This is a genomic window from Ralstonia pickettii, assembly GCF_016466415.2.
Lineage (GTDB): Bacteria > Pseudomonadota > Gammaproteobacteria > Burkholderiales > Burkholderiaceae > Ralstonia > Ralstonia pickettii.
On the sequence record NZ_CP066771.1, the window covers coordinates 3,177,767 to 3,233,133 of the forward strand.

Annotated in this window: 53 protein-coding genes (2 of these 53 running past the window's edge); 39 read left to right on the forward strand and 14 right to left on the reverse strand. The window is 64.7% G+C overall.

Features of this window, described 5'->3' with window-relative positions:
- A protein-coding gene (locus RP6297_RS15035; RefSeq protein ID WP_009239521.1) for a response regulator transcription factor crosses the window boundary here: on the forward strand, positions 1 to 46 show its end. 665 nt of this gene lie to the left of the window's left edge; only the last 46 of its 711 coding nucleotides appear in the window; the start codon falls outside the window, past its left edge; the stop codon is at positions 44 to 46.
- A gap of 9 nt (positions 47 to 55) precedes the next feature.
- A complete protein-coding gene (locus RP6297_RS15040) occupies positions 56 to 1,729 on the forward strand; it encodes a sensor histidine kinase (RefSeq protein ID WP_009239520.1) in 1,674 nt (557 codons plus the stop codon).
- Positions 1,730 to 1,745: 16 nt separating this feature from the next.
- On the opposite strand, the gene RP6297_RS15045 is transcribed toward RP6297_RS15040, so the two are convergent.
- On the reverse strand, positions 1,746 to 2,285 hold the full coding sequence (locus RP6297_RS15045; RefSeq protein ID WP_009239519.1) for an SET domain-containing protein: 540 nt from the start codon (positions 2,283 to 2,285) through the stop codon (positions 1,746 to 1,748).
- A 633-nt stretch (positions 2,286 to 2,918) separates the two neighbouring features.
- On the opposite strand from RP6297_RS15045, the gene RP6297_RS15050 reads away from it, so the two are divergent.
- The 4 genes from RP6297_RS15050 to RP6297_RS15065 all read left to right on the forward strand — a co-directional run bounded on the left by RP6297_RS15050 (position 2,919) and on the right by RP6297_RS15065 (position 6,209).
- On the forward strand, positions 2,919 to 3,197 hold the full coding sequence (locus tag RP6297_RS15050; protein WP_004628548.1) for an HU family DNA-binding protein: 279 nt from the start codon (positions 2,919 to 2,921) through the stop codon (positions 3,195 to 3,197).
- A 145-nt stretch (positions 3,198 to 3,342) separates the two neighbouring features.
- Positions 3,343 to 4,290, forward strand: coding sequence for a DUF2272 domain-containing protein (locus tag RP6297_RS15055; RefSeq protein ID WP_009239518.1), 948 nt, complete (start codon positions 3,343 to 3,345; stop codon positions 4,288 to 4,290).
- Between the two features lie 112 nt (positions 4,291 to 4,402).
- Positions 4,403 to 5,227 (forward strand): class II aldolase/adducin family protein, encoded by an 825-nt coding sequence (locus RP6297_RS15060; RefSeq protein WP_009239517.1) that lies wholly within the window; start codon positions 4,403 to 4,405, stop codon positions 5,225 to 5,227.
- A gap of 4 nt (positions 5,228 to 5,231) precedes the next feature.
- Complete coding sequence (locus tag RP6297_RS15065) at positions 5,232 to 6,209, forward strand: 2-dehydropantoate 2-reductase (RefSeq protein ID WP_009239516.1); 978 nt, start codon at positions 5,232 to 5,234, stop codon at positions 6,207 to 6,209.
- 13 nt (positions 6,210 to 6,222) lie between these two features.
- Here RP6297_RS15065 and RP6297_RS15070 read toward each other — a convergent pair whose 3' ends face one another.
- Both RP6297_RS15070 and RP6297_RS15075 read right to left on the reverse strand, forming a co-directional pair.
- Positions 6,223 to 7,026, reverse strand: a complete 804-nt coding sequence (locus RP6297_RS15070) for a tetratricopeptide repeat protein (protein ID WP_009239515.1) — start codon at positions 7,024 to 7,026, stop codon at positions 6,223 to 6,225.
- A 13-nt stretch (positions 7,027 to 7,039) separates the two neighbouring features.
- The gene (locus tag RP6297_RS15075) at positions 7,040 to 9,094 is read right to left on the reverse strand and encodes a bifunctional 2',3'-cyclic-nucleotide 2'-phosphodiesterase/3'-nucleotidase (protein WP_009239514.1); all 2,055 of its coding nucleotides are present in this window, start codon (positions 9,092 to 9,094) and stop codon (positions 7,040 to 7,042) included.
- A 349-nt stretch (positions 9,095 to 9,443) separates the two neighbouring features.
- Here RP6297_RS15075 and minC point away from each other — a divergent pair, with 349 nt between their 5' ends.
- The 3 genes from minC to minE are packed head-to-tail and all read left to right on the forward strand — an operon-like array spanning position 9,444 to position 11,370.
- A complete protein-coding gene (minC, locus tag RP6297_RS15080; protein ID WP_009239513.1) occupies positions 9,444 to 10,238 on the forward strand; it encodes a septum site-determining protein MinC in 795 nt (264 codons plus the stop codon).
- Positions 10,239 to 10,282: 44 nt separating this feature from the next.
- Positions 10,283 to 11,101, forward strand: a complete 819-nt coding sequence (gene minD / locus RP6297_RS15085) for a septum site-determining protein MinD (protein ID WP_009239512.1) — start codon at positions 10,283 to 10,285, stop codon at positions 11,099 to 11,101.
- Positions 11,102 to 11,115: 14 nt separating this feature from the next.
- The gene (gene minE / locus RP6297_RS15090) at positions 11,116 to 11,370 is read left to right on the forward strand and encodes a cell division topological specificity factor MinE (RefSeq protein ID WP_004628536.1); all 255 of its coding nucleotides are present in this window, start codon (positions 11,116 to 11,118) and stop codon (positions 11,368 to 11,370) included.
- Between the two features lie 15 nt (positions 11,371 to 11,385).
- On the opposite strand, the gene RP6297_RS15095 is transcribed toward minE, so the two are convergent.
- A complete protein-coding gene (locus tag RP6297_RS15095) occupies positions 11,386 to 12,618 on the reverse strand; it encodes a citrate synthase family protein (protein WP_009239511.1) in 1,233 nt (410 codons plus the stop codon).
- Between the two features lie 143 nt (positions 12,619 to 12,761).
- On the opposite strand from RP6297_RS15095, the gene RP6297_RS15100 reads away from it, so the two are divergent.
- The 3 genes from RP6297_RS15100 (at position 12,762) to ppk2 (ending at position 16,130) form a co-directional block, all read left to right on the forward strand.
- Positions 12,762 to 14,159 (forward strand): CoA transferase, encoded by a 1,398-nt coding sequence (locus RP6297_RS15100; RefSeq protein ID WP_009239510.1) that lies wholly within the window; start codon positions 12,762 to 12,764, stop codon positions 14,157 to 14,159.
- 60 nt (positions 14,160 to 14,219) lie between these two features.
- Positions 14,220 to 15,077 carry a 23S rRNA (adenine(2030)-N(6))-methyltransferase RlmJ gene (locus RP6297_RS15105; protein WP_009239509.1) on the forward strand — a complete coding sequence of 286 codons (858 nt, stop codon included), beginning with the start codon at positions 14,220 to 14,222 and terminating at the stop codon, positions 15,075 to 15,077.
- Between the two features lie 150 nt (positions 15,078 to 15,227).
- On the forward strand, positions 15,228 to 16,130 hold the full coding sequence (gene ppk2, locus RP6297_RS15110) for a polyphosphate kinase 2 (protein WP_009239508.1): 903 nt from the start codon (positions 15,228 to 15,230) through the stop codon (positions 16,128 to 16,130).
- 229 nt (positions 16,131 to 16,359) lie between these two features.
- On the opposite strand, the gene RP6297_RS15115 is transcribed toward ppk2, so the two are convergent.
- Complete coding sequence (locus RP6297_RS15115) at positions 16,360 to 16,647, reverse strand: acylphosphatase (protein WP_009239507.1); 288 nt, start codon at positions 16,645 to 16,647, stop codon at positions 16,360 to 16,362.
- 277 nt (positions 16,648 to 16,924) lie between these two features.
- Between RP6297_RS15115 and RP6297_RS15120 the strand changes: the two genes are divergently transcribed.
- From RP6297_RS15120 to RP6297_RS15145, 6 genes are all read left to right on the forward strand, one after another.
- Positions 16,925 to 18,709, forward strand: coding sequence for an ABC transporter permease (locus RP6297_RS15120; RefSeq protein ID WP_009239506.1), 1,785 nt, complete (start codon positions 16,925 to 16,927; stop codon positions 18,707 to 18,709).
- A 76-nt stretch (positions 18,710 to 18,785) separates the two neighbouring features.
- Positions 18,786 to 20,159, forward strand: a complete 1,374-nt coding sequence (locus RP6297_RS15125; RefSeq protein ID WP_009239505.1) for an ABC transporter ATP-binding protein — start codon at positions 18,786 to 18,788, stop codon at positions 20,157 to 20,159.
- Between the two features lie 191 nt (positions 20,160 to 20,350).
- Positions 20,351 to 21,313, forward strand: a complete 963-nt coding sequence (locus tag RP6297_RS15130; protein ID WP_009239504.1) for a mannuronate-specific alginate lyase — start codon at positions 20,351 to 20,353, stop codon at positions 21,311 to 21,313.
- A 77-nt stretch (positions 21,314 to 21,390) separates the two neighbouring features.
- On the forward strand, positions 21,391 to 22,440 hold the full coding sequence (locus tag RP6297_RS15135; RefSeq protein ID WP_009239503.1) for a dienelactone hydrolase family protein: 1,050 nt from the start codon (positions 21,391 to 21,393) through the stop codon (positions 22,438 to 22,440).
- A gap of 54 nt (positions 22,441 to 22,494) precedes the next feature.
- Positions 22,495 to 23,457 carry a chromate resistance protein ChrB domain-containing protein gene (locus RP6297_RS15140; RefSeq protein ID WP_009239502.1) on the forward strand — a complete coding sequence of 321 codons (963 nt, stop codon included), beginning with the start codon at positions 22,495 to 22,497 and terminating at the stop codon, positions 23,455 to 23,457.
- A 26-nt stretch (positions 23,458 to 23,483) separates the two neighbouring features.
- Entirely contained in the window at positions 23,484 to 24,656 is a 1,173-nt protein-coding gene (locus tag RP6297_RS15145; RefSeq protein WP_009239501.1) for a chromate transporter, read from the forward strand.
- Positions 24,657 to 24,678: 22 nt separating this feature from the next.
- Here RP6297_RS15145 and RP6297_RS15150 read toward each other — a convergent pair whose 3' ends face one another.
- The gene (locus RP6297_RS15150; RefSeq protein WP_009239500.1) at positions 24,679 to 24,984 is read right to left on the reverse strand and encodes a hypothetical protein; all 306 of its coding nucleotides are present in this window, start codon (positions 24,982 to 24,984) and stop codon (positions 24,679 to 24,681) included.
- 251 nt (positions 24,985 to 25,235) lie between these two features.
- Here RP6297_RS15150 and RP6297_RS15155 point away from each other — a divergent pair, with 251 nt between their 5' ends.
- The 6 genes from RP6297_RS15155 to RP6297_RS15180 all read left to right on the forward strand — a co-directional run bounded on the left by RP6297_RS15155 (position 25,236) and on the right by RP6297_RS15180 (position 29,118).
- A complete protein-coding gene (locus RP6297_RS15155) occupies positions 25,236 to 25,697 on the forward strand; it encodes a lysozyme inhibitor LprI family protein (protein ID WP_009239499.1) in 462 nt (153 codons plus the stop codon).
- A gap of 420 nt (positions 25,698 to 26,117) precedes the next feature.
- Positions 26,118 to 26,438 (forward strand): ArsR/SmtB family transcription factor, encoded by a 321-nt coding sequence (locus tag RP6297_RS15160; RefSeq protein ID WP_009239498.1) that lies wholly within the window; start codon positions 26,118 to 26,120, stop codon positions 26,436 to 26,438.
- Complete coding sequence (locus tag RP6297_RS15165) at positions 26,432 to 26,950, forward strand: arsenate reductase ArsC (protein ID WP_009239497.1); 519 nt, start codon at positions 26,432 to 26,434, stop codon at positions 26,948 to 26,950. The genes RP6297_RS15160 and RP6297_RS15165 overlap by 7 nt, the downstream gene beginning before the upstream one ends.
- A 5-nt stretch (positions 26,951 to 26,955) precedes the next feature.
- A complete protein-coding gene (locus tag RP6297_RS15170; protein WP_009239496.1) occupies positions 26,956 to 27,663 on the forward strand; it encodes an aquaporin in 708 nt (235 codons plus the stop codon).
- Between the two features lie 164 nt (positions 27,664 to 27,827).
- The gene (locus RP6297_RS15175) at positions 27,828 to 28,736 is read left to right on the forward strand and encodes an alpha/beta fold hydrolase (RefSeq protein ID WP_009239495.1); all 909 of its coding nucleotides are present in this window, start codon (positions 27,828 to 27,830) and stop codon (positions 28,734 to 28,736) included.
- A 52-nt stretch (positions 28,737 to 28,788) separates the two neighbouring features.
- Entirely contained in the window at positions 28,789 to 29,118 is a 330-nt protein-coding gene (locus tag RP6297_RS15180; RefSeq protein WP_009239494.1) for a hypothetical protein, read from the forward strand.
- A gap of 55 nt (positions 29,119 to 29,173) precedes the next feature.
- Here RP6297_RS15180 and RP6297_RS15185 read toward each other — a convergent pair whose 3' ends face one another.
- Positions 29,174 to 29,542 carry a hypothetical protein gene (locus RP6297_RS15185; RefSeq protein ID WP_009239493.1) on the reverse strand — a complete coding sequence of 123 codons (369 nt, stop codon included), beginning with the start codon at positions 29,540 to 29,542 and terminating at the stop codon, positions 29,174 to 29,176.
- A 578-nt stretch (positions 29,543 to 30,120) separates the two neighbouring features.
- Between RP6297_RS15185 and RP6297_RS15190 the strand changes: the two genes are divergently transcribed.
- Both RP6297_RS15190 and RP6297_RS15195 read left to right on the forward strand, forming a co-directional pair.
- Positions 30,121 to 30,480, forward strand: a complete 360-nt coding sequence (locus RP6297_RS15190) for a hypothetical protein (protein WP_009239492.1) — start codon at positions 30,121 to 30,123, stop codon at positions 30,478 to 30,480.
- Positions 30,481 to 30,489: 9 nt separating this feature from the next.
- The gene (locus RP6297_RS15195) at positions 30,490 to 30,945 is read left to right on the forward strand and encodes a DUF3828 domain-containing protein (RefSeq protein WP_009239491.1); all 456 of its coding nucleotides are present in this window, start codon (positions 30,490 to 30,492) and stop codon (positions 30,943 to 30,945) included.
- Between the two features lie 87 nt (positions 30,946 to 31,032).
- Here RP6297_RS15195 and RP6297_RS15200 read toward each other — a convergent pair whose 3' ends face one another.
- Positions 31,033 to 33,006: an APC family permease gene (locus tag RP6297_RS15200; protein ID WP_009239490.1), complete on the reverse strand. Its 1,974-nt coding sequence runs from the start codon at positions 33,004 to 33,006 to the stop codon at positions 31,033 to 31,035.
- A 705-nt stretch (positions 33,007 to 33,711) separates the two neighbouring features.
- On the opposite strand from RP6297_RS15200, the gene RP6297_RS15205 reads away from it, so the two are divergent.
- The 7 genes from RP6297_RS15205 to kdpC all read left to right on the forward strand — a co-directional run bounded on the left by RP6297_RS15205 (position 33,712) and on the right by kdpC (position 40,329).
- The gene (locus tag RP6297_RS15205; protein WP_009239489.1) at positions 33,712 to 34,137 is read left to right on the forward strand and encodes a universal stress protein; all 426 of its coding nucleotides are present in this window, start codon (positions 33,712 to 33,714) and stop codon (positions 34,135 to 34,137) included.
- A gap of 487 nt (positions 34,138 to 34,624) precedes the next feature.
- A complete protein-coding gene (locus tag RP6297_RS15210) occupies positions 34,625 to 35,398 on the forward strand; it encodes a TorF family putative porin (protein WP_370452717.1) in 774 nt (257 codons plus the stop codon).
- Positions 35,399 to 35,429: 31 nt separating this feature from the next.
- The gene (locus RP6297_RS22700; RefSeq protein ID WP_004628489.1) at positions 35,430 to 35,555 is read left to right on the forward strand and encodes a hypothetical protein; all 126 of its coding nucleotides are present in this window, start codon (positions 35,430 to 35,432) and stop codon (positions 35,553 to 35,555) included.
- On the forward strand, positions 35,552 to 35,641 hold the full coding sequence (gene kdpF / locus RP6297_RS15215; RefSeq protein WP_004628487.1) for a K(+)-transporting ATPase subunit F: 90 nt from the start codon (positions 35,552 to 35,554) through the stop codon (positions 35,639 to 35,641). Before RP6297_RS22700 ends, kdpF begins: the two co-directional genes overlap by 4 nt.
- 19 nt (positions 35,642 to 35,660) lie before the next feature.
- On the forward strand, positions 35,661 to 37,433 hold the full coding sequence (kdpA, locus tag RP6297_RS15220; protein WP_009239487.1) for a potassium-transporting ATPase subunit KdpA: 1,773 nt from the start codon (positions 35,661 to 35,663) through the stop codon (positions 37,431 to 37,433).
- A 40-nt stretch (positions 37,434 to 37,473) separates the two neighbouring features.
- Positions 37,474 to 39,690: a potassium-transporting ATPase subunit KdpB gene (kdpB, locus tag RP6297_RS15225; RefSeq protein ID WP_009239486.1), complete on the forward strand. Its 2,217-nt coding sequence runs from the start codon at positions 37,474 to 37,476 to the stop codon at positions 39,688 to 39,690.
- A 15-nt stretch (positions 39,691 to 39,705) separates the two neighbouring features.
- Complete coding sequence (gene kdpC, locus RP6297_RS15230; RefSeq protein WP_009239485.1) at positions 39,706 to 40,329, forward strand: potassium-transporting ATPase subunit KdpC; 624 nt, start codon at positions 39,706 to 39,708, stop codon at positions 40,327 to 40,329.
- Positions 40,330 to 40,459: 130 nt separating this feature from the next.
- On the opposite strand, the gene RP6297_RS15235 is transcribed toward kdpC, so the two are convergent.
- Entirely contained in the window at positions 40,460 to 41,605 is a 1,146-nt protein-coding gene (locus RP6297_RS15235) for an IS481 family transposase (protein WP_009239574.1), read from the reverse strand.
- Between the two features lie 167 nt (positions 41,606 to 41,772).
- Here RP6297_RS15235 and RP6297_RS15240 point away from each other — a divergent pair, with 167 nt between their 5' ends.
- From RP6297_RS15240 to RP6297_RS15255, 4 genes are all read left to right on the forward strand, one after another.
- Positions 41,773 to 44,589, forward strand: coding sequence for a sensor histidine kinase (locus RP6297_RS15240; RefSeq protein ID WP_037028115.1), 2,817 nt, complete (start codon positions 41,773 to 41,775; stop codon positions 44,587 to 44,589).
- Positions 44,590 to 44,726: 137 nt separating this feature from the next.
- On the forward strand, positions 44,727 to 45,533 hold the full coding sequence (locus tag RP6297_RS15245) for a MetQ/NlpA family ABC transporter substrate-binding protein (protein ID WP_009239483.1): 807 nt from the start codon (positions 44,727 to 44,729) through the stop codon (positions 45,531 to 45,533).
- A 941-nt stretch (positions 45,534 to 46,474) separates the two neighbouring features.
- Positions 46,475 to 47,689: an EAL domain-containing response regulator gene (locus tag RP6297_RS15250; protein ID WP_009239482.1), complete on the forward strand. Its 1,215-nt coding sequence runs from the start codon at positions 46,475 to 46,477 to the stop codon at positions 47,687 to 47,689.
- Between the two features lie 242 nt (positions 47,690 to 47,931).
- On the forward strand, positions 47,932 to 48,579 hold the full coding sequence (locus tag RP6297_RS15255; RefSeq protein WP_009239481.1) for a response regulator transcription factor: 648 nt from the start codon (positions 47,932 to 47,934) through the stop codon (positions 48,577 to 48,579).
- Positions 48,580 to 48,589: 10 nt separating this feature from the next.
- Here RP6297_RS15255 and RP6297_RS15260 read toward each other — a convergent pair whose 3' ends face one another.
- Together RP6297_RS15260 and RP6297_RS15265 are read right to left on the reverse strand one after the other, a co-directional pair.
- Positions 48,590 to 49,330: an aquaporin gene (locus tag RP6297_RS15260; protein WP_009239480.1), complete on the reverse strand. Its 741-nt coding sequence runs from the start codon at positions 49,328 to 49,330 to the stop codon at positions 48,590 to 48,592.
- 173 nt (positions 49,331 to 49,503) lie between these two features.
- Positions 49,504 to 50,970: an MFS transporter gene (locus RP6297_RS15265; protein WP_009239479.1), complete on the reverse strand. Its 1,467-nt coding sequence runs from the start codon at positions 50,968 to 50,970 to the stop codon at positions 49,504 to 49,506.
- A 124-nt stretch (positions 50,971 to 51,094) separates the two neighbouring features.
- Between RP6297_RS15265 and RP6297_RS15270 the strand changes: the two genes are divergently transcribed.
- The gene (locus tag RP6297_RS15270) at positions 51,095 to 51,940 is read left to right on the forward strand and encodes a helix-turn-helix transcriptional regulator (RefSeq protein ID WP_009239478.1); all 846 of its coding nucleotides are present in this window, start codon (positions 51,095 to 51,097) and stop codon (positions 51,938 to 51,940) included.
- A 4-nt stretch (positions 51,941 to 51,944) separates the two neighbouring features.
- On the opposite strand, the gene RP6297_RS15275 is transcribed toward RP6297_RS15270, so the two are convergent.
- Complete coding sequence (locus RP6297_RS15275; protein ID WP_009239477.1) at positions 51,945 to 52,544, reverse strand: hydrolase; 600 nt, start codon at positions 52,542 to 52,544, stop codon at positions 51,945 to 51,947.
- Positions 52,545 to 52,566: 22 nt separating this feature from the next.
- Positions 52,567 to 53,001, reverse strand: coding sequence for a PaaI family thioesterase (locus RP6297_RS15280; RefSeq protein ID WP_004628463.1), 435 nt, complete (start codon positions 52,999 to 53,001; stop codon positions 52,567 to 52,569).
- Positions 53,002 to 53,295: 294 nt separating this feature from the next.
- Between RP6297_RS15280 and RP6297_RS15285 the strand changes: the two genes are divergently transcribed.
- Entirely contained in the window at positions 53,296 to 54,423 is a 1,128-nt protein-coding gene (locus RP6297_RS15285) for a porin (protein ID WP_009239476.1), read from the forward strand.
- An 18-nt stretch (positions 54,424 to 54,441) separates the two neighbouring features.
- On the opposite strand, the gene RP6297_RS15290 is transcribed toward RP6297_RS15285, so the two are convergent.
- Positions 54,442 to 55,367, reverse strand: the 3' portion of a protein-coding gene (locus tag RP6297_RS15290; protein WP_009239475.1) for an ABC transporter substrate-binding protein. Its footprint extends 124 nt past the window's final position; 926 of the gene's 1,050 nt are visible here — the last part of the coding sequence; its start codon lies beyond the right edge, outside the window — the gene reads right to left on this strand; its stop codon occupies positions 54,442 to 54,444.

The following is a 55,367-nucleotide window of genomic DNA, read 5'->3' on the forward strand; positions in this document are numbered from 1 at the left end:
GGTGCGCGGCTTCGGCTATTTGCTGCAGGCACGCGCGGCAGCGTAGGTCTCGTCCATGTTCAAGCGCCACCGTCCCGCCTCGTCGTCGGCTTCAGCAGCACCGGCCAAGGGCGGCAACGGTGCGATCAGCCTGCGCCTGCATCTGTTGCGTGCGCTGGCGACACCGCTGTTCGGCCTGATTGTGGGCACCGGCGCGCTGTCATACTGGCTGGCGGCGCATTACACCGCGCAGGTGTTCGATCGCGCATTGGTGGGGGTGGCGAACACGCTGGCTGAGCAATTGCGCATCGCCGGTCCGCATGTGTCGGCGGCCAAGCTCTACGACATTGCTCTCACCGCCCAGACGCTCGTCCAGAACAGCGGCGAAGACCGCATCTACTGGCGCATTTCCGGCCCTACGGGCACCCTCGTTGGGCGCGACACGCCATTGGGCTACGGCTCGGGCCAGGTTCGCATTGGCGATGCGCGCGTGTTCTACAGCTGGATCGACGGCAAACAGGTACGTGCGGTGCATCTGCTCGTGCCGGGCGTGAGCGCGGAGGTGCCCAAGCCGCGCTCGCCGCGACAACCTGTACCGCCCGATCCCGAAGACGATGTCACGCGCCCTGCGCTCGCGCCCACGCTGGCGCAGACGGCACCGGCGTTCAACCCGTCCAACCCGCCCGATGCCATGCAGGCCGAGGGCGGCATCGTCGTGGAAGTGGCGGAGCTGCTGGACCATCGCGATACGGCCGCCAAGGAAGTGCTGCTGTCGGTGTCGATTCCATTGATCGTGCTGCTGGCAATTGGGGGGCTGATTCTTTCGCTCGTGCTCAAGGAAGAATTGCAGCCGTTGCAGACGCTGGCCGATACGCTCAACAAGCAGAGCGCGCGTTCGGTGACACCGCTGCCGGCGGAATCGGCCGAACGCGTGCCGGCCGAACTGCAGCCGCTCATCAACGCGATGAACGCGCTGCTGGCCCGGCTGCGCGACGCACTGGAAGCGCAGCGCACCTTCATCGCAGACGCGGCACATCAACTCCGCACGCCGCTGACGGCGTTGAAGCTGCACGCCGATCGCGCTGTCGACGCCAAGACATTGGACGATGCCCGCCCCGCGCTGCTCGAGCTGCAATCGGGTGCGAACCGCGCGGTGCGTCTATCCAACCAGTTGCTCACGCTGGCGCGTGCCGAGCCAGGTATGACGCTGGACCAACTCGGCACGCCGATGCGCGTCGATCTTGTCTCGCTGGCGTTCGACACCGGCGCCGAGTGGGTGCCGCGCGCGCTCGCGCGCGGGCTGGACCTGGGCTTCGAGGCCTGGCCGCACGACGCCACACTGCCAGGTTCCTTGCAGGCACCGGTGCTGGCCAACGCAGTGCTATTGCGCGAAGCCATCAACAACCTGCTCGACAACGCCATCAAATATGTGCCGGCTGGCGGACGCGTAACCTTGCGCGCCGGCATGGAGGCCGACGCGGCATCCAAGTGGTGGGGTGTGGTGAGCGTGGAAGACAACGGCCCCGGCATTCCACCCGAGCGGCGCGGTGAAGTGTTCCAGCGCTTCTTCCGCGGGGATGCGGACCACCGCCCTGGGCAGCCGCAAGGCAGCGGCCTGGGCCTGGCCATCGTGCACGACATCGTGCGTCTGCACGGCGGCACCGTTGCCATCGACGATGCAACCGCGCGCGATGGCAGTCGCGTGATGCGCTTCGTGTTGCGTCTGCCGCTGGCAGACGACGCCGTCTGAACGACGAGCGTTCGACTTACTTCTTCTTGGTCTTCTCGGGCGGCGCCAGCATTGTGCCGCGGCATTTCTTCGCGCCGCAGCGGCACGCGAACTGTTCCTTCAGTGCCTTGGTCTGACGGCCCTCGATGACGAGGCCGTAGTCGTAGAACAGTTCTTCGCCGGCTTCGATGTCGCGCAGCGCGTGAATGAACACGCGGCCATCTGCTTCCCGCGCTTCGCAGTTCGGCTTGCACGCATGGTTGATCCAGCGCGCGCGGTTGCCGCCGTACTTGGCGTCGATCACGCTGCCGTCTTCCAGGCTGAAATAGAAGGTGTGATTCGGGTCGGAGGGGTCATGCGGATGGCGGCGCAGCGCTTCCTTCCACGTGATGTGCTCGCCCTTGTATTCGATGATCTTCTTGCCGCGTGCGATGGCGACCACGGCATACACGCCGCGTCCGTGCACGCCCGATTCGCGCACCTCGATGCGATCGCGGCGGCGCAGTTTGGCCGGCGCTTCCGTCGCGGGCGAGGACTCAGCCAGAGCCGGCGTGGCATCAGGGGACGTGCGTGTCATTGGGAAATAGCGCTGTAAAGCGAAACAAAAACGTCGATCAACGAAGCCGTGAGCCTACACCAAAAGCATGGCATCTCGACACGCGCCGCAACCCCATGCTGCCCCATCAGTGTGGATAACTCCGCCTGCAGCTGTGGATAACTACCGGCAAAGGCTGTTGGTTGTCTGTGGCTGCCCTGTCGACGGTGTGGGCACAAGTGACGGGGTTGCCAATCGGGCGATCGGAAAAACCAGCAAGCTATCCACCTGAGAGCACACGCGGTACCCGCTGTTTTGCTTGCAACAAGTGCTTGAACACAAAGCGCTTTTTTCACTTATCCACAGAAACTGTCCACCGTTATCTACTACTACTATCTGTATACATAAGAAAAAAGGTAAACCAACCAGTCGACTGCGTCGAACCGATCAACGAGCAGACAAGCCAACCGCGAACCAGACCATCGAGCGCCAATATTGATGTGATGGGATCGCCTCGCAACGTAGCGCCCATGCGGGTTTACGGAACCCACATGCCACGCGCCGTTACAAAGCTCACGTGCCGACGCTGTTCGCATGCCGGTATCATGTCGCCCTTGGAGCCATCCCCCGGACGCTCTGTTGTGTGTTTTATCTACTCTTGAAGGGAGTCAAGCAATGACGAAAACCGAACTGATCGACGCCATCGCCAGCGGCGTAGACGGTCTGACCAAGGCCAAGGCCGAGCAGGCACTGAACGTGACGCTGCAAGCCATCATGGAATCCGTTGGCAAGGGCGATGCGGTCAGCCTTATCGGCTTTGGTACCTTCAGCCAAGGTGAGCGTGCGGAGCGTATGGCTCGCAACCCGCGCACCGGCGAAGAAATCAAGGTCGAAGCGGCCAAGACGGTCAAGTTCAAGGCCGGCCAGAAGTTCAAGGACGCTGTCAACGCCTGATGCAATGACAGCCCTCGGCGCAGCCAGCCTGTCTGGTGAGCGCCAACGACGTGGCATGCCATTGCATGCGTGAATCGACCGCAGCACTGGCATACCACGTCGGAAGGCCTGTCTCCCCGTCAGGCCATCCCTTCTCCCCTCTTTCATGTCCCGCCCTTTCCTGCGCAATTCGCTCGCTCTGCGCATTGCCCTGCCGCTTGTCCTGATCGCACCGGTCTTCTGGTTTGCCGGTTGTGCGACGCCGCCTGCGCGCCCGCAAGCCGAACCGCTACCCGACAACGAAGTCGTGCAGACGCGCCCGGGTGCCACACCGCGCGAAAAGATGATCGAGATTGCCCTGACCGAATGGGATCGGTGGGGGCGCCAAGTGGTGCGCGTGGGGCGCGACGATACGTATTGCGTAGCAGGCGGCGGTTTTCCTGACCAGCCGCAAGGCCGTTGGCTGACACCCGACGACCCGATGCCCACCCCGTCTGATGAAGGAAGCGGTACCGACATGCCGCTGCCCAAGGCAGTTGCCGAGCCTGCCGCACCTGCCCAGGCACCTTGCCTGCGTTATCCGGACGGCACGGGCGGCGAAGCCACCGCGCGCGGCTGCATGCTGGCCAAGCGCTACTGGGGCATTGTCGGCAAGACACCGACCTGCCAGCAGTTGACCACCGGCGGCTGGGCGTGGTCTGCGGTGTTCATCTCGTGGATCATGCGCAAGGCCGGCCTGCAGAACGATCAATTCCTGACCGGCGCTACGCATGCGGAATATGTGACCGACGCGCGCGATCATCTGCTCAGGCATCCCGCCTTTGTCCTTGAGCGCACACCGGCCGTGCCGCGTCCGGGCGACCTCATCTGCACCGCACGCGGCGCCGATCGCTTCATGACGGACCCGGCCGAAATCCAGGCCGGCAGAACGCCCATGCATTGCGATCTCGTCGTCGAGATGGACCCGGTGCGCCATGAAGTGAAATCGATTGGCGGCAACGTGCAGCAATCCGCATCGATGAGCATTACCGAGTTGAATGACGCCAACCAGCTCGATCCGTACACGAATTCGGTCATGCAGTGGTTGGTGGTGCTGCGCAACCAGTTGCCCTAGCAGACGGCAGATGTAACGTTGTTTGACGCCCGGCGCAAATTCATTAACATGTGAATCACTTAAGCGCCGGCAACCCGACCGGCGCATGGCCCCTGCGATCAGGAGACAGGTCATGACGGTGCTTTCGCTTTCGCCCGATTCCGGTTCGGACATCCAGGCCCATCGCCCGACTTGGTGCGGCCCAAGAGAATGGGGCGCGCGCGTGAAGCTGGCGGCGTGCTATCGCATCTTTGCGCAGCTGGGTTGGACCGAACTCATCTACAACCACATCACGCTGCGCCTGCAACCGGAAGACGGTGCGGATGACGATGACGGTCCGACCTTTCTGATCAATCCGTTTGGCCTGACCTATGCCGAGGTTTGCGCGTCGAACCTGGTGAAGATCGACCTGCAGGGCAACGTGCGGCGCACAGCGGGTCAGCCGGACTGGCCGGTCAACCCGGCGGGTTTTACCGTGCATGCCGCCATTCATGCCGGTATCCCGGGCGCGCACTGCGTGATGCACACCCACACGACCGCCGGCATGGCCGTGGCGTGCGCGCGCGACGGCTTGTCGATCAGCAATTTCTACGCGGCGCAACTGCACGGCAAGGTCGCGTATCACGACTTCGAGGGCATCACCGTGCATGCCGATGAAGGGCCGCGCCTGGTCAGGAACATCGGTGACAAGCCCGCGGTAATCTTGCGCAACCACGGACTGCTGGCCTGGGGTGATTCGATTGCGCGGGCGTTTGCGGTGCTGTGGCTGCTCAACCGCGCGTGCGAGATCCAGCTCGCTTCCACATCGATGGGCCCGGTGTTGGAGATTCCCGAAGCGATTGCGCGCAACTGCACGCGCGATTCGCTGCAGTTCAACCCAAACTTTGGCGCAGGCGAAGATGTGTTTGCGGCCCTCACCCGCACCATCGACCGCATCGATTCTTCCTACCGAACCTGATCACATGACACGCATTTGCATCGTGGGCGCCGGCGCGGTCGGCGGCTATCTTGGCGCAAAGCTCGCGCTGGCAGATCAACCGGTCAACGTGCTGGCACGCGGTGCGACGCTTCAGGCATTGCGAGCCGAAGGACTGCGCCTGACCGAAGACGGCAACACACGCTCTGTGCCGGTGCACGCGAGTGACGACGCGCACGCGTTCGGTGTGCAGGACGTCGTGATCGTTGCTGTAAAAGCTCCCGCCATGGAAAGCGTGGCGCAAGGCATTGCTCCGCTCATCGGCCCCGAGACCTGTGTGGTGGTCGCGATGAACGGCGTGCCATGGTGGTTCTTTGACCGGCACGGGCCGCTGGAAGGCCTGCGCCTGCAATCGGTGGATCCACACGGACGCATCGCGCAAGCCATTCCAACGAAGAACGTACTGGGTTGCGTGGTGCATCTGACGTGTTCAACGGCGGCACCAGGACACGTACGTCATGGGTTCGGCAAACGATTGATTCTTGGCGAACCCACAGGCGGCATCTCACCGCGCCTGGGTGCACTCGGTGCGCTCTTTGAACGCGCTGGTTTGCAGATCGAACGCAGCGAAGCCATTCAACGCGATATCTGGTTCAAGCTGTGGGGCAACATGACGATGAACCCGGTGTCGGTGCTCACGGGCGCGACGTGCGATCGCATTCTCGATGATCCGCTGGTCAGCGCGTTTTGCCTCGGCGTCATGGAAGAGGCCAAAGCAATTGGTGCGCGCATCGGCTGCCCGATCGAGCAGAGCGGCGAAGAACGCAGCGCGGTGACGCGTCAACTCGGCGCGTTCAAGACGTCGATGCTGCAGGATGCAGAGGCCGGACGCGGCCCGCTGGAGATCGATGCGCTGGTGGCGTCGGTGCGAGAGATCGGCCAGCATGTGGGCGTGCCGACGCCGCAGATTGATGCCCTGCTGGGTCTGGTGCGCCTGCACGCCCAGACCCGCGGGCTTTACTGAGGAGAACGCTGTATTACGGCGCGAGCGCAGGATGCTTCAGCGCATGTGCCGTTTCAATCCACTGCTGGTGATACGCGGCATCGTCGCGCTTGAGACCCAGTTCGCCGTTCTGATACGCCATCGCCAAGGCTTGCACGGCCTCCGGCAATTCGTGTTCGGCGGCGTCCTGGTACAACGCCAGCGCGCGGGCTTCATCGCGTGGCACACCATCACCGTCGCGGTAGGCATTCGCCAGCATGAACATCGCTGCCGGAATCTCGTGGCGGGCAGCACGATCAAACCAGTGTGCAGCCTGCGTTGTGTCGACAGCCGTGCCGTAGCCGCTGCGATACATCACGCCCAGGTAGTACGCCGCGGCCGCGTCGCCCTTGTCAGCGGATTGACGCAGCAGGCGCAGCGCACGCGGGTAGTCGCGTTCCACACCGCCGGTACCGAGCAGCAGCGCCTTGCCCAGCGATAACTGCGCACGCGCATCGCTCGATGCAGCGGTTTCCAGCCAGCGCATCCCCTCGTTCCGCAAGGCGCCGTCGTGCGCGCTGAGCAAGGCTTCGCCCAACGCTGACTGCGCCGGCACGGAGCCGCTGCGTGCGCGCTGACGCAATTGCTGCAGCGCCTCGGGCTCCATCGCTTGCACGACCATTGCGCGCCACGATTCCAGCTGCGTGGCATCGACGGCGGGTACCTGGCGCGCATGCGACAGCCAACCGCCGGCCGCCACGATGATCGCCAGCGCCGCGGCCACGGTGAGCATCGGCACCGACTGTCGCGGAGATTCCATGGCCGGTGCACCCGCCCATGCGGAACGAAGAGATGGCATCGTCGGCTCCTGCTTACTGCGTCAGGTCGATCTGGTACACCGCCAAGCCCTTGCCCGAACCGTCATCCGCAGCCACCTGTGTGACGTTGGTGATGCCGGCGGCCGTGGCGCTGGCCAGCTTGTTGGGCGCAGACGTGAACTGCACCTGCGCCACCGAGCTCGCCAGCTTCGTGAAGCGCCAGCTGCGCTGCGAGCCGTTCGTCGCCCGCTTCACGCTGCCGATCTTCTTGATGTAGCTGATCAGCACGTCGCGGTTGGCATCGGGCGACGCATAGATCGTCTTGCTGCCATCCAGGCCGGGGAAGTTGCCGCCGCCGCTTGCGCGGTAGTTGTTGGTCGCCACGATGAACTGCGCTGCCGGGTCGAGCGCCACGCCTTTGTACATCAGGTTCTTGATGCGGCTACCGACCGGCTGCGTGACGTCAATCTCATACGTCAGGTCCGGCGTGGTGAACATGTCGAAGTTGTAGCCCGGGAACGTACTCACCAGCTTCTGCACCGTCGCTTGTGTCGGGTCGATGGTGTTGAAGCGCTTGGCTGCCGTCTCCAGCCAGTTCTTGATGTCGGAGCCCGCCACCTTCACCGCGTAGACCGTGTTCGGATACAGATACAGGTCGGCTGCGTTGTTGATCGCCAGCGGGCCGGCTGCAACATCGGTGAAATCCGTACCGCCGCCAAAGCCGCTCTTGAACGGCGCGCTCACCGACAGCACCGGCAGCGACGCGTACTGCGGCAGGTTCGCCTGGATGTACGCCGACACGTAATCGGCCTGCGCCTGGTTCACGATCTCGATCGCACCCGGGTCGCCCACATCGGCAAAGTACGTGCTCATGTTGAAGTCGGTACTGCCCACCGGCGTCTTCACGTAGTTGATCGTCGCCTGGTGTTCGGTGGCGATGGCGGCCGAGACCGTCGGGTCGGCCGCAATGTACGTCTTGTCGGCGTTCTGAATCGAGCGCGCTTCCACCGTGGTCTGCGTCTTGTCCACGGCCCAGTTCGTGCCGTTGAACGTCAGGCCCAGCTTGATCACGCCGAGGTGCTTGCCCCAGTAGTTGGCCATTACAGTCGGCACGCCGTTCACGGTGCCGGCCACCTTGTCCACACCCGGCAGGTTGAACTGGCTGACCGTGCTCTTTGCATCCGGGAAGAGCTGGTGCGAGTGGCCGATCAACATGGCGTCGATGCCCGGCACGGTGGATAGCCACCAGCTGCCGTTTTCCATCGTCGGCGAATACGTCGAGTTATCCAGCCCGCCGTGCGAAATCGCGACCACCAGGTCGGCGCCCTTTGCGCGCATCTCGGGGATGTACTTGGCCGCCGTTTCCTTGATGCCGACCGTATAGACCTTGCCGTCGAGCCAGCGCTTGTCCCAGCTCGTGATGGTGGGCGGCGTGAAGCTGATGATGCCGACCTTGACCGGTGCGCTGATCGTGCTGCCATCCGGCGCCGTGGCGGTTACCGTCTTGGTGATGATCGTGTACGGCTGGAAGAGCGGCGCGTTGGTCTTCGCGCTCACCACGTTGGCCAGCACCTGCGGGAAGGCCGGGCCTGCGCATTTCTTCTGCGTGGCCGGATCGGGCAGACCATCGACGTTGAACGTATTGCCCGTAACCTGCGACAGATACGGCAGGCCATAGTTGAACTCGTGGTTCCCGATACCGCCGCCGTCGTACTTGGCGGCGTTCATTACCTTGTAGATCGCCAGCGTCTGGTCGCAGGTGATGGGGCTCACCATGGCCTGGTAATCCGACAGCGCGGTGCCCTGGATGGTGTCGCCGTTGTCCAGCAGCAGCGTATTCGGGAATTGCGTGCGCGCCTGATTGATGAGCGTCGCCACGCGCTCGAAGCCGAGCGAATTGTCGGCAGCAAGCTTGAAGTAGTCGTACGACAGCACGTTCGTGTGCAGGTCGGTCGTTTCCAGCACGGCCAGCGTGGCCTTGGTGCCCGCGGGGGCAGCGCTGGCGGCAGGCGTGGTCGGAGTATCGTCGCTGCCGCCACAGGCAGCCAGCGACATCGACAAGAAAACAGCAAGCGGCAATGCCGCCGAACACAATGGTCGGACTCGCATGAACTTCTCCCTGAAGTCTATTTTTTGGTATGCGAACTACGGACTGCGGATTGCGAAATGCGATTGCTGCTGAAGCGAATGACACGCAGACGCGCACGCAGAATCGGGGGAACCGTTTGCGCAACGCGAGAGGACAACAGACTGGACCGGGGGGCTCAGGAGCCGAGAAGTATCGAAAGCGCGCATGACGATGCCGTGACCGTCGGATGACATTTGCGCGTGGCGCCCGCCATGCGGAGATCGGCGCCGGCTGTGCGTCTCAGCCGGGTGGCGGATCGGCGGCCCCAAAAAATTCAAGGCGCTTCGTCAACAACGTTAGAATGAGCCCATTTTTCCGCGTAGCCGTTCTATGTCCCAGAAGAAAGCGCCGCTGTTCGAGATCCGCAGCGGCACCGTCGATGCCCTGCTGCTGTCGCCGCGCACCGCCGACATGGACGCCCTGGCCGCCGAACTCACGCGACGCTTTGCCGACACGCCGGAGTTTTTCTCCAACGACGTGATTGCCATCGATGTGCGCCGCCTGGCCGCAGACGAGCGTCTGCCCATCGACCGTTTGGTGGAGACCCTGACCGCGCTGCGTGCCCGCGCGATCGGCGTGGTCGCCAGCCCCGAACAGGCCGAATGGGCCCAGGCTTTCGGCCTGCCGCTGCTCGACAGCCACGGCCGCCGCCCGCGCGGCGGGAATGACGCCAAAGATGCCGACCGCAATGACGCGCAGGACGCACCGGATGCGCCCGAGCACGCCCAAGCCGCTGAAGCCCCCGCCTCCACCCCTGCCGTTCCTGCCGCCGATGCCGTGGCAATGCAGCCGGGCACGATGATCGTCGATCGCCCGCTGCGCTCCGGCCAGCGCATTTATGCGCGCGGCGACCTCGTCGTGCTCGACCTGGTGAGCGACGGCGCCGAGGTGATCGCCGAGGGCAACATCTACGTGTATGCCTCGCTGCGCGGCCGTGCGCTGGCAGGTGTGAAGGGCAACCTGGACGCGCGCATCTTCTGCACGTGCCTGGAGCCCCAACTGATTTCCATCGCCGGGATCTACCGCACCGGCGAAACCCCGTGGCCCGACGCCTACGCCAGCAAGCCTGCGCAGGTCCGGCTCGCGGACAACACGCTGGTTTTCGAACCGTTGCGGATGAAGTGACGCACCCCGTGCGCCGAGCGATTTAACTTACAGAGTTACGAGCCATGACCAAGATCATCGTAGTCACCTCCGGCAAGGGCGGTGTCGGCAAGACGACCACCAGTGCGGCGTTTTCCGCCGGCCTTGCGCTGCGCGGCCACAAGACCGCCGTCATCGATTTCGACGTCGGCCTGCGCAACCTCGACCTCATCATGGGCTGCGAGCGCCGCGTCGTGTACGACCTGATCAACGTGATCCACGGTGAGGCCAACCTGAACCAGGCCCTCATCAAGGACAAGAAGTGCGAGAACCTGTTCATCCTCCCCGCCTCGCAAACGCGCGACAAGGATGCGCTCACGCGTGAAGGCGTCGAGAAGGTGATCGAAGGCCTGAAGGAAATGGGCTTCGAGTACATCGTCTGCGATTCGCCGGCCGGTATCGAATCGGGCGCGCTGATGGCGATGTACTTTGCCGACGAGGCGATCGTCGTGACGAATCCGGAAGTCTCTTCGGTGCGTGACTCCGATCGCATCCTGGGCATCCTGTCCTCCAAGTCGCGCCGCGCGGTGGAAGGCAAGGAGCCGATCAAGGAGCACCTGCTGCTCACGCGCTACAACCCGAAGCGCGTGTCCGAAGGCGAGATGCTGTCGCTGACCGACATCCAGGAAATCCTGCGCATCAAGCTGATTGGCGTGATTCCGGAATCCGAAGCTGTGCTGCAGGCGTCCAACCAGGGCCTGCCCGCCATCCACCTGGAAGGCTCGGACGTCGCCAACGCATACCACGATGTGATCGACCGCTTCCTGGGCAAGGAGAAGGAGCTGCGCTACGTCGAATACAACAAGCCGGGCTTCCTGCAGCGCCTGTTCGGCGGCGGAAAATAAGGAGACGCACATCCATGTCGATTCTGTCTTTCCTGCTCGGCGAGAAGAAGAAGACTGCAAGCGTTGCCAAAGAGCGCCTGCAGATCATCCTCGCCCATGAACGTACCGCCAGCGGTGCGCCCGCCGACTACCTGCCCGCGCTGCAACGCGAGCTGGTGGCTGTGATCTCGAAGTACGTGAAGATCGGCAACGACGACATCAAGGTCAACCTCGAGCGCCAGGACAACCTGGAAGTGCTTGAGGTGAAGATCGAGATTCCGCAGGCCTGATCTCGGCCTGCGTCGTTACCTGACGCGAATGATGCGGCCCACCGGTGCCTCCGGCGCGGCCGGCATCGGCCCCACATAGGCGGCTCTCGGGCGGATCAACTGCCCCGCCGCGCGCTGCTCCAGCGCGTGCGCAATCCAACCGGCCGTACGGCCCGCAGCAAACAGGCCAAAGCCTGAACCCTCCGGTAGCCCCAGCACGCGGCGGGTCGCCACCAGCGCGAAATCCACCGATGGCCCATCGCCCGTCAACCCGGCCACGGCGTCCATCACCGTTTGCAGCCGCTTGCGCACCGCGCCCGTCTTCGGCAAGTGCGCCAGGATTGCACCCGCGCGAGGGTCGGCCTGGCGATACAGCGGGTGGCCAAAGCCCGGCAGCGCATCGCCGCGATCCAGCCGGCGGCGCAGTGCCGTTGCCACGGAGCGCTCGCTTTCCAGCTCGCTCAGCAAGGCCTCCACACGCGCCGTGGTGCCGCCATGCCGGCCACCCGTGAGTGCAGCCAGCCCCGCACTGACCACCGCGCCCAGGCTGGCGCCGGTCGATGCCACCACGCGTGCTGCAAAGCTCGAGGCATTGAGTTCGTGATCGGCGCATAGCACCAATGCGACGCGGATGGCCTCGGCGGCGTGCGCGTCAAGGTTCCATGCCTGCTGGCATTGCAGATGCACGGGTGCGGTGTCTGGCTTGCGGCCGAGCATGGCGGCAAACACCACCCGCAGGAGGGCACCGGCATCGCGCGCCGTGCGTGCGGAATCCTGGCGCCACGCAGCTTCGTCGAGTGCCGGCAAGGCAAGCGTGCACAGCGCCATGCAGCGTTGGCGGATGTCCGCGTCTGCCAACGACGTGAGCGCCGCGTACCAGCTCTTCGGCAACACCGGCGCGGGCGCGTTGAAGGCGGCGGCTTCTTCGTATTGCCACAGGTGCGCCGCAACGGCCTCCAGCGTGGCCCGTTCGGCCAATCCCACAGCAGGCGTGCCGCGGTAGAACAACTGCCCGTGATCGATCAATGTGATGGCCGATTCCATGACCGGTAGGCCCCAGTCCAGCGCATGGCGTACCACCTGGCGCGGGCGCCGTCCGCCGGAACGCTGATCGGCGAGCCGGGCCACATCGGCCTCGCGGTAGCGGCTGCCGCGGCCGTCGGGCGAAGGGTATGCCGCCAGCAGGCCGCGGCTCACATAGGCGTACAGCGTGGGGCGCGAAATATGCAGGCGCTCGGCGGCTTCGGCGGCATTGAGGTAGGTGGTCATCGGGCCGGATGAAGTGGGCGGCAATCGAGGTTGATCAGTCTAGTCAATGTTGACGCTATCTGCGGTGCGGGACTGTAATGGGCGCACCTTCTTTGCGGAGCCCCGCTATCCCGTCACCTGTTGCTGATGTGGTTGATCCTTCCATGCAGACTGTCAGCCCGACCGACGCACTGAGCCAATTGTGGACCGTGCTCGGCCAGCCGGCCAATGTGCTGTCGCGCGCCACGCTCACGGGCACGGAGCCGGCGCTGCCGTCGTCGTTTGCCGTGGGCACGCTCGCGCAGAGCACCATCGCTGCCGCCGCGCTGGCAGCGGCGCAGGTCGACACGTTGCGCAGCGGGCGGCAGCAGACGGTGTCAGTCGACATGTGCCACGCTGCGCTGGAATTCCGCTCCGAGCGCTATTTCCGGGTCGATGGCCAGTTGCCGCCCGAACCCTGGGACAAGATCGCCGGGCTCTACCGCTGCGGCGATGGCCGCTGGGTGCGCCTGCACACCAACTTTCCGCATCACCGTGACGGCGTGCTGAAGCTGCTCGGCTGCGCGTATGACCGGGACGCCGTGGCCGCCGCGCTGAACCAATGGAAGGCCGAAGCGTTTGAAGAGGCGGCGGCGCAGGCGGGCATGGTCGTGACGGCCGCACGCACATTTGAAGAGTGGGACGCGCACCCCCAAGGCATTGCCGTGGCGGGGCAGCCGCTGATGACGATCGAGCGTATTGGCGATGCGCCACCGCAGCCGCTGGCGGCGCACGCCGATGGCCGACCGCTCTCGGGCGTGCGCGTCCTCGATCTCACGCGCGTGATTGCCGGGCCGGTCTGTGGCCGGACGCTGGCGGCGCATGGGGCCGACGTGCTGCTCGTTACAGCGCCGCATCTGCCCGCCATTCCGCCGCTGGTGATCGACACCGGGCGTGGCAAGCGCTCCGCGCAGCTTGACCTGCGCGATGCGGCCGGGGCCGCGCAACTCCGCACGCTGCTGCGCGACGCCGACATCTTTGTGCAGGGGTATCGGCCCGGTGGTGTGGCAGCGCTGCAGTTTGGCCCCGAGCAGGTCGCGGCCCTGCGCCCGGGCATCGTCTACGTGAGCCTGTGCGCCTACGGCTATGAAGGCCCCTGGGCCAATCGCCGAGGCTTCGATTCACTCGTGCAGACCGCCAGCGGCTTCAACTGGGCCGAAGCGCAAGCCGCCGGTGAGGCCAAGCCGCGTCCGCTACCCGCACAGGCGCTGGACCACGGCGCTGGCTATCTGATGGCGGCTGGCGCGATGACGGCGCTCGCACGCCGCATGACGGAAGGCGGCAGCTGGCACGTGCGTGTGTCGCTCGCGCAGACGGCGCATTGGCTGCGCAGCTTCGGCCGAATTGCCCACGGCTTCGATGCGGCTGACCCGCGCTATGAAGATATCGGCGCGTATCTGGATACCGCGCCTTCCGGCTTTGGCGCGCTCACTGCGCTGCGTCACGCGGGGCAGCTTTCCGACACGCCGCCGCACTGGACGCTGCCCAGCGTGCCGCTGGGGACGCATCCCGCGCGGTGGTAGCATTCGCGCCTACCGTTTTCTCTGCCCGCGCCTGATACTCCGGGCGCACATGGCCCGCCGATGCTCAGTTACCGCCACGCCTTCCACGCCGGCAATCACGCCGATGTCCTCAAGCACGCCGTGCTTGTGCAGATGCTCGATTACCTCACGCAGAAGGACAAGCCGTTCTGGTACATCGACACGCACGCCGGCGCCGGCCTCTACGCGCTGGACCACGAATGGGCGCAGAAGAAGGCCGAATTCGATACCGGCATCGGCCCCTTGTGGCGCGCGGCCGAAAGCGGCGAAACGCTGCCGCCGCTGCTCGATGCCTACCTCGACCAGGTGCGCGAACTGAACCCGAACGGCGAACTCAGGCACTACCCTGGCTCGCCGTGGCTGGCGTGGCAGATGCTGCGCGACGCCGATCGCCTGCGCCTGTTCGAGCTGCACAGCTCCGAAATCAAGGTGCTGTCCAACAACTTCCGTGGTGCCGGGCGCAAGGTCATGCTGTATGACGGCGACGGCTTTGCCGGCATCAAGGCGATCCTGCCGCCGCCACCGCGCCGTGCGCTGGTGCTGATCGATCCGTCCTTCGAAGACAAGCAGGATTACGCCCGCACCGTGCAATCGCTGCAAGACAGCCTGCAGCGCTTTGCGACCGGCATGTATGCGGTCTGGTATCCGCTCGTGCAGCGGCGGGAAGCCGCGCAATTTCCCTCGCGCCTGAAGCAGTTGCGCCCCAAGGATTGGCTGCACGTCACGCTCACCGTCCGGCACCCGGTCGAGGGCGGCCTGGGCCTGCACGGCAGCGGCATGTTCATCGTCAACCCGCCGTGGACGTTGAAGGCGCAGCTGCAGGAAGCCATGCCCACGCTGGTGCGCCTGCTCGGCCAGGACGACGGCGCCAAGTTCATGCTGGAAGGCGAATCCAGTTAAGCCTTCGGGCGGCGTGACGCCCGCATGTCACTCCCCTGCCACGTGCCCGTGCTACCTAGTCGGGCTTAGACTTGTACTGCGTTGCCCCAGCGCAGCGCCGCCTCTCGGCAACATCGGCACGATCCGCAAGATCGGCAGGAGCAACACACTATGAGCGAACGCGACGCAGCCCGGCAGGCGCGCCTGCAGGAAGACCTCCTCGACACGCTTGATGAAGAGCTGGAGATGGAAATCGACGATCACCTGCTCGGCGGCGGCGAGGGCATCAGCGACGAGGCCCGCGAAACGCGGCGCATGTACTTCCGCGAGCTGTTCCGCCTGCAGGGCGAACTCGTCAAGCTGCAGGACTGGGTGATCGAGACCGGCCACCGGCTGGTGGTGATCTTCGAAGGGCGCGATGCCGCCGGCAAGGGCGGCGCCATCAAGCGCATCACGCAACGGCTGAACCCGCGGGTGTGCCGCGTGGCTGCGCTGCCCGCTCCCACCAGCCGCGAACGCACGCAGTGGTACTTCCAGCGCTACGTGGCGCACCTGCCCGCCGCCGGCGAGATCGTCCTGTTCGACCGCAGCTGGTACAACCGCGCCGGCGTCGAGCGCGTGATGGGTTTCTGCACCGACGAGGAATACGAAGAGTTCTTCCGCTCCGTGCCCGAGTTCGAAAAGATGCTGGCACGCTCCGGCATCCAGATCGTCAAGTACTGGTTCTCGGTCACGGACGAAGAGCAGGAAGTGCGATTCCAGAGCCGCATCGACGATCCGCTCAAGCAGTGGAAGCTCAGCCCGATGGATCTGGAAAGCCGCCGCCGCTGGGAAGCCTATACGCGTGCCAAGGAAGTGATGCTCGAGCGATCGCACATTCCCGAATCGCCGTGGTGGGTGGTGCTGGCCGACGACAAGAAGCGCGCCCGCCTGAACTGCATCCACCATCTTTTGGGCCAGGTGCCTTACCACCCGGTGCCGCATTCGCCGGTGCTGTTGCCCGAGCGCGTGCACCATGCGGAGTACATCCGCCACCCGGTGCCGGAAGAGATGATCGTGCCGAACGTGTACTGATCAGCCGGTACCTCCGTCAGCGAAAGAAAGGGCGGCCTGCGCGGTCGCCCTTTTTCCGTCAATGCGCGTTCAAACGTTCAGAAGAGCGCGCGGAACAGCCAGTGCAAGCCGCCTGCCAGCGCGATCGATGCGGGCAACGCCACCCAGGCTGCGCGCGGTTTTCATTGCGTCCTGGAGCCATTGGCTGCCCTCGTTTCGTGTCGACTCCGTGTCCGTTGATTGCCCAGAATTACACCGTCGGACGGATCTCAAAACCCGGTACGGGCGCCTCATGATCGCCCGTGATTACGTCCAGTTGCGTGACCTGGGCGCTGTCCGGCCCTTCCCACATCCATTCCCGCATGCTCAGCACATTGGCCTCGGGGCCGGCCAGGAAGGCCTCGACGGCGCCGTCGCGGCGATTGCGTACCCAGCCGCGCAGACCCAGCAGGCGGGCGCGCTGGACACACGCGGCGCGATAGCCCACGCCCTGCACACGGCCCTGTACGGTAATGATCACTTGCGCAATGACGGCCATGGCGGGTCTCCGAAGCAACCGGGCGATGTGTTGGATAAAACATGACAAACCGGCGCTGTCGTATCTCTGTCACATTTCTGGAATGTGACGTCGTCAGACTGACAACCGCGCGGCGGGCTCTGACGTTACGCAAGGTAAACTAGGCGGCTTGCCGCCGGGTGCCAAGCAACGCTTTCGCAAAGCACCGCGCCCAGCCCCGCACGGCCATGTATTGCGCCTCGGCCCAGGCCTTGAGGCGCCCAAATTTCGTCCGCGGTTTCCGTCCCGGTTATCCAAGATGCAGCAGAACGACAACGAAACCACCATCCGGGGCCGCTTGGGTACCACCTTCGGTACCAACCTTGGCGTCAATTTCGGCAACCTGCTGACGGCGCCGCCCAACCGGTTTGACCTGGCGCTGCTGCCGATCATCCTGGCCGCCATCGTGCTCGTGGCGTATGCCGCCAAGCAGATGAACGTGCCCTACACGCCCGGCGAACATCTGGACGTCAGCCTCGACGTCATTGAACTGCCTTATTACCTGCTGCGCACCAGCATCCGGATGCTGCTGGCGCTGGGCGCGTCGCTGGCGTTCTCGTTCGCGTTTGCGGCCATCGCCTCCAAGAACCGCACGGCCGAGAAGGTGATGGTCCCGGCGCTGGACATCCTGCAATCGATTCCGGTGCTGGGTTTCCTGTCGATCACGGTCACGGGCTTCATTGCGCTGTTTCCGGGCAACCTGGTGGGCGTGGAGTGCGCGGCCATCTTCGCCATCTTCACGTCGCAGGCGTGGAACATGGCGTTCTCGTTGTACCAATCGTTTCGCACCATCCCGATCGACCTGGAAGAGGCGGCCACGGTGTTCCGCCTGTCGAAGTGGCAGCGGTTCTGGCGCCTGGAAGTGCCGTTCGCCATGCCGGGCCTGCTGTGGAACATGATGATGTCGATGTCGGGCGGCTGGTTCTTCGTGGTCGCGTCGGAAGCCATCTCAGTGTCGGGCCACGACATCAAGCTGCCGGGCATCGGTTCGTACATCTCACTGGCGATCCAGCAACAGAACCTGCCGGCCATCGGCTGGGCCATCCTGGCGATGCTGATCGGCATCATCCTGTACGACCAACTGCTGTTCCGCCCGCTGATTGCCTGGGCGGACCGTTTCCGCTTCGACGCGATGTCGTCGGAGCGCGAGCCGCAATCGTGGCTGCTTGACCTGCTGCGCCGCTCCGAGTGGGTCAAGGCGCTGCTTGAGCGCACCGCCGCGCTGGCCGAGCGCACGCTTTCCTGGGGTGCCGAGCGCACGCGCCCCACCGCGGCCGGCGGCAACGGATTCCTGCCGCGCTTCCCGTGGTCGCACCGCGTGGCCGATGTGATCATCATCCTGGCCGCGCTGGTGGCGGTGGCGCATGTGCTGCAGTTCGTGCGCTCCGAGGTGGGCTGGGCCGAGGTCGGCCACGTCTTCTGGCTCGGCTTCCTGACCATGGTGCGCGTGATCCTGCTGATTGCGCTGGCTGCGCTGGTCTGGGTGCCGATCGGCATCCGCATCGGCCTGAACCCGAACGTGGCCCGCATCGCCCAGCCGGTGGCGCAGTTCCTGGCGGCGTTCCCGGCCAACCTGATGTTCCCGCTGGCGGTGATGCTCATCGCGCGCTTCGCGCTCAACCCCGAGATCTGGTTGAGCCCGCTAATGATTTTCGGCACGCAGTGGTACATCCTGTTCAATGTGATTGCCGGCGCCTCGGCCATCCCGACCGAACTGAAACTGGCCGCCCGCAACTTCGGCCTGCGCGGCTGGCTGCTGTGGAAGCGCTTCCTCATCCCCGCGGTGTTCCCCAACCTGCTCACGGGTCTGGTGACGGCCGCCGGCGGCTCATGGAACGCCAGCATCGTGTCGGAATACGTTTCCTGGGGCGACCGCACGCTGGTGGCAACGGGCCTGGGCAGCTACATCGCCGAGATGACGGCCAAGGGCGACTTCCCGCGCATTGCGCTCGGGATTGTCGTGATGAGCCTGTTCGTGGTCGGCTTCAACCGGCTGCTGTGGAACCGCCTGTACGACATCGCCCAAGAGCGCACCCGCCTGTAAGAACAGGCTCATGATCCTACTGCGCACCCCGATCTTGAGCGCGTTCTAAGACGACCTTATTTAGTTGAGAACACACATGGTTACCACCAGCACCCATAGCCCGAGCGCTGAAAGCGTCATGGAGCTGCGCGGCGTCTCGAAGATCTTCCGCACCGCAGACCACACCGATCGTGCCGTGCTCGAAGGCCTGGACCTCAACCTGCGCCAGGGCGAGATCGTCGCCATGCTCGGCAAGTCGGGCTCGGGCAAATCGACGTTGCTGCGCATCATGGCGGGCCTGGTGCGCGCCGATCGCGGCCAGGTGCTGTTTCGCGGGCGCGAGTACAGCGGCCCTGTGCAGGGCATTGCGATGGTGTTCCAGTCGTTTGCGCTGTTCCCGTGGCTGACGGTGCAGCAGAACGTGGAGCTGGGCCTGGAGGCGCAAGGTGTGCCCAAGGCCGAGCGTGAGGAGCGGGCCGAACAGGCCATCGACCTCATCGGCCTGTCGGGCTTCAACAGCGCCCTGCCGCGCGAACTCTCTGGCGGCATGCGCCAGCGAGTGGGCATTGCGCGCGCGCTGGTGACCGAACCCGACCTGCTGCTGATGGACGAAGCGTTCTCGGCGCTCGACGTGCTGACCGGCGAAAACCTGCGCGACGAAATGCTCGATCTGTGGGAAGACCGCCGCACCAATATCAAGAGCATCCTGATCGTCTCGCACAACATTGAAGAGGCGGTGATGATGGCGGACCGCATCGTCATCCTCTCGAGCGATCCGGGGCGTATCCGCGCCGAGGTGCGTGTGCCGTTCCCGCGCCCCCGCAACCGAGATTCCGCCGCGGTGCGCAACCTTATCGACGAAGTGTATGGGCTGATGACATCGCCGGAGCGCGTGGGCGTGCATGTGGGCGTGGAGCCCGCTGCCGAGCAGCTTGCCTACCGCCTGCCCGATGCCGAGATCGGCCAGATGGAGGCCATCCTGGACCTGCTGGTCGAAGCGCCGTTCAACGGCCGCGCCGACCTGCCACACCTGGCAGAAGAAGCCGGCGTGACCGACGACGACCTGCTGCCCGCCTGCGAAGCGCTGGCGCTGCTGCAACTGGCCACCATCGAGCGCGGCGACATCATCGTCACGCCGTTCGGCAAGACCTACATGGAAACCGAACCGCCCGAGCGCAAGGTGCTGTTCGGCCAAAAGCTGCTGGAACGCGTGGCCCTGGCCGCGCACATCCGCGCCGAGCTGGAAGCCAACGAAGACGGCGAGATCCGCGAAGAGCATGTGCTGCGCGAACTTGAGGCGTACCTCAAGCCCGAAGAAGCCGAGCGCGTGCTCAAGATCGGCATCGAATGGGGCCGCTACGGCGAGGTGTACGAGTACGTGTACAACACCGGCATGCTCACCCTGCCCCGTGAAGAGCGCGAGGAACGCGAAGAGCGTGAGGCGCAGGACGGTGGGGATAACGCGCAGTAAGGACACGTTGCCGCTGATGTCAGAAGAGCCGCTCGATGCGGCTCTTTTTCATAGTCGCTACCGTTTGTAACCCCCGTCAACGCAACCGCGAACCACGCCGTTTTGCGTGTGCGGGCATCGACTCTCGCAAGCCCGCCCGCTCCGGTCTTCCCCCGTCTGCCGTCCTTTGCCGCCCCGCTCCGGAGGTTGAAATGCATCGTGCTTACCTTCGAGCGTTGTTCGCTCTTTCGCTGGCCGTCGGCGCAGGCTTCGGCTTGGTGCATGCGGCCCGCGCCTGTGAGATTCCCGCACCCGTCCAGACGATCGATCCACCCGGCTTTTACGACGACGCCGCGGGCTACGCGCGTGACGTAAAACCGATGCGCAATTTCATCGCGCAACTCAACGCTTCCGCCGACAAGGGTGATTGGACGTGCGCGCTGAGCCAGCTTCGAACCTGGGCCGATGCGGATGCACTGATGGGCAAGATTTCCGGCTATCAGGGCCAGTACGAACGGTCGTGGGCCGGAACGGATTTCGCCATGGTGCTGCTGCGCATGCCAAGCGACATCCGCAAGCGCAACCAGGCGCAGCTCGATGCGATTGCACCGTGGCTCGAACGCATTGCGATCGCCACCCGCAACGCCGAGGCGATCAACCATCTGCATAACAACCTGGTGTACTGGGCCGGCCTCAATCTGATTGCCATCGGCACTGCGACGGACAACAGCGACCTGATCGACTCCGGACTCCTGCGCGTTCGCGAGGGCATTCGCGATATCGGCCCCGACGGCGCGCTGGCACGCGAGGTCAAGCGCGGCGATCGCGCGCTGCACTACCACACGTTCGCGTTGATCCCGCTGGTGTTTGCGGCAGAGCTGGTGCAGCGGCGCCATATCGACCTGTACCGCGAGAACAACCACGCCATCGGCCGCCTGGCGAACCTGGTGATCGATGCGGTGATCGACCCGGCGAGCTTCGAAAAAATCACGCCGATCAAGCAGGCGCTGTTTCCATGGACCCTCCAGGATGAGTTGTGCTGGATGGAGCCCTACTACGCCCACGTGCGAGACCCGAGGCTGCCTGCGTTGATTGCGCCGCGCCGCCCATTCTCTGAATGGAGGCTCGGCGGCAACGTTACGGCGGCGTGGAGTGCGGAGCTGTCCGGCCATTGAGAGGGGCCGGTGTTGTGTGGAATCCCGCTTCCCACAAGCGCACAATCACCACCTCCGCCCCACCGCCAGGATCCCTCATGAGAAGGCTCTCGACCGTCGGCTTGTTGCGCCGCCTGTTCCGCGTTGTTTCCGTCATGGCGCTGATCTCCGCGCCCGCATCGGCGCAGCAAATCGTCAGCGATCTCTCGGCACAACCCACCGGCCGCATCCACTTCAACAGCGTCACCCCCAAGAGCAAATGGGAGCTGGTGCATCGCAAGTTCGACAAGACGCCCACGCCCGTCTGGGGCACGTTGTACCTGCCCGAGAACCTGCAGGGCCCGGTGCCAGCGATGGTGATCTCGCACGGCTCGGCCGGGCCGCAGCAGAAAGACGTCGACCGGTGGGTGCGGCTGTTCAACCAGATCGGCATGGCCGCGTTCGTGGTGGATTCGTTTGGCCCACGCGGCATTGCCAATACGATGGACAACCAATCGCAGTTGAACCCCGCCGCCAACGACGCCGATGCCCTGTTCGCGCTCAAGCTGCTGAGCACCGACCCGCGCATCGACCCGAAGCGCATCGGCCAGATCGGGTTCTCGCGCGGCGGTGGTGTGTCACTGGACATGACGCTCGACGCGTTCCGTAAAGGCGTCATCGATGACGACACGCGGTTTGCAGCGCTCATCGGCTTCTACCCCGGGTGCTCGGCGCTCTGGTGGGAGATCCCGCCGCCACCGCTGACCGGCGCCCCGCTCATGCTCGCGCTGGGCGAGAAAGACGACTACACACCCGCGCAGCTATGCCGCAACGCCGCGGAGATCATGCAGCGTGATGGGCAGACCGTCGAGGTGCACGTGTACCCCGGCGCGTATCACGACTTCGACAACACGCGTGCGTACTTCAAGTACTTCCCAGGTGCGACTACGGCGCGCGATTGCCCGCAGACCCTGATCGACGTGCAGCACGATGCGTACTACCGGCTGCCAGACGGCGAGAAGTACGCCAACCTCCAGGCCATGCAGGCCGATTACACGCGCTGCACCACCCGGGGTGTCTCCACTGGCGCCAACCTGGAGCAAGCCAAACGCGCCGAGGCCGACGTCAACGCGTTCCTGGTGAAAGCCATGGGCCTGTCGCCGCGCTAATGTAGCAATCTCTACAACATTGCAGCGGTTGTGACGCACGCCTATGCTGCCGTCATGACCGCCTCCCCCGATTCCTGGTTGTTGCTGATCGTCAGCCTACCCACTGCCCGAGCCACCGCGCGCATGCGTATCTGGCGCGCCATCAAGGCGATCGGCTGTGCGGCGTTGCGCGATGGCGTCTACCTGCTGCCTGCGCGTGCCGAGCATGCGGCACAGCTCAACGAGTTGGCAGACGAGACGCTGCAGGAAAACGGCCAGGCATGGGTGCTGCGCGTGCAAGCCGCCGATGCGGCGGAAGACGCGGCCTACCGCGCCCTGTTCGACCGCACGCCAGACTACGCCGAATGGCTGGCCGAGCTGTCTGAGGCGCGCAAGACGCTCCCCGACCTGCCCACCGCCGAGCGCAACCGGCTTCTGCGCCGCCATGCACGCGCCTACGAAGCCATCCGCAAGATCGACTTTTTCTCCAATGAAGCGACCGTGCGTGCCGATGCGCAATGGCGCGACTTTGCTGCGGCGGCCGAAGCCACACACTCGCCGGGCGAACCGCGTGCCGCGGCGGGCGGCATCCCCCGGCGTGATCCCACGCAGCACCAGGGCCGCCTGTGGGCAACCCGCCGGCACCTGTGGGTGGACCGCGTTGCCAGCGCTTGGCTCATCCAGCGCTTCATCGACCCGCACGCCCGGTTCCTGTGGCTCGACAGCCCGGCGGATTGCCCAGCAGAAGCGCTAGGTTTCGACTTTGACGGTGCCACATTTACGCATGTTGGCGAGCGCGTTTCGTTCGAGGTGCTCATCGCCAGCTTTGGGCTCGATGACAACCCGGGGCTCGCGCGTCTGGGCGCCATGGTGCATGCGCTCGATGTGGGCGGCGCGGCCACGCCTGAAGCCGGCGGGTTCGAAGCGATCCTGGCGGGCGCCCGCAAACGGCTGGCCGATGACGATGCCTTGCTCGCAGAGATCGGCACCGTGCTCGACTCGCTGTACGTGCATTTTTCCGGCAGCCGGAGAACTTAACCGCAGTCACCCATCGCAGGTAACGCATGAACCTTGCCCCCGAACGCCCCACCTACACGCTGCGGCAACTGCTGCTGTATTTTCTCCGGCTTGGCGCACTGGGCTTCGGCGGCCCGGTCGCGCTGGCCGGCTACATGCGCCGCGATCTGGTCGATACCCGCCAGTGGATTACCGAAGCGGACTACAAGGAAGGCCTTGCGCTCGCCCAGCTCGCACCGGGGCCGCTGGCCGCGCAACTGGCCATCTACCTGGGCTATGTGCACTACCGAATCGTCGGCGCCACGCTGGTCTGCCTTGCGTTCGTGCTGCCTTCGTTCCTGATGGTGGTGGCGCTGGGCTGGGCTTATGTACGCTTTGGCGGGCTGACCTGGATGCAATCGGTGTTCTACGGCGTGGGTGCCGCAGTGATCGGCATCATCGCCATCAGCGCGCACAAGCTCACCACCAAGAGCGTCGGCAAGGACAAGCTGCTGTGGGCCGTCTATCTCTTGCTGGCGGCGGTGACGGTCGTGACGGAATCCGAAGTGGCCTGGCTGTTTCTGGCGGCGGGTGTGCTGGTGTGGTTCTGGCGCGCACCGCCCCGGTGGCTGCGCCAGGGCCGCATGAACGCCGTAGCCGTTGCCCCGGTCGCAGCGGCCAGCAGCCTGCTCGGCACGATGGATTCTTCGCTGCTCTCGCAGCTTAGCGCGTTCTTCGCCAAGGCTGGTGCGTTCGTGTTCGGTTCGGGGCTGGCCATCGTGCCGTTCCTCTACGGCGGCGTGGTCACGGAGCACCACTGGCTCAACGAAAAGCAGTTCGTCGACGCGGTGGCCGTGGCAATGATCACGCCCGGCCCGGTGGTCATCACTGTCGGCTTTATCGGCTACCTGGTGGCGGGCCTGCCCGGTGCGTGCGTGGCCGCGCTCGGCACGTTCCTGCCGTGCTACCTGTTCACCATCCTGCCGGCGCCGTACTTCAAGAAATACGGCAAGCTGCCGGCCATTCTGGCCTTTGTTGATGGCGTAACAGCGGCCGCCGTGGGCGCCATTACCGGCGCGGTCATCGTGCTGGCCAAGCGCTCCATCGTCGATGTACCGACGGCGCTGCTGGCCGTGGCGACGGTGTTGCTGCTCGTGAAGTTCAAGAAGCTGCCCGAACCGGTGATCGTGGCAGGCGCCGCATTGCTTGGCCTGGCGCTGTATCCGCTGCTGCATCGGTAACACCACGCCAGCAGCGGCGACTTCACTTCCACTTGGCACCAATCTCCGCCAACCCCGCCTTCTGCAAATCCTCCGCGCTCATCACGATGCGGAATTCGCAGTCTGCGTTGAACTGCAGGAACCACGGCTCGGCCAACGCAGGAATGTGCGAGGCCGATTCCACATTCACGATGAGCACCGCGCCGCGATGGCCGCTCTGCTCGGTAAAGTAGACTGCCTCGGGCTTGCTTTCGGCCAACACGCGCGGGATCCGCTCGGCGATGGAGCCGTCGCGCACATAGGTGTTGAAGGGTTCGTGCGGAATCCGCACGTTGACGAGCATGCGCATGATCTGCCTCCTGGATGATGGCCAGGGCAAGCGCCGCAACGAGGTCACCAAGGCCACCACGGCCGCCACGCCCGCGCATGGCCGAACACCACAGGTATAGGACGGCCGTCGTGTTTGCGTTATCAGCCGTCGGTTAGCCGAGATGGCGTAGAGGCGAGGATGAGGGCGCGCAGCCAATGCGCCCACTCCGGCACGGAAAGACTTTTCCTACCATGGCAACCACCCCCGCAATGAAAACGATGAGGTATGCGATGGCCTTTCCGATGCTCGACCAGCAGATCCGTCCGACCCGCCGCCCAGCCATCCGGGCCGCGCGTGGTGTCGCACGCACACTATCCGTCGCTACCGCGCTGCTGCTGCCCCTGGCCGCATGGGCCGCCGACCCTATCGACGACGCGCTGGAGCAATGCCTGAAAACCCCGCGCGGCGAGACCACGGCCGGCATGACCGAATGCACGCACGCCGCGTATCAGGCCTACGACCGGCAGATGAACACGCTGTACCAGGCCGTGATGAGCAAAACCGACCCCGTATCGCGCGAGGCCATCCGTAACGCACAACGTGCGTGGCTAGCCTATCGGACTGCCCAGAAGGCCGCCGACAACGCGCCATGGCGGGCAGACGCCGGTTCGGTGGCGAGCCCCGATATCGAAGGGCTGAACGTGGAGGCAATCCGGGCGCGCATTGCAGAGCTGGAGTACTACCCGCACTAGCCGGGTGGGAGAGATGCCACTGTGGATAACCTTCCCTCCCCCTGTGAATAACTCCAGGGACAAGCGTGTTGGTTCTCCGGGGTCACCGTGCAAACAGCACGGGAATAACTTCCCACCGTGGCGACGGGCCCCGACGCGATCCCCCGCAGTCATCCACGCAACGGCACACGCTGTCCGATGGGTTGTCCGTTCTGCAAGTCGTTGATGTCAAAGCAGTTTTGTTGCTTATCCACAGGACTTATCCACCGTTATCTACTACTACTATCTGTATACATAAAGAAGTAAACCTATAAACCCTCTGTGGGGCATCGAGGCCGTGGCAGGGTTGTGGGCAAAGCGGCATGCGGGGGTTCGCCATGGACGACGCAGTCGGTTGATTGACACGCGGCTGTCATTCAATAGTTTCAATATGTTGGAATTATGGAAGAGACCGACGCCATCCGATCCCTCGCCGCGCTGGCTCACGGCATTCGCCTGCAGGTGTTTCGCATGCTGGTGGTGGCCGGCCCAACCGGCCTCACGCCGGGCGCGATTGCCGAACAGCTTGAGGTGCCGGGCGCGACGTTGTCGTTCCACCTCAAGGAACTGACAGCCGCGCGCCTCGTGACGCAAGAGCGCGACGGCCGCAACCTGATCTACCGCGCGGCGTATGACCACATGAATGCCCTGCTGGGCTTCCTGACCGACAACTGCTGCCAGGGCAACGCCTGCCTGAGCGCCCGCACCGACTGCCAATGCTGACCACCCCCACCGTCGCCCGCACCACCAACGTCCTGATCCTCTGCACCCACAACTCCGCACGCAGCGTGCTGAGCGAAGGGATGCTCAACCACTGGGCCAAACAGCTGGGCAAAGACGTGCGCGCCTACAGCGCCGGCAGCGCACCCAGTGGCCGCCTCAACCCGTTCGCACTGGAAGCCCTCACCAACGCAGGCATCGACACCGCCGGCTACCGTAGCAAGAGCTGGGACGAATTCGTGGGCGACGGCGCCGCGCAGATGCGCATCGTCATCACCGTGTGCGACAGCGCCGCAGCGGAAGCCTGCCCCTACTGGCCCGGCAGTCCCGTCAAGGTGCATTGGGGCTATGCCGATCCCTCCAACGCGCCGGGTGGTGACGAGGGCAAGCGGCAAGCTTTTGAACTGACACGCCAGGCCATCGGCTACCGCATGTTGCAGTTGCTGGCCCTGCCGCTGGACACACTCAGCAACGCCGAACTGCAGGCGGCGCTGGAACGCATTGCGCAGGCCTGAGCACCATGGTCGAACTGCGCAGCCGGCTCACCGCCGAAGCACTGGGTACGGCGCTACTGCTGGCCATCGTGATCGGCTCCGGAATCATGGCCGAGCGCCTGGCGGGCGGAAACGCCGCGATCGCGTTGCTCGCCAATACGGCCGCCACGGTGGGCGGCCTCTACGTGCTGATCGAAGCCTTGGGGCCCATCAGCGGCGCGCACTTCAATCCGGTGGTGAGCGCTGTGATGGCGGTGCGCGGCGAGTTGCACGGCGCCGCCCTGCTGCCGTACATCGTGGCGCAAATGCTGGGCGCGGTGCTGGGCGCATGGCTGGCGCACGCCATGTTCGACATGACCCTGCTGCAGTTCTCCACCAAGGTGCGCAGCGGCACGGGGCAGTGGATTGCCGAAGCGGTGGCCACCGCCGGCCTGCTGCTCGTCATCCTGCGGGCGCCCAACGGGCGGGCTGCGTCGATGGTGGCGGCGTACATCGGCGCGGCGTACTGGTTCACGGCGTCGACATCGTTCGCCAACCCGGCGGCCGCGTTCGGGCGCATGTTCAGCAACAGCTTTGCCGGCATCGCGCCCGGCAGCGTGCCGGGGTTTGTGCTGGCCGAATGCGCAGGCGCCGTGCTGGGCGTGCTGCTGCACAACCTGCTTGAGCCGCGCTTTGCGGCAACCGGCCATCCCAACGTCATTGAATCGTCCGGCGAGCACCCGCCGCACACGTAACACCCAAGGCGCCCGCCCGCCTCCCCTCTCCTTCACGCTTGCGCCCCGCGTGGCGCGTACTACTCTTGTCGAGGCCCTGCATCGCGCGTGTCCTGCGGTGTACGGCCCGATCTGCAGGCTGCTTCCGGCTTGGCCAGCCGCCCCACTCCCCCAAGAGAACAGCCATGCGAAAACTGTTTGCAGCCGTCGCGCTCATGCTCGCCATGACGCCCCTTGTGCAAGCGCAGGTGAAGCCCTATCCGCCGGGCTTTCGGCACCAGAACATCCAGACCGACGGGGCGACGCTGTTTGTGCGCGTGGGCGGCAGCGGCCCGGCGGTGGTGTTGCTGCATGGCTTTGGCGATACGGGTGACATGTGGGCACCGCTCGCCGCCGAGCTGGCGCGCACGCATACCGTGGTGGTGCCGGATCTGCGCGGCATGGGTTTGTCGTCGCACCCCGAGGGCAGCTATGACAAGCGCACCCAGGCCGGCGACATCCGCGCGGTGCTCACCAAACTGAACATCGACCAGGCCGATGTGGTGGGCCACGACATCGGCACCATAGTGGCGTTTGCTTATGCGGCGCGCTACCCGGACAAGACCACGCGGCTGGTCGTGATGGATGCGCCCGTGCCCGGTGTGCCGCCGTGGGAGCAGATCGTCCGCTCGCCCAAGCTCTGGCACTTCTCGTTCGGCGGCCCCGATGCCGAGCGGCTCGTCAAAGGCCGCGAGCGCATCTACCTCGACCGGTTCTGGAATGAGTTTGCCGGCAACCCCTCCAAGATCGACGAAGCCACCCGCGTCCACTACGCCCGCCTTTACGCCAAACCGGGCGCCATGCATTCAGCGTTTGCGCAATTCCTGTCGATCCCGCAAGACGCGGAAGACAACCAGAAAGCCATCGCCACCAAGCTGCCCATGCCGGTGCTCGCCATTGGGGGCGCCAAGTCCTTCGGCGAGAACGAGGCCATCGTCATGCGCAATGCCGCCACCAACGTGCAGGCGCTGGTGATTCCGGATGCGGGGCATTGGTTGATGGAGGAGCAGACGCAGGTTACGGTGGGTGCCGTCGTTAAATTTCTGGCGCAGTAGCGTCGGTCTTCCTCATTGGTCTTTCAACGCATCTCAACGAATGGAGTCTCCAATGCAGCCAGTCGTCCGAGTTTCGATTCTGCGGTGTCCGCCAGACAAGTTCGCCGAGATGCGCCAGATGATGAACGACCTCGAAGCCCTGCTCCGGCCCGGTATCGAGGCCATGCGCGGGTTGGTCGCGTTCTATGTGGGCGACGACGAGGCGACATCGTCGCTGTCGAACGTGAGCCTGTGGACTGACCTGGACGCGGCCAAGCAGCTGGACACGTTTCGCCCGATGTTGGATTCGGCCAAGCCCTTTCTCGACAAGGGCGGCACGTTCGAGCGGCCGATCATGAATTACCTGCCGATGTGGGAGTTGAAGCCGGTGGCGAAGGTTTGAGGGTTTGTCGCTGCCCTGGCATTCCCGCCCGTCACGGGAATGCGTCAACCTGTTGTTATTGGCTGTAACCACGCCGCTCTATGGCGGCTAACACATCCCACGTCTGCGGATCGATCTCGCGTCCCCCAAGCGACATCGAAACGTACGCGTCAATCGCATCCACAAAGCCTTTGATGAACGCCGGCGGGAACGACTGCGTAGAGAACACTTGAAGCTGTTCGCGCAGCATGCCCGGCCGGCATTGGCCGTGCGTGCACATGGCGGTGCGAGTTCGCTTGAGATACGCCTGTGCCGCGATGGCGCCGTTCAGGTAGGTGCGGTTCTTGGTCAGCCTGCCTGTGTCCGATGACGTGTGCGGTGGACTAGGCGACGGTGCTGGCGGGGACGGGTACGACGCTGGGCGCGTCCCGTCTGCAATAGGCATGGAGCCTCCTTGGGATTGAAGGAGCCCCACCATCTCGGCGCTAAACGAGGGTGGCGGGCCTGACGATGGTGTTAGCGACCCGGTCCCAAGGAAACCGGTAGACCCGGAGGTCTCACCATCCGGCCCGCCAAAGTAGGCGCGAACGGAAGCAGCAGTGCGACTGCATGCAGCAATCGTCCGCCTTGGTGTTTCAGGTCGCTAAACCAGGCTGCCGTTGGTGCGGCAGCGAGAGAATTATAGCGATGGGCGCTGCTTCCATCTTCCGATTCTGTGCACCGAGCCCACGGGCTCCAACGCCCGAGCGCCACAGTTTCAGGCGCGTCTGTCGACCTCAAACTTTCGATCTCGGCAGCCGGAGGGCTACACGCCACCGTCGAACAGTGGCGCCAGCCCCTCAGAGGTTCAAGCTCGACTATTGGAGGCCGACACTTGAGCCGCAAAGGCTCGTGATCGAGCAATGCAGCACGGCCACCAAGATGGACAACAGGTCGGTTGGATTTTCAGAAACGGCTCATGCATTTGCGGTCGTGCACCGTGTAGAAAGCAGGCTCCTCTGCCAACTTTCTCAGGAGCACGCAATGTATGACGGCATCTCAGCTGCAAACTATGCAGCAAGCAATATCGAGCCGAATAGTGTGGGCCGCTGCGCAGAATACGTGCGCAAGGCGATTGAATGGGGCGGTATTTCTTTGCAGCGCACCCGCTCGGCAAAGGACTACGGCCCATCATTGCTGGCCGCCGGGTTCCATGAGGCGATAGGCTCGCCGATGAAGGGAGACGTGATCGTGATTCAACCCGCCCCCGGGCACCCTCACGGACACATGGCGATCTACGATGGCTCCCACTGGATATCAGACTTCAAGCAGCTTCATGGTTTCTATCCTGGCCCGGCGTACAGAAGCGCCAAACCGGCCTACAAGACCTACCGTTATCACTGAGGCAAGCTCATGACCCGCTTCCTTTCCCTGCTCGTTGCGGCGGTATGCGCCCTCGCGGTTGGGTCGGCATCCGCTGCACAGGCCGCCGTCTCGCAAAACTCGCCGGAGGCCGCAGCCATCTCGTTCTACACCTGGTTCATTCAGCATGATTCGGATCAAACGTATCCGCTGAGCGAGCCGGATATCGAGCGCTATGTCGCCACAGATACCGTTGGCCGGTTGCGCAACGACTACGCACACGCCGGCCCGCCAAATGGCGTGGACTATTTTCTCAAGGTGCAGGACTACGATAGCCGCGACTGGCTTGCCCATATTCAAGTGCAACGCGCGCTGATGCTGGGCGATGTTGCAGTGGTGCCGGTCTCTTTTGGCTCGCAAGACCCAGTGCATGTGCTGGTGTTTCTCAAGCGAGTGGATGCGACCTGGAAGATCATCAAAATCGACGACACCTGGGAGTACAGGTAAACAGTCCAGCAGAGAAACCCGGGCGTCGCAGCATGTGGCGCCTACCTTTCTGCAGCGCCTTTACACTCCCCCGCACATCAACTCCACCTACCCCACATTCATCGGCAGCAGCACCATCTGCTTGCCCTGCACATGCAGGCGTGTCTGAATCTCGAGCGGCGTCTGGTTATGCAGCCATGCGGTCAGGAAGTTGACTTGTTTGAAGATCAGCTTGCTGGCAAAGCACACGCTGTTCGGAAAGGCGTCCATCGTGGTTTCGGCCAGTCGGGTGAATTCGGCAATCGGGTGGGTGCCGAAGGCGATGCGGTAGTCGGCCGCCATGCCGTGCCGCCGGCAATGCGCGACGTAGTACTCCAGCGATGCGCCGATGGTCTGGCGCAGGTGGTCCAGGTGTTCCGCGCCCTCGTAGCTCTGTGCATCCACTTCGCCCACGGCCAGGAAGATGACGTTCTTGAAGTGGCCAGGAAACAGCCGGTTGACCCAGAGCAGCGCGTGCATGCTGGCGCCGCGATGCTTGCCCACCAGCAGGATGGCGGTCGGCTGCGACGGGTCAGGTGTTGCCGGCGCCGTGGCTGGGTCCACTACCGGAGGCTGGCCCGCAAACAAGGCGTCTTCCTTGGCGATCAGTGCGCGCGTTTCGTCGTAATGCCGCCGGATCAGGAAGCAGAGTGCGACCACCGCGCTGGTGACGACCACGGTCAACCAACCGCCGGCCATGAATTTCTCGACCAGCGTAATGACGAGCACCGTACTGGTGACCGAAAGCCCAAGCGCGGACAGACCGAAGTGCGTGTACCAGTTGCCGCCATCGCGGCGGCGGCGCCACCAATAGGTGCACAGGCCCAGCAATGACAGGCTGAACGTCAAGAACACGTTGATGCTGTAGAGCACCACCAATACCGCCACTTGGCCGTGCGTCCACAGCAGGATGATGACGCTGGCCACGCCCATCACGATGATGCCGTTCTGCCGCACGAGTCGCGTCGACAGATCACGGAAATGACGTGGCACCCATGAGTCCTGCGCCATGTTCGACAGCACAGCGGGGCCATCCAGGAAACCGGTTTGCGCGCCCACCAGCAGCAGGCCGGCCTCGAACGCAAGCACGGCGGCCAGCAGCGCACTGCGTGCGAAGGCGGAGTCCAGGCCCATGTGGTCGATCACGCTGCCGAACACCACGGCGTTCAGGGTTTGCCCTTCCACCGGCTTGGCCTGCCACAGCATGTAGAGCAGGATGATGCCGCCTGCCGTAAAGGCCAGCGACGTTGCCATGTACACCATGGTCCGCTTGCCTGCGGGAACACGCGGTTCGGCCAGCATGTTGACGTTGTTGGAGACGGCCTCCAGGCCGGTATAGGTACCGCCGCCCATCGAGAACGCGCGCATCAGCAGCCCGATTATCACCAGTGGCCCGAAGGCTTGCGACATGCCATGCGCCTCGCCGACGGCCTCGGGCACGACAGCCGCAAGGTGCTGGCCGTGTACGGCGACGCCATAGATGATCAGACCGAGGTGCAGCACCACGAAGCCGATGAAGATGGGCAGCAGCACGAGGATGGATTCGCGCATGCCCCGAAAGTTGAGCCCGGTCATCAGTACAACCAGCACGATCTCGGTGCCCAGCTTGAATGCTTGCGCGCTCACGGGCAGCAGGCTGAAGAATGCGTCGACGCCGCTGGCAAGCGACGTTGCAACCGTCAGCACGTAGTCGACGAGGAGTGCGGCGCCCGATACGAGCCCGGGCCCGGGCCCGAGCAGCGCCGTGGCTACGCGGTAACCGCCTCCGCCAGTAGGAAACAGCTCGATGACCTGGTTGTAGCCCAGCGCGATGATGAACACCGTGGCAGCGGTGGCCAACGCAAGGAACAAGGCAAGCGGCGTGTGCTGGCCCAGCGCCAGGAAGGCTTCTTCCGGGCCGTAGCAGGAGGATGAGAGACCATCCGCACCCAGGCCGACCCACGCCAGCAGCGGCGTCACGGCAATGGCGTGTCGCGTGCGCGGGTCCAGCGGGTCCAATGGCTTGCCGAACAGCAACTGCCACATCTTGGCGAAGCGTGCCATGGTGTCTCCCCTGCAGCAGACGATATCGATGCGCGCGTCGTCGTCGCGAGAAGGGTCATTCCCACGCGTGCGCGCCGAGTTGGATGGCGTTCTAGTCGGCAATCTAAAACAACACCCTTCGCAACGCCACAGATGCATGCCTGGGCTGGCTTGCTGTGATGGTCACCCGCAAACGCGCGGGCAAAGCGTTTACAGGATTTTTTTACAGCCACGCCAAGTCTCTACACGTTTTTAATGGCCGCCTCACTACCCTTGCATTGACTGGACTATGGGGGCGCAGCGCGCTCAATCATCATGACTTTGGCCGCCAGATGGCTACTCGGCGCCGGTGCCGTGCTCGCCCTCGTGATGTTGTTCGTGGTGCTTTACCTGGATGAGCGAAGCGCGTCCCGGCGCTATGGGCGCGCAATCGAGCACCATGAGAAAGGGTTCTCGAACCCCGGGGATCCCTCGTGAAGACTGCCGCTGCCGCTGATCCTGCTGGGCCGACGTCAGCCGACGCCGCGCCCACGGCGCATGCGGTACGCGCGTCCCTTTACACCTTTTTTATGGGCACGGGCCGCAGTCTTTACACCGTCTTTGCGGCGGCGTTCGTATAACACCGACAGGCCGTCACGCTGTTCAAACGGCCATAACCCCGGCACTGTGCAGGCAACGACCCGACTCACCCTGCCGCCGGTCGACCAACGTGATCAGGGTTACGCAATGCTCAAGCTTCTCGTCCCCGTCAACGGTTCTCGCCACGCGCTCGACGCGGTTCGCCATGCAGCCTTTCTCTGCCAGGACCGTTGCGCGTCGGACATCGTGCTGCTCAACGTACAGACGCCGATTGAAGGGGGACGCGCCAGCGCCTATCACTCGCTGCAGGCCCTGCGCGAGATTGAGGAACAAAGCGGTGAAGAGGCCCTGCGGCGGGCGCGCGCCATCTTGGACGATGCCGGCGCCCACTACGTTGCCCAGGTGCGGATCGGTCGCGTGGCCGAAACGATCGCGCAAACCGCTGCCGCCAACCAATGCGACATGATCGTCATGGGCTCGGCTGCCCGCTCACCGCTGGGCTCCCTCATGGCCGCCCGGCTGTCCAACCGGTTGATGCGCCTGTCTCGCATTCCGGTGACGCTGGTTCGCTAACCAGTGCGCCCGTACGCAGGACGCTCGTCGTCATGACGCAGCGTTGCCGCCATCCGCGCGGGGTGCCGGCCAACACGTGCGTAGCCATCAAAGTCGACCGCGCCGGAGCCCGCCGCAATGCGCGTGGCCGTATTCCCCGAAATCCGACAACCAAGACCGGCGCTATCCGCTACGGGATGTCCCGCCTTTGCTCGGAGCTGTATCGGGGCCCGGTGTGTCTGGCTCGCGGGCACCCCTGATACAACTGGGGCAGTGATCGCCCGGGCAATCGACCGTTTTTACACGGCGTTTACACCCCTCCCCTGAAGCTTTATCCCGTTTTTATCCCCGCTTCCCTAATGTTGCACTGCACGCAGGCCCTGTGACGGGAGCCTGCCTGCACGCCGCATCCGGCCCCAGTTCACGCGCATCTGCGCCGGGCCGGGCGGCACCTAAAACAACAAGGGAAAGGTCCATGCAAGCCAACGTTTCTTTGCGCGCCACCGTCATGGGTGGCGTTGTCTTCTGTGCCGCAGCACTGTCGAGCGCGGCCGCATTTGCGCAGTCCACTGACGCTGCCCCGGCACCTGTTGCCGCCCCGGCTGCACCTGCCAGCCCGTTGACGGCCAACGTCACGCTGGCCAGCCAGTACCGCTATCGCGGTCTCATGCAGACCAACAACAAGCCTGCCATCCAAGGCGGCGTGGATTACGCGCTGCCCAACGGCTTCTACGTGGGCAACTGGAACTCGTCGATCAGCTGGCTGGGGGATTCCAACCCCAACGTGTCTGCCCCCATCGAGATGGATTTCTACGGCGGCTACAAGACCGAGCTGATGAAGGATGTGCCCATTGATGCGGGCGTGCTGCAGTACTACTACCCGGGCAGCTACCCCGACGGCTACACCCGCCCGCACACCACCGAGGGCTATGCGCAGATCGGCTACGGGCCCGTCACGTTCAAGTATTCGCATGCGTTCTCCAACCTGTTCGGTTTTGCAGATAGCCACCACAGCCAGTACTTCGATCTGTCGGGCAACTTCGACACCGGTTTCTGGGGCCTGACGCTGAACCTGCACGTGGGCTATCAACAAGTGCCGCACCAAGTGGTGCGCACGTCCTATGCCGACTGGAAAGTGGGCGTGACGAAGGATTTTGGTTCGGGCTGGACAGCTTCTTTGAGCTACATCGACACGAATGCATCGCGTCTGGCCTACACCAACACACGTAACAGCTACATGGGCAAGGCAACCGCCCTGCTCGCCGTGACCAAGACGTTCTAACGACCACCACCCGAAGGAAAGGGGAGCGCATATGGACCTCGTTTATCTCGCCGGCCTAGCGGTGCTGGCCCTGGCAGTGGGCGGATTGCTCGCCCTCTCCGGCCGGCTCGCCACCAAAGACCAACCCACCACGCACGCGATGGAGAAACAGCAATGACCTGGCTCTATGTGCTGTCCGGGGCCATCACGGTGGTTCTGCTCGTCTACTTGTTCGTGGCCTTGCTCTGGCCCGAACGTTTCTAACAACACTGCGAGGCACACCATGAATGCGTTCCTCCTCCAGCTGGCGATCTATCTGGTCGTGCTGCTGGTTTTGGCCAAACCGCTGGGCGCGTATATGACCGGCGTGTTTGGTGACAAGCCATCGCGCACGCACTGGCTCGGCCCCGTCGAGCGGCTGTTCTATCGCGTGGCCGGCGTCAACCCGAAGGCCGAGATGGGCTGGAAGCACTACGCACTGGCCGTCATCGTCGTCAACGTGCTGGGCGCGCTGGCGGTGTATGCGCTGCAGCGCGCGCAGCAGTGGCTGCCGCTCAACCCGCAGGGCTTTGGTGCGGTCACGCCGGATTCGTCGTTCAACACGGCGGTCAGCTTTGTCACCAACACCAACTGGCAAGGCTATTCGGGCGAAAGCACGATGAGCTATCTCACGCAGATGCTCGGGCTGGCGGTGCAGAACTTCCTGTCTGCGGCGACGGGCATTGCGGTGGTGATTGCGCTCATCCGCGGTTTTGCGCGCCACTCGGCCAACACCATCGGCAACTTCTGGGTCGACTTCACGCGCTCGACGGTCTATGTGCTGCTGCCGTTGTCGATCATCGTGTCGGTGTTCTTTGTCAGCCAGGGCGTTATCCAGAACTTCGATGGCTACAAGGAGGTGACCACCGTCACCGCCACCACGTACGACAACCCGAAGATGGATGCCAGCGGCCAGCCGATCAAGGATGCCCAAGGCAACCCCGTCACGGAAAAGGCCACCACGCAAACGCAGACCCTGCCGATGGGTCCGATCGCCTCGCAAGAAGCCATCAAGATGATCGGCACCAATGGCGGCGGCCCGTTCAATGCCAACTCCGCGCACCCGTATGAGAACCCCAACGCGCTGACGAACTTCGTGCAGATGCTGTGCATCTTCATCATCCCGGCGGCGCTGTGCTTTACGTTTGGCGGCATGGTGGGCGATGGCCGGCAAGGCTGGGCCGTGCTGGCTGCGATGACGGTGCTGTTTGTGGTGCTCGCCGTCTTCCTGGCATGGGCTGAGCTGCACGCCAACCCGATGCTCACCAACCTTGGCATCGACCAGACCGTGGGCAATATGGAGGGCAAGGAAACGCGCTTCGGCATCGTGGCCTCGTCGCTGTTTGCCACCATCACCACGGCAGCGTCGTGCGGGGCGGTCAATGCCATGCATGACTCGCTGACCGCGCTGGGCGGCTTCGTGCCGATGTTCCTGATGCAACTGGGCGAAGTGGTGTTTGGCGGTGTGGGCTCGGGCCTGTACGGCATGCTGGTGTACGCCATCCTGGCCGTGTTCATCGCGGGCCTGATGATCGGCCGCACGCCGGAATACCTCGGCAAGAAGATCGAGGTGTTCGAGATGAAGATGACGTCGATCGCCATCCTCGTCACGCCGCTGCTGGTGCTGGTGGGCACGGCCGTGGCCGTGGTGGTCACGCAGGGCAAGGCGGGCATCTTCAACCCGGGCACGCACGGCTTCTCTGAAGTGCTGTACGCCTTCTCGTCGGCCGCCAACAACAACGGCAGCGCGTTTGCGGGCCTGTCTGCCAACACGCCGTTCTACAACGTGGCGCTGGGCATCTGCATGTGGCTGGGCCGCTTCTGGATCATCGTGCCGGTGCTGGCCATGGCAGGCACGTTTGCCGCCAAGAAGCGTCTGCCCGTGACGGCCGGCACGCTGCCCACGCATGGGCCGCTGTTTGTGGTGCTGCTGATCGGCTCGGTGCTGCTGGTGGGCGCGCTCACGTACATCCCGGCCCTCGCGCTCGGTCCAATCGCAGAACACCTCGCACGCTAAGCGCACGGCGAGTCGTCTACCCAATATCAACAGGTGCCTTATGGCTATCCGTTATCCCGAATCCGAACCGGCTGTGCGTACGGTCAAGCACAAGCTTGAGCCCACCGCTGGTACTGGTACTGCTGCAGCCACCGAGCCGCAGGCGCACGGCACGCACAAGACGCTGTCTGCCAAGGAGGTGCGCAAGCTGTCGATGTTCTCGTCGGCGCTGGTCAAGCCCGCCATTGTCGATAGCTTCCGCAAGCTGTCGCCGCGCGCGCAGGCCAAGAACCCGGTGATGTTTGTCGTCTACGTCGGCAGCATCCTCACCACCATCCTGTGGGTGATGGCGCTGCGCGGCCAGGCCGAAGCGCCGGCGGGCTTCATCCTCGCCGTGTCGGTGTGGCTGTGGTTCACGGTGTTGTTCGCCAACTTTGCCGAAGCGCTGGCCGAGGGCCGCAGCAAGCAGCAGGCGGCATCGCTGCGCGGCATCAAGACCACGGTGCAGGCCAAGGTGCTGGCGGATGCAGGCCGCCGTGACCGTGTGGAAGCACGCGCCGCCACCGCCCTGCGCCGTGGCGACATCGTGCTCATCGAAGCCGGCGACATGGTGCCCGGCGACGGCGAGGTCATCGAAGGCGTGGCCTCGGTGGACGAAAGCGCCATCACCGGCGAATCGGCACCGGTCATCCGCGAATCGGGCGGGGATTTCTCGTCCGTGACCGGTGGCACGCGCGTGCTCTCGGACTGGATCATCGTGCGCATCACCGCCAACCCCGGCGAGAGCTTCCTGGATCGGATGATCTCGATGGTGGAAGGCGCCAAGCGCCAGAAGACGCCGAACGAGCTGGCGCTGACGATTCTGCTGGTGAGCCTGACCATCATCCTGATGCTGGCGACCGTCACGCTGCTGCCGTACTCGATCTTCTCGGTGGAAGCGATGAAGGCAGGCTCACCGATCACGATTACCGTGCTCGTGGCGCTGCTGGTGTGTCTGATCCCGACCACCATCGGCGGGCTGCTCTCCGCCATCGGCGTGGCCGGCATGAGCCGCATGATGCAGGCCAACGTGATCGCCACGTCGGGCCGCGCCGTAGAGGCGGCTGGTGATGTGGATGTGCTGCTGCTCGACAAGACCGGCACGATCACACACGGCAACCGTCAGGCATCGCGCTTCATCCCGGCGCCGGGCGTGACGGCCAAGCAGTTGGCCGAGGCGGCATGGCTGTCGTCGCTGGCCGATGAAACGCCGGAAGGCCGCAGCATCGTCACGCTCGCGCGCAACCTGGGCGAGGCGTCCATCGATGAAGCTGCCCTTGCGAAGACGCAGCCCGTGTACGTCGCCTTCTCTGCGCAAACGCGCATGAGCGGTATCAACGTTGGGCACAACGGGGAGGCCCGTCAGATCCGCAAAGGGGCGGCCGATGCGATTCGCACGCACGTGACGCTGTTGGCTGGCAAGTTTCCCGATGCCGTGTCGACTGCCGTCGATGACGTCGCGCGCCAAGGCGGCACGCCGCTGGTGGTGTCCGACAACGACCGCGTGCTCGGCGTGGTGGAGCTGAAGGACATCGTGAAGGCCGGCATTCGCGAGCGCTTTGCCGAGCTGCGCCAGATGGGCATCAAGACGGTGATGATCACCGGCGACAACCGCTTGACCGCCGCGTCCATCGCGGCGGAAGCGGGCGTCGACGACTTCATTGCCGAAGCCACGCCCGAGACCAAGCTGGCGCTCATCCGCGAACAGCAGGCGCAGGGCCGGCTCGTTGCCATGACTGGTGACGGCACCAACGATGCGCCTGCCTTGGCACAGGCTGACGTGGCCGTCGCCATGAATAGCGGCACGCAGGCCGCCAAGGAGGCCGGCAACATGGTCGACCTGGATTCCAGCCCGACCAAGCTGATCCAGATTGTCGAGATCGGCAAGCAGATGCTGATGACGCGCGGCTCGCTCACCACGTTCTCGATCGCCAATGACGTGGCGAAGTATTTCGCGATCATCCCGGCCGCGTTTGCGACCACGTACCCGCAACTCGCCGCGCTGAACGTGATGCACCTGGCGACGCCCGCATCGGCCGTAATGAGCGCGGTGATCTTCAATGCGCTGATCATCGTGTTCCTGATTCCGCTGGCGCTCAAGGGCGTGAAGTACCGCGCGCTGGGGGCCGCCACGCTGCTGCGCCGCAACCTCTTGATCTACGGCCTGGGCGGCCTGCTGCTGCCCTTCCCGGGCATCAAGATCATCGACATGTTCCTGGCCGCGATGGGCTGGGTTTAAGGAAGGAGTGCATTCATGGCAACCACAACTCAAGCGCGTCAACCTGTTCAGGCCGACGTGCCGCAACAAGGTGGGCTGCTGCGTGCGGCGCTGGTGGTGTTTGTTGGGCTGTCGCTCATTACCGGCGTGCTGTATCCGGTGGTGGTGACGGGGGTTGGCAAGGCGCTGTTTCCGGCGCAGGCCGGCGGCTCGATCATCGAGCGTCATGGCAAGGCCGTTGGCTCGTCGTTGATCGGGCAGAACTTTGATACGCCGGAGTATTTCTGGGGGCGGATCTCGGCGACGGCGCCGAACCCCTATAACGCGCAGGCGTCAAGCGGCTCCAACCTGGGGCCGAGCAACCCGGCGCTGACGGAGGCGGCCAAGGCGCGGATTGCGGCGCTCAAGGAAGCGGACCCGACGAACACTGCGCCGATTCCGGCGGATCTTGTGACGGCATCCGCTAGCGGGCTGGACCCGGAGATCAGTCCTGCTGCTGCGGCGTACCAAGTAGAGCGTGTGGCCAAGGCTCGCCACATGTCGCCTGATCTGGTGAAGAAGGTGGTGGCTGAGAACACCAAGGGGCCGGTGCTTGGGGTGTTTGGCGAGCCGGTCGTCAACGTGTTGGAGCTGAATCTGGCGTTGGATGATTTGAAGTGAGGGTTTTGAGTCGGGCCTTGATGGTATGTCCCCGGTTTTCGTGCCCTGCCGGGCCCGACTCACTTTCTTTGGCAAGATGTATGGACCGGGGACATAGGTGACAGGTGTGCGAGGACATGGTTGACACATGTCAGCAGTCATCGGGCAGGTTCAGATCGATACGGCCAAGGTGTTGGTGAACGAAGTACAGATCGAATTGATCCCTGTGTTTAGGGTCGGGGCGCAATGCCACCGGCAAGCCGTGCAGGGCATTGGAGAGCTTGAAGCGCCAACTCCTGAAGCGTAGCTCCCCATTCCATCCGACGTTGAGGACGATGTCCTGCGGGCTGTACTCGATCGGTGCCAACGTAGACGGATACGGTCGCGGGCTGGGCCGGTAGCGTGTGATGGGCGTGGCCAGGTCGATGGCCTGGTGCGGGCGCTCGCAGTTATAGACGGTGCGCCAAGCATCCAGCGCGTGCTGGACCGCGTCGCAAGAGGCGAAGTAGCGCCCGGCCAGGGCCTCGGCCTTGAGCGTGCGGTGGAAGCGCTCGTCCTTGCCGTTGGTCTGCGGGTGGGCGGGGCGGCTGTAGCTCAGGCGCACACCGAGGCGGATGAGCCAGACGCCCAGGCCCGTGAGTTGCCCCGGCCGGGTGGGACTGCCCCAAGGTGCGCCGTTATCGGCGTTGATGCGCAGCGGCAGCCCATAGCGCTCGAAGGCCTGGCGCAAGTGACGCTGCACGACCGCGCTCTGCGTCTGCGTGCAGGCCGCCAGCACCAGGTTGAAGCGGGAGTGATCGTCGATCACGGTCAGCGGCGAGCAGCGCTGGCCGTCGGCCAACGCGAACCCGCCCTTGAAATCCATCTGCCAGAGTTGGTTCGGTTCAGCGTGCTCAAAGCGCTGCCAGGGCGTGGAGGCGTCTGAGGCTTCGGGTGCAATCAACCCATACCGATGCAGGATGGAGGTCACGGTGCTGGGCGCCGGTACATCACTCCAGCCCAAGTCGGCCAAGCGGCGGCTGATCTTGCGCCCGCCCCACGCAGGATGCTGCTGGCGTAACGCGATGACGGCCTGTTCAAGCTCGGCCTCGGTACGCATCGGGCTGTGCGAGGGACGGCGCGTCCGGTCAGCCAGTCCGGCGTCCCCCGACTCAACGTAACGAGCCAGCCACTTGTAGCCGGTTTGCGGGCTGATGCCGAACCGCCGACACAGCTCGCGCCGGTTACAGCCTTCCTGCCGGGCCAATAGAACGAATTCCTGACGAAGGCTCATGGTGTCTCGTGTGCTCCAGGGCATGGCCTGACCTCCGAGCGAATGTGCCGCTCAAAGTGTCAACCATGTCCTCGCACACCTGTCACCTATGTCCCCGGTCCATACAGCAAGACAAAGAAAGTGAGTCAGCCCCGGCAGGGGATGAAACAAGGGATGCACCACAAGAACAAAAAGCACCCAAAATACAAACCATGCCAGCCGACCAGCGCCCGAACCCCGACCAACTCCTAGCCGAACTTCAATCCGGCAAGGAACAGTCCGCCCGCGGCAAACTCCGCATCTACTTCGGCGCCTCGGCTGGTGTAGGCAAAACCTACGCGATGCTGGCAGCAGCCAAGGCCGCGCGCGCAGCCGGCATCGACGCCATCATCGGCCTGGTCGAAACCCACGGCCGCGCCGAAACCGCCGCGCTGGTCGCCGACCTCGAACACCTTCCCACTCGCCAGATCGAATACAAGGGCCGCACGCTGCCCGAGTTTGATCTCGATGCCGCGCTGGCGCGAAAGCCCGCACTCATCCTCGTCGATGAACTGGCGCACTCCAACGTGGCGGGCTCGCGCCACCCAAAGCGCTGGCAGGACATTGAAGACCTGCTCGCCGCCGGCATCGATGTCTGGACCACCGTCAACGTCCAGCATCTCGACAGCCTGAACGAGGCCGTCGGCAGCATCACCGGCATCCGCGTGTGGGAAACCGTGCCGGACGCGGTGTTCGATGCGGCCAACGAAGTCATCCTCGTCGACCTGCCGGCCGATGAACTGCTGCGCCGCCTGGCCGAGGGCAAGGTCTACATGCCCGAGCAGGCGCAGCATGCGGCGCGCAATTTCTTTCGCAAGGGCAACCTCATCGCGCTGCGCGAACTCGCCCTGCGCCGCACCGCCGATCGCGTCGACGACGACGTGCAGGCCTACCGCCGCGCGCGCCGCATTGAAAACGTCTGGCGCACGCGAGAAACCGTCGTCGCCTGCCTGGACCCGCAGGGCGATGGCGAACAGGTCATCCGCAGCGCTGCGCGCCTCGCGGCCCAGCTTGAATGCGATTGGCATGCCGTGGCCGTGGTGATGCCGCATCTGCGCGCCGCCGATGCACGCACCGAGCGTTTGCATGCCCTGCTCAAGCTGGCCGAAGATGCCGGCGCCAAGGTGGAGACGCTGGCCGGCACCAACGCCGTCGAGGCGATCACTGGTTATATCCGCCGCCACAACATCACCAAGGCGGTGATCGGGCGGCCGCCGGAGAAGCGCTGGCGATCGGCGCGCGCGGTCGTCGTTGCGCTGCGGCTGGCGATCGGGCTGGAGCGCCGGTTGCCCAGCGGTGACTTTGCCGAGGCGCTGGCGCGGCACTGCCCCGAGGTCGACGTGATTCGCGCCGCGGCGGACCCGGCGCATATCCAGCTCCAGCCGCGTGCTGCAGAGGTCGGCCGTGCTGATGTGCGCAGCGAAGCCCAGCGCGCGGCCGATGCGCAGGCCGGTTGGCTCAAGCCGGCTTACGTGGCCGCGTGCGTGTATGTGGGCGTGGCGACAGCGTTGTCCAGCCTCGTGCGGCCGGTGTTCGACCTGGCCAACATCGTCATGCTGTTCCTGGCGGCGGTGGTGGCGGTGGCGATGCGCCATGGGCGGGGTCCGGCAGCGCTGGCTTCGGTGCTGTCGGTGGCGCTGTTCGATTTCTTCTTCGTGCCGCCACGTTTTTCCTTCGCCGTGAGTGACGTACAGTACCTGCTGACCTTTGGGGTGATGCTGGCGGTCGGCATGCTGGTGGGCCAGTTGACGGCAGGCTTGCGTGAACAAGCGGAGGTAGCGGTGCAGCGCGAGGCGGCGGCACATGCGCTGTATGAGGCCGCGCGGGAGTTGTCTGCCGCGCTCACGCTGGACCAGATCGTCAGCATCGGCGGACGCTTCGTCAACGCAACGTTTGGCGGGCGCTGTGCATTCTTCTTCGTCGGGCTCGATGGGCGGCTCGGCGCACCGCAAGTCGCCAAGCCGGAAGGCAGCACCGATGCGCCGTCCGGCATGCCCAACCTGGACCGCGTGCTGGCCGATTGGACGTATCAGCACGGCCAGCCTGCCGGTACGGGCACGCATACGCTGCCGTCGGGCTCGGTGCTGTATCTGCCCTTGAAGGCGCCGATGGCCATTCGCGGTGTGCTGGCCGTGGAGCCCGAAACCTTCCAGGTTCTCGCCCAACCCGACAACCGCCGCCAGATCGACGCCTGCGCCACGCTTATCGCGATTGCCATCGAGCGCGTGCATTACGTCGAAGTCGCCCGCGACGCCTTGGTGCGGATTGAATCGGAGCGGCTGCGCAATTCGCTGCTGGCCGCCGTGTCGCACGACTTGCGCACGCCGCTCACAGGCCTGGTGGGAATGGCCGAGACGCTGCTACGAGCGCAGCCGCCCTTGCCCGCGCTGCAGGCCGAAGCCGCGGCCGCCATCGGGCAGCAGGCTCAGCGCATGCGTACGATGGTCACCAACCTGCTCGACATGGCGCGCCTGCAGAACCAGGACGTCAAGCTGCGGCTCGAGTGGCAATCGATCGAAGAGCTGGTGGGTGCGGCGCTTCAGGCGAATCCGCTTCCCGATCATCGTGTGGTGGTGGATCACCTCGCAGCCTTGCCGCTCATCCGCTGCGATGGGCCGTTGATGGAGCGCGTGCTGTCGAATCTGCTGGAGAACGCGGGCAAGTTTGCGCCGGCAGGTACCGAGGTCCGCGTCTCCGGCGAGATCGTCCACGACGAAGCGCGCGGCAACGAACTGCGCCTGCGGGTGCGCGACCACGGGCCGGGTGTGCCCGCCGGTTCGGTGCGCACCATCTTCGAGAAGTTCACGCGCGGCGAAAAGGAATCGGCCACCACGGGCGTCGGCCTGGGCTTGGCGGTGTGCGAGGCGATCGTCAGCGCGCATCACGGCCGCATCTGGGTGGAGGCGCCGGCCGATGGCGGCGCGTGCTTCGTCGTCGCCCTGCCCGCCGCCGAGCCGCCGCCTGTGGAAGACGCCGAGCCCATCGCCTAGCCTGGCTGCACCGTTGCAGGGCATATGGACATGCCGAAAAAGTCGTTCGGTTACATACGCCGCTATGACAGGATCACGTCACACGCCCGCTATCCGCGGGCGGATTTCATTCACGACAAGATCCACGAGGTTTCTCCATGTCCCTGTTCTCCCGCCTTGCGCGCGTGGCCGTACCGGCCATCGCCTTTGCCGTCGCCACCGCCGCCAACGCCGACACCAAGCAGATCAAGCTCGGCACCATGAGCGGCCCCGATGCGCAAATCTGGGAAGTCGTTCAGAAGGTCGCCAAGAAGGACGGCCTCGACGTCAAGATCATCGAGTTCAACGACTACGCCCAACCCAACCCCGCGCTCGATTCGGGCGACCTGGACGCCAACGGCTTTCAGCATCAGCCCTTCCTCGACAGCCAGATCCAGGCGCGCCACTACAAGATTGTCAATGTGGGCCTGACGTATGTGGCGCCGATGGGCTTTTACTCGAAGAAGGTCAAGTCGCTCGCGCAGCTCAAGGAAGGTGCCAAGGTCGGTATCCAGAACGATCCGTCCAACGGCAACCGCGCGCTGCTGCTGCTGCAAAAGGTAGGCGTGATCAAGCTGAAGGCGGGTGCCGGCACGAACGGCAACAATGCGACCCCGCGTGATGTGGTCGAGAACCCGAAGAAGATCAAGCTGATCGAGCTGGATTCGGCGCAACTGCCGCGCTCGCTGGATGATCTGGACGCCGCTTCGATCAACACCGACTACGCGGTCAAGAACGGCCTGACGCCCACCAAGGACGCCATCGCACTGGAAGATCGCCAGGGGCCGTACGCCAACCTGATCGCCGTGCGTGAAAAAGACAAGGATCAGCCGTGGGTGAAGACGCTGGTGCGCGCCTACCAATCTGAAGACGTACGCAAGTTCATCGACACGCAGTTCAAGGGCGCGATCCTGCCGGCGTTTTAAGTTCCCACGCTAAGTCAGCGGTTACTTTCGCGAACTGACCCGAGATTGAAGCGCGGCGCGCCGCTGGCTCAGCTTAGCCGGCGGTGCGCCAAGTCATTTGCTGCGATGCAGCAGTGTGTGACGGTTGCAATCGTTTCCGTCACACGTGGTGCGCTGGCAACGCTTGTAGCTTCTCGTTACATTAAGTAGTTCTACGTTATTGCAACGCAACAAACGATTCGCTATAGTAGGAACTGTCTCCTCCACCCTCCTTGGTGGATTGTGGCCCGAGCACCTGGTGCTCGGGCTTTTTTCTTTGGCGCGCGGCTTTTGTTCTTTTTCCGGTCGCCTTGCATCTCGGCCGGTTCCGGCTACCCTGAATTCTTGATTTTTCTGCGCGTTTTGCTCGGCGACGTTGCCCGATAGCAACGAGCGCAGCTTTTTCAAGCGTGCACTTCGAACCGCGCTTCGATCGCCAAAGCGCGTCAGAGCGATGTCTATCCAAAGCGTTGTTTGAATCACCTTGTTGCTGCGAATGTGCGCGTAACGGTGTGCTTTGTGCAGCTAACATCGCGAAATTGCGTCAGTTTTTGTCCTACAAGCCTTTCGGCGAACCCCGGACAGTCTGACAGCACCCCCTCCACTAAACTTCACCTTGCTCTCTCTTTAGAGAGCACTCCCCCCCTTTTGAGCCCGCCCCTGTTGCGGGCTTCATTTTTTTCGGGCACGATTTCTTGCATCCCGACGCTGTCGACACCGGCGCCGGAAGCTCAAAAGGTTGGGGGAATCTCTCAAGGCCCGCGCAGTTAAAAAGCTGCGCGGGCTTTGTTTTTTCTGGCGCCGCGTGCTGACTTCGCCTGACAAGGCCCCCGGGCGGTGATTCAATGGCGGCTGATGGTGCCGGCACACAGCGCAAACGGGATGCGCCTCGGCCCGATACCGACAACAACAAGGACTAGCCGATGGAAGGTTTCGCGCAACTCGCCGTGCTGGTGGTGGATGACCACCCCGTGCAACGGGCTGCCGCCCGGCAACTGCTCCATACGCTGGGCGTGCAGCAGATCCTGACCGCGTGCGACGGCCGCGAGGCGCTCTACCTCCTGCAGCTTTGCCACGTCGATCTGGTGCTGTGCGACATCGACATGCCCGCGATGAACGGTCCCGAACTGATGGAGCAGATGCACTTGCGCGGCGGCCGCATCTTTCCGCGACAGGCTCCCGTGTGGGCGTGGGTCAGTGCGATGGATGCGCCAATCGTCGAGTCGCATGTCAGCCTGGCCGATGCGATCGGGTTGACGCGCACGCGCGGCGTGCAGAAGCCGCTGCGGCCTGCACACGTGCTGCCGCTGCTGGAAGAAGCAGCCGCGCGCGAACGGGACCGGGCGCCTGCCGCAACCGCCGGCTTGCCGCAGTTTTCTGACGACGAACTTGCCGCGCTTATCCACGAAACGCCCGAGCAGATCGAGGTCGTATTCCAGCCCCAGCACGATCTGGCCAGCAACCAGATCGCCGGCGCCGAGGCGCTCTGCCGCTGGATGCACCCGGTGCATGGGCGCGTGTCGCCCGCTGCGTTCGTGCCGCGCCTGGAAGCGCTGGGGCTGGCGGACGGCCTGTTCTTCCACGTGTTGGAGCATTGCGTGCGCGTGCAGCACGCGCTGTCCGCGCATGCGTACCCCGTTTCGATTGGCGTGAATGCGTCTGCGCAGACGCTGAGCCGGGCCGGCACCGTAGACCGCATCGAAGCGATCGTGCGCGGGGCGCGCATTGCGCCGACGGCGATCGCCATCGAACTGACGGAAGACTCGCCCGTGCCTGATGCCGCGCAGCTCACCATCGCGCTCAACCGCTTGCGCCTGCTGGGCCATCCTCTGGCCATCGACGATTTTGGCGTGGGCATTGCCACGCTCAAGCTGCTGGCCGATCTGCCTTTCACCATCCTCAAGATCGATCGCTCGTTTACAGCCGCGGTGGACCAGGCCAGCCAGCGCGGCGTGATCTGCCGCACGATGATCGAGCTGGCGCGCGCGCTGCATCTCGAGTGCATTGCCGAAGGGGTGGAAACCGAAGCGCAGCGCCAGACGCTGCGCGCTTTGGGCTGTGCGACCGGGCAAGGCTATCTGTGGGCGGCACCACTGTCCGTGACCGCGTTTCTTGCGCACGTGCAGGCGGCGGCTTAAGGGCGAACGCCACCGCGTCATTCAGTTTTCCTCAACCCAGATAAAAGCAGCTTCTGCCCCGAAAGGTTACGCGGAGCCAAAGTAAGAAAAGTCTGATCCCGCAGGGCATATCCGGTGAGTAAGGTACCGGCTCCTTTCAGCGGCGCTCCTGACTTCCATGACGGCTCCGATCTCTTCCACCCTGTTGCTCGCCGCGCCGGCCATGTCCTCCACGGCGACGCGCCTGACCTGACGGCGTGCGCATGTGCCCTGTCCTCTCGATCGTGCTGGCAGACGATCATCCGGTGATTCTCATGGGGCTGGCGGCGGCCATTGGGCAGTTTCCACAGCAGCAGGTCGTCGCACAGGCACACGACGGGCGCGAGCTGATGCAGGTGCTTGCGCACATCGACTGCAACGTCATCGTTACGGACTACAACCTGGGTGGCGAACCTGCCTTCGATGGCATGCAACTGCTGGCGCGCCTGCGTCAGCAGCATCCCAGGTGCGGCATCGTCGTCTGCACGATGGTCCGCAATCCGGCGCTGTTACGCGCCATGCGGCAGATTGGCGTGGCTTGCATCGTCAGCAAGAACGATGACTTTGTTCATGCCGGACACGCCGTCATGGCGGCCGCGCGCGGCGTGCGCTATGACAGCCCGCGCATTCTGGAAGAGCTGGGCCTCGGTTCCAACGACCGGAATGGGTTCGAGCGGCTGAGCGCACGTGAGCGGGAAGTGCTTCGCCTGTATGCCGCGGGCACGGCCGTGTCGGACATCGCACAGATGCTCGGTTCGAGCGTGAAGACCGTCAGCACGCAGAAGGCCGTGGCCTTGCGCAAGCTGGGCCTGGTGCGCGAAATCGATCTCTTTCAGTACGCCCGCGCCAGCGGGCTGACAGCGCCCCGCTGAGCGCCGGTCATCAACTTGCCTGGCGATGCCTCGGCACGGCTTGCGCCGGTGCGATGGTGGTGCCGGATGCTTGCGCGGGTGCTGCGTCCACACCCATCAGCCAATTGAACAACGGCGTTGCCAGCAACGCACCGACCAGTTGCGCCAGCATGTAGCCCGGGACATCGCCGGGGCGGATGCCGGAGGGGCCGTCGGTCAGCGCGCAGGCAAGGGCCAACGCGGGGTTGGCCAGCGATGACGACGACGTGAACCAGTATCCGGCCGCGATATAGGCGGCCACCACCAGCGGCAATTGCTGTGGCGCATGACGGCCGCATGCCATGCCAACCCCGATCAGTCCGAACGTTGCCAGCGCTTCGCTCCACCACAGCGCGGGCCCTGTAGCGGCGTGCGTGCCTGCTGCCCACGCCGGCATGCCGAACATGGCATGCGCGGCTGCCACACCCAGCGCGGCGCCCACGGCCTGTGCAGCCAGATAGGCCAGCGCCTCATGCCCACGCAGACCGCCCCGCAGCAACGCGGAAAGCGTGACCGCCGGGTTCAGGTGCGCCCCCGACACTGGCGCGAACACCGTCAGCAGCGCCAGCAAACCGGCGCCGCCGGCCAGCGATTGCGCCAGCAGCGTCCAGGTGGCATCGCCGCCGGAGAGCCGGCTTGCGTGGATGCCCGTGCCGATCACCACCGCAATCAGCAAGGCCGTACCAAGCCCTTCCGCGACGATGCGGCGAGCCAGGGACGGTGTAGCAGACATGGCCGAAGCCGCGGTACGAAGGTGGGAAACAGTGGCCATGCGGGAAGGAGGCGAGCAATGCCAAGCGCATCGCGCGGGAGTGTGGAATCACCGCTGCGGCCGATCAATGCACACGGGCGCGCTTGTGTCGCGCGCCCGAGTATCGAATGGTGGAAGTGGTTTGATGGTGCGGCTCAGGCCGGACTTGCCGCGCTAGCGGCCGCCAGTTGCCGCTGCTGTGCCCCGAGCCGCGCAAAGCCCACGGCCGCTGCGCCGAGCGCTGCCAGCATGGCGATGCATCCCGCCATCGTGCCGCGCGCCATGCCGTTGGCACCGCCGGCAGCGGCAAAGGTGAAATACAGCCCGCCGATACAGGCGACGCCCAGTGCGCCTGCCAACTGCTGCGCGGTAATCAGCAGCCCCGCCGCTGCGCCGGCCTGCGTACGCGCAACGCCCGTCAGCACCAGGCCGATCAGCGGGACGACGACCAGGCCTTGCCCTGCCCCGTACAGCGCCACGGCAATCCCGATGCGCATCATGCTCGGCGCGGCGGGGTGCGCCCATTCCGTCCCGAATCCCGCCAGCAGCACCAGCAGCCCCAACGCCATCAGGCCGAGGCCCGCCAGCAGCGCGCGAACGCCATAGCGCCGCACCAGCGCATTGGCCACCCGCGACGTGATCAGGAAGGTGATGGCCAGCGGCAGGATGGCCACACCCATGCGCACGGCTGACAGCTGCCGCCCGTTCTGCAGATACAGCGTCAGCACCAGGAAGAACGCCATCATCCCGATGTAGTGCAGCGCCGACGCCGTCAGGCCCGTCATGAAGGCGCGATGCTGCAGCAAGGAGGGCGGCAGCAGCGGCGTCCCGCCGGCGCGGTCGACACGGGCCTCGAGCTGCTGGAACGTTGCCATGCCCAGTACGCCTACGACCAGCAGTGCCAGGGTCCACACCGGCCAGTGCAGCTCGCGGCCGAACAGCAGCGGCAGCAGCACGGCGGCCACGCTGACGGCCATCCACGCCACGCCGACGGTATCGAGATGCACCTTTGCCGCGTCGGGGCTTGGGTGCGGGATCCAGCGCCCGCCCAGCAGCGCGGCCGTCAGCCCGACCGGTACGTTGATCAGGAAGGCCGCGCGCCAGCCCAGCCCGGCGATGTCGGCGCTGGTGAGTGCGCCGCCCACCAGCAACCCGGCCGCCCCGCCGGTACCCATCACCAGGCCGAAAATCGACAGCGCGCGGTCGCGCTCGGCGCCGGCAAAGAGCGCCTGCACGCTCGCCAGCACCTGCGGCACCATCATCGCGGCGGACAGGCCCTGCGCGAAACGCCATGCGATCAGCGCCGCCGCGCTGCCCGCCAGCCCACAACCGGCCGAGGTGGCGGTAAAAGCGACGAGACCGAGCAGGAACACGCGCCTGCGCCCGAACAGATCGCCCAGACGGCCGCCAGTGATGAGCAGAATCGCGTAGCCAAGCTGGTACACCGCCAGCACGGCCTCGAGTTGTGCGGGTGTGGCATGCAGGCTCGTGCGGATACTCGGGATCGCCACATTGGCAATGAACGCATCGACGATGAACATGAATTGCGCCGTCACCATCACTCCAAAGGCGAGCCAGCGGCGGGGTTCCGATACGGAGGAAGCAGAAGAAGGGTGAGTCACGATCGGCTCCGGAAAGTGGGATGAACGCAGCGTAGGTGCGCGAGCCGATTCGATGCAGAGCTAGGATTAACCTAGGATTAGCTTGTCCCTCCCACCCGCACATGCCAGCGTGTGTAATACCGCCATGGACGATTTCACCGCCGACCTTGCGCCCTTACCCGCCGCGCCCCGCAACGAGCTGGGCGAGTTCCTGCGCAGCCGCCGCAGCCATCTGCGCCCGCAGGACGTGGGGCTGCCCGAGGGCAGCGGGCGCCGCCGCACCGCGGGCCTGCGCCGCGAAGAAGTCGCGCAACTCGCCAACATCAGCATCGACTGGTATGTGCGTATCGAGCAGGGGCGCGACGTGCGGCCTTCCGTGGCGACCATCGAGGCGATCGGGCGGGCGCTGAAGCTGTCTTCGGACGAGCGCGCGCACATGCGGGGCCTGGCGCGTGCCGAATCCGTTTTGACGGGCGCCGGCGCGGGAGCGGCCGGGCGTTCCACGGCCGAGGCGGTGCCGGATGTCTTGCGGCGCGCCGTCGCCGGCATGGCGCTGCCCGCCCACGTGCGCAGCTACCGCACCGAACTGCTGTGCTGGAACGAGGCGACCTCGCAGCTCTTCATGGATTTCGGCACGATGCCGCCGGAAGACCGCAACTCGCTGGTCTACATGTTTCTGTACGCCAACGCGCGCGAGCGTTTTGTCGAGTGGGAAAACGAGGCGCGCAGGATGCTGGCGAAGTTTCGCGCGGTGTACGACCCGCATGCAGATGACCCGGTGCTCGTGGCGCTGGTCGACCGGCTGCGCACCTGCAGCCGCGAGTTCGATACCTGGTGGCGCCAGCACGAAGTGCGCGCCCAGCGTGCAGAACATAAGCTGATCCGCACGCCCGGCGGCCAGGTCGTCCGCTACGACTACATCGGCCTGCCGGTAATGGAAGACCCGCGCCTGCGCATGGTGCTGTACGTGCCCGTCGAGGACGGGGCCTGAACGCTCAGGCCGTCAAGGCCGAGAGGATGGTGCTGGTATCGCGCACGCGGCCCAGTCGCGGGAATACGTTCTCCACCGACGACCGATGCATCGCCGCATCGTTCGAACTCATCGCATCTTCGGCCAGCACCAGCGCGTAGCCGTGCTCCCACGCGGCGCGCGCGGTCGATTCCACGCCCACATGCGTCGAGATACCGCCCAGCACGATCGTGGTGATGCCGCGACGGCGCAGTTGCAGATCCAGCTCGGTGCCGTAGAACGCGCCCCACTGGCGCTTGGTGATCTGGATGTCAGTGGGTGCGACTTCCAGCTCGGCGGGCTGTTCCCACCATTGCGGCGGCAGACCGCCCGGCTGTGTAGGCGCGGGCCGGTCGACGGGCTGGCGCGGCGCATCGGCGTAGTCCGGCGCCCACCCCACGCGCACCAGCACCACGGGCGCAGCCAGCTCGCGAAAGCGCTTGGCGAGCCTGGCGGACGCACTCAATACCTGCTCGGCCGAGTGCGGCCCCTGGGCAAACGGCAGGATGCCGCGTTGCAGGTCGATCAACACCAGCGCGCTGGTTTTCGCAGACAAGGCAGACAGGGTTTGCAGCGGTTCAGGCATCAGATGCTCCAGGTGAATGGGGTTACGGGCGGCGGATGACACACGTTGCCGTGGCATGCGCGAGCAATGTGCCGTCCTGCGTCTTGAGCGTGCCCTCCGACACGCCGATCGTGCGCGAGAGATGCAGCACGCGCCCAACGGCCACCAGCGGCGTATCCACCGGCACGGCCTTTACCATCTTCACGTTCAGGTCAACCGTGCCGTAGCCGACGCCGGCTTCCAGCATCGAATGCACGGCGCAGCCGGTCACGGAGTCGAGCACCGTCGCCGCAAAGCCACCGTGCACACCGCCCAGCGGATTGAGGTGGCGCTTGTCGGCCTGGGCACCGAAGTGCACGGTGCCTGCTTCGATGACATCCATCGTCATCGGGATGGTTTCGCTGATGGACGCGCGCGGGAGATCACCGTGCGACATGGCCTGCAGCAGTTGCAGGCCGGTCATTTGGGACGGATGCATGGGCGGGGTCTGGTGGAGGTGAGATGAGACGAGGTGACTCAAGACTCTACCGCGAGGCCGATTGCCGGGGCTGCAATGCATTGCATTGGGCGACGCAACAACCGCGCGTCTGCGCATGCCCCAATACGGGTAGACCCTAGCGTTGCGCGCACGCCGACGCGAAAGGCTCCAGAAAGGTGCCCCCTTCTACGCTCGCCCAGCGATTGCATCGGCGGCCTGACCCACTGCCGTTGCGCGTTTCCCGAAGCCGGCATCACGACCGGACACCATCACCCACAAAGGAAGGAGACTTCAATGTCCCGCATCAAGTTTGCCCTTGCGGCAACTGCAGCTGCCGCGGCCACGCTGGCCGCCAGCGCCGCCCATGCCCAGTCAAACGTGACGCTTTACGGCCTGATCGACACCACCATCAGCACCGTCAACAACACCAACGCCGCGGGCGCACGCACCACCGGTTTCCAGGTGCCTTGGTTCTCGGGCAGCCGCTGGGGCCTGACCGGCAAGGAAAACCTGGGCGGCGGTACGTCGGCCATCTTCAAGCTGGAATCGGAATTCGAAACGCCGACCGGCAACATGGACACCCCGGGCGTGTTGTTCAACCGCGACGCCTGGGTGGGTCTGTCGAGCGAATCGCTGGGCAAGCTGACCTTCGGCCGCCAGAACGCGATTGCGCGTGACATCTCTGGCATCTACGGCGACCCGTACGGCAGCGCTAGCGTCACGCTGGATGAAGGCGGCTACACCAACGTCAACAACTTCAAGCAACTGATCTTCTACGCAGGCAGCGCAACGGGCACACGTCTGAACAACGGCGTAGTGTGGAAGAAGCTGTGGGATGGCCGCTTCTTTACCGGCTTGGCCTATCAGTTTGGCGAAGTGCCGGGCCAGTTCACGCAAGGCACCACCGAATCGTTGGCGCTGGGCTACAACGGCGACAACTTCCACCTCGCAGGCTTCGCGCAACAAGCGAAGGTCAACGGCTTCATGGACCGCTCGTACTCGGTGGGCGGCAACGTGATCTTCGGCATGTTCCGCGTGAACGCCGGCTACTTCCACTACACCGGCGAGCAACCGGCCGCACTGGGCAACCGCAAGGACGACGCCTACACCGTGTCGCTGAAGATCGCTCCGCAAGGCGCCTTCGACTACGAAATCGGCTACCAGATCATGAAGGCCGGCAACGCCGCGTTCAGCGCCGATGGCAACACGCTCAACGCTTATGCCAACGTCGCGGGTGCCACGGCAGCGGGCAGCGGCCGCAAGAACACGCTGTACGGTTCGGTGTTCTACCACGTGTCCAAGCGCACGGAGTTCTACGTCGCGGCTGACTACATGAAGCTGAAAGATCAGTACATCGTGGGCGGCACCAACGGCCACAACAGCCAGACGGAGTTCGCCGTCGGTATGCGCACGCGCTTCTAAGCGCCTGTTTGGCTTGAGCTAGCGGCGCTCGCGCACCTGATCGACAAACCTGTTGGTGTAGGTGCGCGAGAGGTCGATGTGCTTGTCGCGCGCGTTGGCATTGCTGGCGGCAAGGACGCGCAGGACGGTGGGTGGGCCGTCGTCCGGCATGCGTCCGTCGGTGCTGAAGGTGGGCAACGCGGCGGCAAGCGCTCTTGTGTACAGCTCGGGATGATCGCGCCGGAATTCAGGCGGCATGCGGGCGGCGATGTCTTCTGCACCATGCGTGTGCAGGTAATGCAGGGTACGCACGAATGCGCGGGCCAGTTTGGCAGCGATGTCCGGATGCGCTTCCAGCCATGCGGTCTGCAGGTACAGGCACGCGGCCGGGTACGAACCGCCGAGCGCCGCTCGTGTGCTCTCGAGCGTACGCAAGTCGAGCAGCACGCGCGCTTCGCCGCCGTGCAAGAGGCGCGAGACCGTCGGGTCGGTGGTCATGCCGGCATCGATGCGGCCGTTGCGCAGCGCAGTGACGAAACTGCGTTCCGCGCCAACCGGCAGCATGGTGTAGTCGCCGGCCGAGAGCCCCTGCTGCACCATCAGGTAGCGCGTGAGAAAGCTCGTGGATGCGCCCAGCCCCGTCACGCCCAGCGTGCGGCCGCGCAAGTCACGCATCGACTGCACCGTCGCCGGCAAGCGTGTCGACACGACTTCCGCTTCGCCCGGCACCTGGCTGAATACGACAATGGCGCGCACTTCCTTGCCCTTGGCCTGGAGGTCGATGGTGTGGTCATAGAAGCCGACCACGCCTTGCGCAAAGCCGGTGAGCAGTTCGCTTTCCGCATCAACGCCGGCGGGCTGCGAGAGCAGTTCCACATCGAGCCCTTCGTCGCGGAAATAGCCCAGACGTTGCGCCAGCGTGGCCGGCAGGTAGATCATCTTGGCGGTGCCGCTGACCATGAGCG

What these genes read in the sequence shown, in the direction of transcription:
- RP6297_RS15040 (WP_009239520.1), top strand. Translation starts at nt 56, where the DNA reads ATGTTCAAGCGCCACCGTCCCGCCTCGTCGTCGGCTTCAGCAGCACCG.
- RP6297_RS15045 (WP_009239519.1), bottom strand. Translation starts at nt 2,285, where the DNA reads ATGACACGCACGTCCCCTGATGCCACGCCGGCTCTGGCTGAGTCCTCG.
- RP6297_RS15050 (WP_004628548.1), top strand. Translation starts at nt 2,919, where the DNA reads ATGACGAAAACCGAACTGATCGACGCCATCGCCAGCGGCGTAGACGGT.
- RP6297_RS15055 (WP_009239518.1), top strand. Translation starts at nt 3,343, where the DNA reads ATGTCCCGCCCTTTCCTGCGCAATTCGCTCGCTCTGCGCATTGCCCTG.
- RP6297_RS15060 (WP_009239517.1), top strand. Translation starts at nt 4,403, where the DNA reads ATGACGGTGCTTTCGCTTTCGCCCGATTCCGGTTCGGACATCCAGGCC.
- RP6297_RS15065 (WP_009239516.1), top strand. Translation starts at nt 5,232, where the DNA reads ATGACACGCATTTGCATCGTGGGCGCCGGCGCGGTCGGCGGCTATCTT.
- RP6297_RS15070 (WP_009239515.1), bottom strand. Translation starts at nt 7,026, where the DNA reads ATGCCATCTCTTCGTTCCGCATGGGCGGGTGCACCGGCCATGGAATCT.
- RP6297_RS15075 (WP_009239514.1), bottom strand. Translation starts at nt 9,094, where the DNA reads ATGCGAGTCCGACCATTGTGTTCGGCGGCATTGCCGCTTGCTGTTTTC.
- minC (WP_009239513.1), top strand. Translation starts at nt 9,444, where the DNA reads ATGTCCCAGAAGAAAGCGCCGCTGTTCGAGATCCGCAGCGGCACCGTC.
- minD (WP_009239512.1), top strand. Translation starts at nt 10,283, where the DNA reads ATGACCAAGATCATCGTAGTCACCTCCGGCAAGGGCGGTGTCGGCAAG.
- minE (WP_004628536.1), top strand. Translation starts at nt 11,116, where the DNA reads ATGTCGATTCTGTCTTTCCTGCTCGGCGAGAAGAAGAAGACTGCAAGC.
- RP6297_RS15095 (WP_009239511.1), bottom strand. Translation starts at nt 12,618, where the DNA reads ATGACCACCTACCTCAATGCCGCCGAAGCCGCCGAGCGCCTGCATATT.
- RP6297_RS15100 (WP_009239510.1), top strand. Translation starts at nt 12,762, where the DNA reads ATGCAGACTGTCAGCCCGACCGACGCACTGAGCCAATTGTGGACCGTG.
- RP6297_RS15105 (WP_009239509.1), top strand. Translation starts at nt 14,220, where the DNA reads ATGCTCAGTTACCGCCACGCCTTCCACGCCGGCAATCACGCCGATGTC.
- ppk2 (WP_009239508.1), top strand. Translation starts at nt 15,228, where the DNA reads ATGAGCGAACGCGACGCAGCCCGGCAGGCGCGCCTGCAGGAAGACCTC.
- RP6297_RS15115 (WP_009239507.1), bottom strand. Translation starts at nt 16,647, where the DNA reads ATGGCCGTCATTGCGCAAGTGATCATTACCGTACAGGGCCGTGTGCAG.
- RP6297_RS15120 (WP_009239506.1), top strand. Translation starts at nt 16,925, where the DNA reads ATGCAGCAGAACGACAACGAAACCACCATCCGGGGCCGCTTGGGTACC.
- RP6297_RS15125 (WP_009239505.1), top strand. Translation starts at nt 18,786, where the DNA reads ATGGTTACCACCAGCACCCATAGCCCGAGCGCTGAAAGCGTCATGGAG.
- RP6297_RS15130 (WP_009239504.1), top strand. Translation starts at nt 20,351, where the DNA reads ATGCATCGTGCTTACCTTCGAGCGTTGTTCGCTCTTTCGCTGGCCGTC.
- RP6297_RS15135 (WP_009239503.1), top strand. Translation starts at nt 21,391, where the DNA reads ATGAGAAGGCTCTCGACCGTCGGCTTGTTGCGCCGCCTGTTCCGCGTT.
- RP6297_RS15140 (WP_009239502.1), top strand. Translation starts at nt 22,495, where the DNA reads ATGACCGCCTCCCCCGATTCCTGGTTGTTGCTGATCGTCAGCCTACCC.
- RP6297_RS15145 (WP_009239501.1), top strand. Translation starts at nt 23,484, where the DNA reads ATGAACCTTGCCCCCGAACGCCCCACCTACACGCTGCGGCAACTGCTG.
- RP6297_RS15150 (WP_009239500.1), bottom strand. Translation starts at nt 24,984, where the DNA reads ATGCGCATGCTCGTCAACGTGCGGATTCCGCACGAACCCTTCAACACC.
- RP6297_RS15155 (WP_009239499.1), top strand. Translation starts at nt 25,236, where the DNA reads ATGGCCTTTCCGATGCTCGACCAGCAGATCCGTCCGACCCGCCGCCCA.
- RP6297_RS15160 (WP_009239498.1), top strand. Translation starts at nt 26,118, where the DNA reads ATGGAAGAGACCGACGCCATCCGATCCCTCGCCGCGCTGGCTCACGGC.
- RP6297_RS15165 (WP_009239497.1), top strand. Translation starts at nt 26,432, where the DNA reads ATGCTGACCACCCCCACCGTCGCCCGCACCACCAACGTCCTGATCCTC.
- RP6297_RS15170 (WP_009239496.1), top strand. Translation starts at nt 26,956, where the DNA reads ATGGTCGAACTGCGCAGCCGGCTCACCGCCGAAGCACTGGGTACGGCG.
- RP6297_RS15175 (WP_009239495.1), top strand. Translation starts at nt 27,828, where the DNA reads ATGCGAAAACTGTTTGCAGCCGTCGCGCTCATGCTCGCCATGACGCCC.
- RP6297_RS15180 (WP_009239494.1), top strand. Translation starts at nt 28,789, where the DNA reads ATGCAGCCAGTCGTCCGAGTTTCGATTCTGCGGTGTCCGCCAGACAAG.
- RP6297_RS15185 (WP_009239493.1), bottom strand. Translation starts at nt 29,542, where the DNA reads ATGCCTATTGCAGACGGGACGCGCCCAGCGTCGTACCCGTCCCCGCCA.
- RP6297_RS15190 (WP_009239492.1), top strand. Translation starts at nt 30,121, where the DNA reads ATGTATGACGGCATCTCAGCTGCAAACTATGCAGCAAGCAATATCGAG.
- RP6297_RS15195 (WP_009239491.1), top strand. Translation starts at nt 30,490, where the DNA reads ATGACCCGCTTCCTTTCCCTGCTCGTTGCGGCGGTATGCGCCCTCGCG.
- RP6297_RS15200 (WP_009239490.1), bottom strand. Translation starts at nt 33,006, where the DNA reads ATGGCACGCTTCGCCAAGATGTGGCAGTTGCTGTTCGGCAAGCCATTG.
- RP6297_RS15205 (WP_009239489.1), top strand. Translation starts at nt 33,712, where the DNA reads ATGCTCAAGCTTCTCGTCCCCGTCAACGGTTCTCGCCACGCGCTCGAC.
- RP6297_RS15210 (WP_370452717.1), top strand. Translation starts at nt 34,625, where the DNA reads ATGGGTGGCGTTGTCTTCTGTGCCGCAGCACTGTCGAGCGCGGCCGCA.
- RP6297_RS22700 (WP_004628489.1), top strand. Translation starts at nt 35,430, where the DNA reads ATGGACCTCGTTTATCTCGCCGGCCTAGCGGTGCTGGCCCTGGCAGTG.
- kdpF (WP_004628487.1), top strand. Translation starts at nt 35,552, where the DNA reads ATGACCTGGCTCTATGTGCTGTCCGGGGCCATCACGGTGGTTCTGCTC.
- kdpA (WP_009239487.1), top strand. Translation starts at nt 35,661, where the DNA reads ATGAATGCGTTCCTCCTCCAGCTGGCGATCTATCTGGTCGTGCTGCTG.
- kdpB (WP_009239486.1), top strand. Translation starts at nt 37,474, where the DNA reads ATGGCTATCCGTTATCCCGAATCCGAACCGGCTGTGCGTACGGTCAAG.
- kdpC (WP_009239485.1), top strand. Translation starts at nt 39,706, where the DNA reads ATGGCAACCACAACTCAAGCGCGTCAACCTGTTCAGGCCGACGTGCCG.
- RP6297_RS15235 (WP_009239574.1), bottom strand. Translation starts at nt 41,605, where the DNA reads ATGCCCTGGAGCACACGAGACACCATGAGCCTTCGTCAGGAATTCGTT.
- RP6297_RS15240 (WP_037028115.1), top strand. Translation starts at nt 41,773, where the DNA reads ATGCCAGCCGACCAGCGCCCGAACCCCGACCAACTCCTAGCCGAACTT.
- RP6297_RS15245 (WP_009239483.1), top strand. Translation starts at nt 44,727, where the DNA reads ATGTCCCTGTTCTCCCGCCTTGCGCGCGTGGCCGTACCGGCCATCGCC.
- RP6297_RS15250 (WP_009239482.1), top strand. Translation starts at nt 46,475, where the DNA reads ATGGAAGGTTTCGCGCAACTCGCCGTGCTGGTGGTGGATGACCACCCC.
- RP6297_RS15255 (WP_009239481.1), top strand. Translation starts at nt 47,932, where the DNA reads ATGTGCCCTGTCCTCTCGATCGTGCTGGCAGACGATCATCCGGTGATT.
- RP6297_RS15260 (WP_009239480.1), bottom strand. Translation starts at nt 49,330, where the DNA reads ATGTCTGCTACACCGTCCCTGGCTCGCCGCATCGTCGCGGAAGGGCTT.
- RP6297_RS15270 (WP_009239478.1), top strand. Translation starts at nt 51,095, where the DNA reads ATGGACGATTTCACCGCCGACCTTGCGCCCTTACCCGCCGCGCCCCGC.
- RP6297_RS15275 (WP_009239477.1), bottom strand. Translation starts at nt 52,544, where the DNA reads ATGCCTGAACCGCTGCAAACCCTGTCTGCCTTGTCTGCGAAAACCAGC.
- RP6297_RS15280 (WP_004628463.1), bottom strand. Translation starts at nt 53,001, where the DNA reads ATGCATCCGTCCCAAATGACCGGCCTGCAACTGCTGCAGGCCATGTCG.
- RP6297_RS15285 (WP_009239476.1), top strand. Translation starts at nt 53,296, where the DNA reads ATGTCCCGCATCAAGTTTGCCCTTGCGGCAACTGCAGCTGCCGCGGCC.